This is a genomic window from Flavobacterium sp. GSP27 (assembly GCF_003970395.1).
In the GTDB taxonomy this organism is placed as follows: Bacteria; Bacteroidota; Bacteroidia; order Flavobacteriales; family Flavobacteriaceae; genus Flavobacterium.
The window spans coordinates 1-57,671 of record NZ_RYDP01000005.1 but is presented as its reverse complement, the minus strand read 5'-3'; the positions used below and the strand labels follow the sequence as shown (position 1 = coordinate 57,671).

Sequence of the window (57,671 nt, the reverse complement as noted above, 5' to 3'; positions counted from 1 at the left end):
GTAGCTGAGTCCTTTTCCAATAGTTATCCTAGTGTAGTTGTGGGATAAGATTAGTTCTGGTGCGTTACCGCTGTTATTATAAAGATTTTTTCAACCCGCCTAGCATGTATTTTAACAATCAGATGGTCAAAAAAAATTTTTGGAATAAAAACATGTAGTTAATCAACCGAAAACCCTTAAATAACTATTAACGACTCACTGAATATCAATTAGTTATATTTTCAATTAAAAACTTATAGCACCCTTAATGAAAAAAATAAAAAAAATAGTGTCAATGTTTGTAAGGCTTGAAACATTTACTTTCTGTTTGTTGGTCAGAGAAAGTACCTAAAATCTTTAAAAACATGGATGAAAATGAAATAAATGGAAAAATTTCTATAAAACAGAGGGAAATCGCAGTGGAGCGAGACACTAATAAAAAATCTGATATGGATCAGGAACTTCAAATTTTATACATGAGAAAACAAATAATATTTTTCCAAAATAAAATAACACAGATTAAAAATGGAATGAAATGAAAAATTATAGAGTAGAAATTTGGTTTGGGCCGAACAAAAGTGAATTCGTTATAGGAGGATCAAACTCCGCTCACGCATTAATGATTGCAAAAAAGGTTTATCCACAAGGACGAATTATTTCTGCAAAACCAGTCAAATAGAAAACCGGAGCATCGCTCCGGTTTTTGTTTTTATATCACTGCTGGATTAAGTAACCTTTGGATTTTTTGTGCAGTACCAAGGCTGCAACCACCAATTTTTGAAGCTCGTCTCAGAGATTCACCATTTTTTAGTTCTTTTACCACGGATTTATATTTTATTAAAACCTCAGCATCGCTCATTTTTGAGCCAAATAAACGGCCAGTATAAGTTCCTTTAGCTTTAGCTAATTCGATACCTTGTCGTTGGCGCTCCAGCATGTTTAAGCGCTCCATTTCGGCGACGTTTCCGAGAACACTCACAATCATCTTAAAGCTCGGATTTGGCTTATTATCGATTAGTGAATACATTCCGATATTTTCAACAAATAATTTTATTGATTTTTGGGTTAAGAATTCTACCACAGTTAAAATGTCGATAATATTACGACCTAAGCGGTCTATTGATGAGATGTGAATTTCTGTCACTATTCCTGATTCGATGTCTGCTAAAAGTTTTTTAGCTTCTTTGCGCTCTGTGAATTGGACTGAACCCGATGTCTTATCGATGTAGATTGTTGAGAATTCTTTGGCGTTTACTTCTTGACGAGCAGTATTTTGTTCTTCGGTTGATACTCGGATATATTTTACTTTTGACATTTGGTCTGATATTTAATTTCAAAACAAATATAGTGTATATTTTTAAGGTGGCAAAATTATACACCTAAAAAGTATGATTATAGGCTAAAAAAGTATGCCGTTTTGAAGCATGCCCTAAAAACATACGTTTACAGAATTTAAAAAATTAAAAATATAAGTTATCGGATGTAATATGTTTAAAGTTTTATAATGACTCTCACATGATTTTAAAATAGAACAAATTTATTACTGACTAAACTTTTGTAGATTCTTTGTAGTGAAGAAAAATTTTATAGGATTGCTTAGCAATTAGGGTAAGAAGTATTATCGTCGAAGTGGCTAAAGTTAAGAGAATATATTTCTTTAATTCAAAATTATATTCAGATATAAATCGTTCTGCGAACCAGCTACAAAATGAAAATAAAAATGTGGTGAGTATAAGAATTATCAAATTATTATTAATTTTTTTTAATCGAATGATGTAGTTTTTAGCAAAAGTTTCTTTTTGTTTTATCATCGCTGTTTGTTCTCCATTTTTGATGGTATCAGCAATCGATCTTAATTCATCTCTTTTCGAAATTATAAATGAATAAATAACCGTGAACAAGGTTACGGCTAATCCGAATAATATCAGTTGGAAATTCCACATATCATTCAGAAGAATATTTATTTTTTGAATATCAATTATCTCCATTACTTAGATAGTTTTCTAAAATAGGTTTAAGTTTTGAGAAAATGAAATCTATATCATGTATGTTATTTTCCATTTCACTCTCCGTGATAGTGGTTCTCATATTAAAAACTTTCTCGGCTGTTTGCTTATATTCTTCATTTGCTTCATTAATCATCTCTTTTGTAATTTTATATTCTTTTTTCCCTACAATTAGTTTTGCCTCTTTCTTCTGATAATCATCTTCATTTGGTTCATTAATAATTTCTTCGATCTTTTCTATAGGCATGTCTTTGAACTTGTGAAACTTGTTTTTTAAAAACTTTCCACTAACAAAATATTCTTTATATTCTATATCTACATCATTATTATCATAATGTATAGCACTATATTTAATTTGTAGCTCAGGAATAATTTTTATTTTTCTGAGTTCATCTAAGATAGTTGGGAGCTTTATATTGGCTATTGGAATATAAAGAATTTTATTTAATAGTTGTCTAATTACTTTTAAAATTTCTTCATTAGATTTGGTAGGATCTTCATAAACCAAGATTAAATATTGATGAGTATATTTGGCAGAGTCTATTCCTTTAATAATAGGATATAACATAACGAAATTTGTATCACTCCCAATCTTGTGGCTTTTTTCAAAAGGAATTTTTTCTTCAGTTTCTAAATATCCATCATAAAGATTAGTACTATAGGCAGATACTTGTAATAAGATCGCGTTGTTATCAATCGAATTTTTATGAACTATAATGTCGCTTATTACCGTTTTTTTAGTTTTATTTCTATTTTCAAATGATAGTGGAATTTTAGCGTTAGAAAATTCTTCGATTTTAGTGTCAATAAATGTTTTCATGTGTTTTACTGAAATTCCACCAAAAAAATCATTCGGTTTCTCGAAAACCTCAGTAGTGTAAACAGGAACTTTAATATCGTATGTTTTAACTTTGTTTGCCATTACTTTTTTCTTAAATTTCTATTTTATCTATTTCCTTCATAATTCTATCCGTTTCGTTAAGCGCCACCACCATTTTCTGGTAATGTAAAATATCATCATAATTTAGTTCACGGCCCTTGCGATCTTTTAGCCATTTTTGAGCGGGTTGGTATCCTCCGATGTAAAAGTTCCATGCTACTTCTGGAACGTTGGCGAAATGTTGCTCATCGTTAATGTAGACGTTACCATTTTTATAAATTGGTTTGGTCACAATGTTGTCACCATCTTCGGGATATTGAGTTATATATTTTTCTACAGTTGGACTTTCCAATAAATGAATTTGGCGTAATTCACCGCCTAGTTTTACTAATTTCCAAAATTCTAAGTGATCCGGTGGAACCGGAACACGTGGAAAATCTATTTTTAAAAACTCTTTGTAGTTCTCTCGGTACGTTGGTGAATGTAAAACCGCATAAATATAATCTAACAAATCGATTGGAGCGAAACTTTGCTTAAACTCTGGGCGGACCTCATAACTGTTAGCAAAACAAACATTACTTTCTATTTCCTTTTCATTAATGAAGGTCATGCCTAAACCGTTAGCAATTTGTTTGACAATATCGGGGTTTAGATTTGGTATTCTTGCCTTGTCACCATCCAATGTTTGTTGGACATTGGGTTCTGGATAAAGATAGAGTGGGAATGAATATGTTTTACTTGTGATTGAGTCCCTACAAATAATATCTTTTGTTATAAAAGCATTAACTCCTTTACCATTTAATGTTTGTCTGACAGTATTTAAAGAAAGATTTTCCCTTTTAAATAGATTGTTAACTAATAGAGGTCTTGGATATGCAATAAAACCTTTAGATTTGGTAGTATGAAGTGTAAATCTCCAGTCATAGGGTCTATAAAAGACTACTCCAATATTTTCATCACTTTGTTTATCAATATCAATTTTAGCATTTTCTAAAGTCCAGTCTCTACTGTTTTCCTTTATTTTTAATTCATTACGAATTACTTCTAAATTCGAATTATTTTTTATATAATGTATTGTATTTAAAAGTTCTTCTTTAGAGAATTTAACAGTTAGTCCATCGTTAAAAGTTGAAACTCCAACTGTATTTAAACTAAATAATTCATCAATTTTAATTCCCGCTTCATATATTTCAGCTAAATTAAAATTCTTTTTTACAAAAAAATAATTTGGCTTTTCTCCTGTAATTTTGTTCCATTTTAAAGTTTTAAGTGAATTTCCACTTAAAAAATCATACTTTAATTCCCTCTTTCCTTGTAAATCAAAATGTAAAATTTCACCTAGTTCATTTTTGTTTTTCTTACCTGTTTTTACAAATATATTAATAGAAACACCAGCCATTATATCAAACACATTCTGGTCGGTTGAGCCATCTGGACATGTTTCTTTTAATCTTGAATTTCCATGTAAATCTAAGATGAAAATTTTATCAAAACTTTCTAGTAAATGTTTTCGCATTTGGCGGTGGATAATGCCATCAATAAAACTATTGTTAGAAATATAAGCTAACACTCCCTCACCATTTTTATCAATAAAATGTTGTCCAAACCGTATGAATTTTATGTAATCGTCCGAAAGAGGTTGTATGTTTCGCTCCTTCATATCTTTTTTGTAATCGGCTGTTAAGCCTTCAATCCATTTACTTTTATTAGTACTGCTAACGCTGTAAGGGGGGTTTCCAATAACAACCATTACGGGTGAGTCACGTTTTATAGCATTGGCTTGGTCGGCTTCATCACTTAACCACGAACTAAAAAGGGTGTTGGTGTCGGGATGTGCTTCTTCCAGTGAGTTGGTTAAGAAAATACGGAAACGTTGGTCGTCTGTTGGTTTGTATCCTGTTTCGGTCAAAAGCATATCCATTTTGAGGTGTGCCATTGCATAACTCGCCATTAATAACTCAAAACCATTTAATCGTGGGATGAGGTCTTTGGTTACATACTTGCTCCAAATACCTTGTTGGCCTTCAAATTTTTTATGAATGTGTTTAACCACCTCAGCTAGAAAAGTTCCCGTTCCTGTGGCTGGATCCAATATCTGAACTTTATGAACTTCATGTTCTACCTCAACTTCTTTTATTACGGCATTTTTTTTGGAAGCGGTTTGGGTAATGGCTTTTTTCTTAATTTTAATCTTACTGGTATCTGCCAAACCTTGTGGTAAATCGAATTCAGTTTTTAGAATATCATCAACGGCACGCACAATGAAATTTACTACAGGTTGCGGTGTGTACCAGACCCCTCGAGCTTTTTTTAATGCGGGATTATATTCGCCTAAAAAAGTCTCATAGAAATGGACTACAGGGTCTTCCTGTCTCGTACTTCTACCAAAATTTTTCATAATGGTTGCCACATCAGAGGCGAGGAAAATATTGACGAGTTCATCAACTATCCATGTCAAACGTATGTCTAGGTCAAAACCCGCTATGTCTTGAAATAACTTGCGTAAAAATGGATTGCTTTTAGGGATTAACTCTGCGGCTTCCATACGGGAAAATGTGGGTAAAGTTGGATCGTGATAACGAGCTGCGAACATCCCATAAGCAATGGTCTGAGCGTATATATCAGCAAAGGTTTTGTTGTCTATATCGTGAATCAACATTTGTTGAAACGATAGCATTTGAGATTTTAGTTGGGAGCGTTTCCCTTCTTGGTCATCAAAGTTTAATGATTTTTCAATAACGTCAGCCATTAACTTTGATTTTCCTGCCATCATTTGTGCCAACTTAGTTGGTGACTTGATAGTTTGCGACACGGTTAGTGCAAAGTTTTTTATAAGTTGCGAGAATTGCTCGAAGTTTCCCGGTAGGGAAACGATCGATCCATTCTCGATTTTAGCTATCGCAATCTTAGTGGTTAGCTCTCCATCTTTGTAGAAATGAAAATCCATATAATCGGTAAAAATCAAATTTGACAACCCCGATTTATAGCGATCAAACTGCTCTTTTAGGGTCTTGCTTCCTAAATCTACTCCGATGTCTTTTGCTTCAATGTAGCCCACAGGAATGTCCTTACGGGTCAATACATAGTCAGGTGCTCCACAAGCAACCCTTGCGGGTTCATTCGTCACCAGAATGTCTGGAAGCATATCCATGATGAGGTTCTGTAGATCGCCACGATAAGAATGTTCTCTTGCGTTTCCTGTTTTGTAAAGCGTTTCAACTTTGGTAAGATATTGTTGGATGGTCATTTTATTGTAGTCAAATTTATTTTACTAAAGTAGGATATTTTCTTATATAAAAAATGCTAGTGTTATCAATTAGAATTTTTTACATATCATTATCACTTGAATAAAAATAATGATGATACCAACCATCATTATTATCTTATACATTAGTTTTGATTTGTTATTCATGAATTTAATTAATGGTTATCTGTTTCCAGTCGTTTGATATTGTTACTTTCATTTTTAGTATATAATCACACCCACCCATTGTTGATTGCCTCCTTCGAAATAGTATGGTGCGGGCTACGAAACGGACGCTGATTCATCAAACCTACTTCCTTCAATTTTCCGGCAACACTGTGAATTTTTGTGGTTTCTAATGCTTCACGCAACGTCATGGGAGGCAAAATACTGGGCAATCGCTTAGCTAACATGGTTTTTCCGGCACCCGGTGGACCAATCAAGATAATATTATGCCCGCCGGCAGCCGCAATTTCCATACATCTTTTTATAGACTCCTGCCCCTTGACATCACTAAAATCAAATTCAGGAAAGTCTAATGTTTTATAAAATTCGGCTCTAGTATCGATTGTTGTTGGTTCCAAAGTCCCTTTTCCTTCTAGAAAGTCAATTACTTCCTGTATGTTTTCTATTCCATACACATTTAATCCTGCAACAATTGCTGCTTCTTTCACATTTTGCTTTGGAAGAAAAAAACCTTTAAAACCCTCTTCTTTTGCTTTGATAGCAATCGGCAAAGCGCCACGAATGGGTTGCAAACCTCCGTCAAGCGAAAGCTCTCCCATGATTACATACTGGTCAATTTCATCGGCTTTAATCTGCCCAGAGGCTACCAGAATACCAATTGTCAAAGTCAGATCATACGCAGAGCCTTCTTTACGTAAATCCGCAGGAGCCATATTGATGGTGATTTTTTTGCCGGGCATCGCATAGCCATTGTTTTTAAGCGCAGCCGCAATGCGGTAACTGCTTTCTTTAATAGCATTATCTGGTAATCCAACTAAATGGTATCCAATCCCTTTATCAATATTTACCTCAACGGTAATTGTTGTGGCTTCAACTCCAAAAACTGCACTTCCAAAAACTTTAACTAGCATCTGTTTTTATTTGATTCTAAAATTAATGAAACTTTTCTTATTGTTATTATAAATCTTACATAAATTCCAATAAAATAATGAACAGCAAAAATTTAATCAAAAAAAATAAAAATACTTTGGTATACAGCTCTATACGATACATTTTTCGCGAAAACAAAATGTTAAAATTAAAAAAAGTGAAGGTATAATATTAACATTTTTCTACTTTTAGAAAATAATTAGAAACCACACTATGAAAAAAATCCTACTCCTACTCTGTTTGAGTTTTTTGGTACCAAAAACCTATGCTCAGGAATACTTTCCTAATAACGAAAGTGTTCAAAACAAAAACACCAATTTCACTGCTTTTACCAATGCCAAAATTTATGTTACCCCAACACAAATTATTGAAAAAGGCACTTTATTAATTCAAAACGGAAAAGTAATTGGTGCCGGTGCTACCATTACTATTCCTAAAAATTGCGTTACTATTAATCTGGAAGGAAAATCAATATATCCTTCCTTTATTGACATTTATACCAGTTTTGGAATTGAAAAACCAAAAGAAATAACAAGTACGGAAAGAAATCCTTTGTACGATACTAAAAGAGTGGGATATTATTGGAATGAAAATATTCGCTCAGAAGTAAATGGATATGAAAGTTTTAAATACGACCCAACTAAAGCAGAGGAGTTGTTAAAAGCAGGATTTGGTGTTGTAGGTACTCACGTTCCGGATGGAATTGCCCAAGGATCCGGAATGTTAATCGCTTTGAACAACGCTGATAAAAGCACACAATTATTATCTGACAAAATCACTAATCACTTTGCATTTACAAAAAGTGCCACTACAAATCAATCCTATCCTAGCTCATTAATGGGAATGATGGCCTTATTACGCCAAATGTACTTTGATTTAGATTGGTACAAAAAAGGGAATGCTGCAACCAAAGATTTATCATTAGAAGCCTTATCAAATAATGAAAAATTAGTTCAAATTTTTGCTTCGGAGGATAAATTAAATAGTGTTAGAGCTTCTAAAATAGGAAAAGAATTTGGATTGAACTATGTATTGAAAGGCATAGGAAATGAATTTGAAAGAATTGAAGAAATAAAAAAAACAAATTCTAAATTTATTATTCCAATCAATTTCCCCGAAGCTTATGATGTGTCTGATCCGTACCAAGCCAATCAAATGGAATTGAAAGATTTGCGTTTCTGGAATCAAGCCCCTACTAATCTGAAGGTTTTGTCTGATAACGGTATTGTTTTCGCCTTGACTACAGACAAATTAAAGAAGGTGGGAGATTTCAGAACTAACCTTCTAAGAGCCATTAAATATGGTTTTGATACAACCAAAGCATTAGAAGCACTGACAACAATTCCAGCATCAATTTTAGGAAAAAGCAACGAAATTGGAAGTTTAAAAACCGGAAGTCTAGCTAATTTTGTGATCACCTCCGGAGAAATATTCGAAGAAAAAACCATCGTTTACGAAAACTGGGTTCAAGGAAGTAAGTATGTCATCAATGATATTATGGTTAAAGACATTCGTGGCAAGTATGACTTAACGGTCAATAACACCAAATACAAATGGACTCTTGACGGCGACATAGCTACACCAAAATCAGAAATCACAAGTGTTGATGCTAAAAAAATAAAGTCTAAACTTACTATTGCTAATAACTGGATTTCAATAATAATCAAACCCAATGATTCTACAAAAACCAGCTTTACAAGAGCAACAGGATACATAGACGATATTGAGAAAATTTCTGGAAAAGCAATTTTATTCAATGGAAATGAAGTGAAATGGAGCGCTGTAAAAACGGCTCCTTTTGCAAAAGCGGTTGATTCTTCAAAAATTGAAAAAAACAAAATGATCCTCCCTACAACATTTCCAAATGTTGCCTTCGGGACGGTAAAAAAAGCAACACAACAGACACTTTTATTCAAAAATGCCACGGTTTGGACCAATGAAAAAGAAGGTGTATTAGAAGAAACAGATGTTTTAATCAAAAATGGAAAAATTGCTGCTATCGGCAAAAACCTTTCTGATGCTTCCGCCACAGTTTTAGATGCAAAAGGCAAACATTTGACCAGCGGAATAATCGATGAACATTCCCACATAGCCATTTCAAGAGGTGTCAATGAAGGGGGACACAACTCCAGTGCTGAAGTAACAATTGAGGATGTAGTCAATTCCGAAGACGTTAATATCTATAGAGATTTAGCTGGTGGTGTAACAACTTCGCAATTATTGCATGGTTCTGCTAATCCTATCGGAGGACGCTCTGCCATTGTAAAATGGAAATGGGGCGCTTCTGCAGAAGAAATGCTTTACAAAGACCAACCAAAATTCATTAAATTTGCTTTAGGTGAAAATGTGAAACAAGCCAACTGGGGAATTACCAACCCTACTCGTTTTCCTCAAACAAGAATGGGTGTGGAACAGGTTTTTACAGATTATTTTCAACGTGCAAAAGAATATGACTTGGCTTGGAAAACTTATAATTCAAGTGGTAAAAAAGGAAAAGGGAAAGCGCCAAGGGTAGACTTAGAACTACAGACTCTAGCTGAAATCCTTAATAAGGAACGTTTCATTTCCTGCCACTCTTATGTGCAATCTGAAATTTTGATGTTGATGAATGTTGCCGAAAAATTTAACTTTAGAGTAAATACCTTTACACATATCCTTGAAGGATACAAAGTAGCCGATGAAATGAAAAAACACGGAGTAGGAGCCTCGACGTTCTCGGATTGGTGGGCGTATAAATTTGAAGTGAATGATGCCATTCCCTTCAACGGTCCAATCATGCACAATGCGGGACTTGTAGTAGCCTATAACTCTGATGACGCTGAAATGTCCAGAAGATTAAATCAAGAAGCTGCAAAAGCAGTGAAATATGGAAACATTTCAGAAGAAGAAGCATGGAAATTCGTGACTTTGAATCCTGCAAAATTATTGCATATTGATGATAAAGTGGGAAGTATAAAAATAGGAAAAGATGCTGATGTAGTACTTTGGAACAACAATCCTTTATCTATTTATGCTAAAGCTGAAAAAACAATAATTGAAGGTGTCGTTTATTATGATGTGCAAAAAGATGAAGCACAAAGAGTAGCAGTTGCCAAAGAAAGAAATGAGTTAATAGGCCAACTATTGCAAGAAAAAAACAAAGGAATGATCACTCAAGAGCCTAAAAAGAAGGAAAAAATAGAATATCATTGTGATTCTTTGGAACATTAAGCTCAAGAAATCTACGTTTCTTAAATCTAAAACAATAAAATAGGATGAATAAAAATATATATATTTTACTATTGGTATTTAGCATATCAATACTTACAAAGGCACAGCAAGCTCCTGCTTCAAAACAATCAAAATCTATTTTAATTCTAAATGCAACAGCACATTTAGGAAATGGCGAAATAATCGAAAACAGTGCTATAGGATTTGTAGAAGGCAAAATTACATTAGTGGCAGATGCCCGATTAATAAAACTAGCTCAAGGAGCGTATGATATTACCATTGACGCCAGCGGAAAACACGTATATCCAGGATTTATAGCGCCCAATTCTACCTTGGGCTTAGTCGAAATTGATGCCATAAAATCTTCTGATGATGAAAGCGAAATAGGAAATATGAATCCTCACGTAAGAAGTATTATTGCCTATAATGCTGATTCAAAAGTAATTGAAACCATTAAACCAAACGGAATTTTGATGGCGCAAATTACCCCACGTGGCGGAAGAATTTCAGGCACTTCATCCATCGTTCAGCTTGATGCCTGGAACTGGAAGGATGCACTGATAAAAGAAAATGATGGGATTCATCTTAATTTCCCTTCTAGTTTTAAAAGAAGTGGTTCCTGGTTTGAACCCGGAACAATTGAAGCAAATAAAGACTATAGCAAACAACACTCAGAGATAACTACTTTTTTGACTAGCGCAAAAGCATACTTAGCAGATAGCCCCAAAGAAAGAAATTTGATTTTTGAGGCTACAAAAGGATTGTTTGACGGAAATCAAACCTTATTCATACACGCAAATGAAGAAAAACAAATTATTGATGCTATACAAATGGCAAAAGAAAATGGAGTTAAAAAAATAGTAATTGTTGGTGGTTATGAAGCGTATAAAACGGCTGACTTACTTCAAAAAAATAACATTGGAGTATTATTAAAAAGAGTGCATGATATGCCTGAAAATGAAGATCATGACATTGATTTACCGTACAAAAACGCTAAATTATTGACAGATAAAGGCGTTGTTGTAGGCTTGGAAAACAGTGGATCCATGGAGCGTATGAATACCAGAAACTTACCTTTCCTGGCCGGAACATGTGCTGCTTATGGACTTGACAAAGAAAAAGCGCTACAACTAATAACCTTCAATACCGCCAAATTATTAGGGATCGATAAACAATGTGGTACTTTAGAACAAGGAAAGGATGCTACCTTATTTATTTCTGAGGGTGATGCTTTAGACATGAGAACGAACAAACTAACTAATGCTTTTATTCAAGGCAGAATGATCAGTCTTGAAACACACCAAACAAAAATGAACGATATTTATAAAACAAAATACAATCAAAAATAACAAATACAATGGGACTATTTAACGCCATCCTGGGCAATGCCTCTGAAGTAAACATTAAAGATGTTGCTACTGAATTTGAGCCAATCCTAATTGATGGAGAAACAATCGAAAAAGCATATAAATTAATTCGGGATATGTTTGTTTTCACCAATAAAAGATTGATTCTGGTCGAAAAACAATTGGTTGGAACCAAGGTTGATTATATGTCAATTCCGTATTTGAGTATCAAAAAATTCTCTAAAGAAAGTGCTGGAATATTAGATATGGATGCCGAGTTGAAAATTTGGTTAAACAATGACGCAACCCCAATTATAAAACAATTTGGTAAAGGTGGTAATAACATTAATGAAGTTTACAAACTTTTAAGCAAACATCTTTTAAAATAAGAATATCCTTTAGTTTTTGAAAAATGCATCACTTGTAGCTATACAATTGGTGCATTTTTTATATATCAAATTTTGTCTTAATGCTAAGTGCATTAAAATTCCCAGATTGGAAGTCTAATTTTTTACCACAAGACCCCAAGTATTCACTAAATTGGTAATTTTATTTAACTAGATTTTAATAAAAAACAAATTTTATCTTTAAAATATAAAATACCCATAAAAAAATAGGGGTTAGATTGTAAAAATCATAAAAATAAAACATTAACTCACTTTACAATAGGGGTGTGTTGAACAATTTTATATTTTTATCAAAATTTAAAACTGAAAAACGATGCGAAAAATTATTCTAAGTGTGATATTGATCACGATTTTGGTATTAACCCTTTGTTCAAATTATTTCTTAGCAGAAAGTCCAGCTCCTACAGAAGCAGTAAAATTTGATACCGGCGATACCGCTTGGATGATCGTTGCAACTGCACTTGTATTAATCATGACACCCGGTTTAGGTTTCTTTTACGGTGGAATGGTAGGTAAAAAAAATGTCATTAGTACCATGCTTCAAAGCTTTATGGCAATGATAATCGTTACCGTGTTGTGGGTTGTCATCGCTTTCGGATTATCTTTTGGTCCAACTATTGGAGGAATAATAGGGAATCCAATTCCAAATTTATTTTTTCAAGGCGTAAATACAAATACATCTTGGGGTCTAGCTCCAACAATTCCATTTATGCTCTTTGCCTTATTTCAAGCAAAATTCGCCATCATTACACCCGCTTTAATCACCGGCGCTTTTGCAGAACGAATTCGTTTTTGGGCGTACTTGTTATTTATGGTTTTATTCATACTGCTCGTTTATACCCCGCTAGCTCACATGACATGGCATCCAGATGGTATTCTCTTTAAAATGGGCGTATTGGATTTTGCTGGTGGAACTGTAGTTCATATGAGTGCTGGTTGGGCTGCTCTGGCTGGTGCCATTTTCTTAGGCAAAAGAAAAGCAGAAAAAGGAAATCCCGCACGTATAACATACGTAATGTTAGGTACCGGATTGTTGTGGTTTGGATGGTTCGGGTTCAACGCAGGTTCCGCTTTAGGAGCTAATGGGCTTGCCGTACAAGCACTGGGGACAACTACTATTGCTGCTGCTGCTGCTGGAATGGCTTGGGTATTTCTTGATAAAATTCTTGGTCATAAATTGTCGGCAATGGGAGCTTGTATTGGTGTAGTGGTCGGATTAGTTGCCATTACTCCTGCAGCTGGTTTTGTTAGCATTCCTCATGCTTTGTTCATAGGAATTTTTGCAAGTATTGTGAGCAATCTGGTGGTTAGAAGTTTCCACAAATGTAAAATTGATGATGCTTTAGATGTATTTGCCTGTCACGGTGTAGGTGGCATCATTGGGATGCTTTTGACAGGTGTATTTGCTTCAAAATCAATAAACGCGGCAGTTGGTGATAACCAAGGACTTATTTTTGGAGAAACAACATTATTCTTAAATCAATTATTTGCTATGGTTGTCGTTTCCATATTTGCATTCTCAATGTCTTATTTCCTTTTCTATATTGTAAACAAAATAACTCCTCTAAGAGTAAGTGAAGAAAAAGAAGAATTAGGGTTAGATATTTCGCAACACGGCGAATTTCTATAAATCTTCGGTATAAAGTTAGAGACGCTCTGAAATTTCAGAGCGTTTTTTTGCTCTTATCCGTTCTAAATACCTATAATATACAAAGCAATTCTTATTCTTTAAACAATAAACTAAAAACTTTAAAAATAGCGTAGTACATATTAATTTTAGCCTGCATCCTTTAAAACTAAAATCCCAATCTTTAAAAAAAAGATTGGGATTTTAGTTTTAAATATAGTCGAATGCTTTTATGGCGCACAACCCGATTGCCGTTTTATTTTAAAACAGTACACTCAATTTTAGAGTCGTTATAAATCTTGTGCGTTTGTTTCTTAAAATCTTCAGGTTTTGCATAAAAGATATTGTCAACAAATGTCTGTGGATTCAAATCTATAAATGGAAACCACGTACTTTGAACCTGAATCTGGATTTTGTGTCCTTTTTTGAACGTATGAAATACATCTTGTAACTTAATATTAACTGCTGTTTTCTCATTGGCTACAAAAGGTTCTGGTTTTGAAAAACTATTTCTAAAACGGCCTCGCATAACTTCACTTCGTACCATCATGTGGTAATTACTCATCTTTAGATACGGAGCTACTTCTTTTGTTTCCGGTTCGTCGTTTGGGAAAACATCAATCACTTTTACAATCCAATCCGCATCAGTTCCTGTAGTAGAAACTTGTAATTTAGCCAAGATTTCTCCGGCTAATGTGGTATCATCATTCAATACTTCTGTTTCAAAAACAATCACATCCGGACGTCGTGCAGCAAAACGCTGGTCATCGGTCATGTATTTCCTTGGCGTAAGTCCGTTTTGTTTAATATCCTCCGAATAGGGTACCGGTTTCTTAGGATCACTAATAAATTCTTCAAAAGAAATATTTTGCTTAGCCAATTTTGTCAATTTACTCCCTTGCAAAAAGAAATCTTGTTTTTCAGTATTTACGGGAGGCCAGGCATCATAGGTTTTCCACTCTTTTCTTCCGGTGTCAAAAACATAAGCTTCAGGCAATTTATTAGCTCCTTTTCCATTATTTTTCAAAAAATGGCGGAAGAAATTAGATTCAATATTTTTTTGATAAAAACCAGAAATACTATCTCCAAAATTAATATTACCAATCACTTGCTTTGCTGAATTCCTAGCCCAATCACCATGACTCCAGGGTCCCATAACAATTGTGTTGTAGTTTTTACTGCTCTTTTCTATCGTACTGTAGGTATTCAAAGGACCGTATAAATCTTCGGCATCAAACCAACCTCCTACTGTCATTACCGCTGGTTTAATATTATTCAAATGCTGTAAAATTCCACGCTTTTGCCAAAAATCATCGTAACTGGAATGGTCTTTCAGCTGTTGCCAAAACTCATTCTCTTTTCCATAATATTTGTCTAAATTAGAGAGTGGTCCTGCATCCAGGAAAAACTGATAATCATCGTTTGTACCCGCATTCGTAAATTTGTACCAAGGTTCCGTAGTACGTTTTGTTTTTTGAGGGCCAAATAACGGAGTGACTTTCCAATAACTCAACAAATACGCTCCATTGTGATGAAAATCATCAAAAAAGAAATCAGCGATACATGCCTGAGGCGAAACGGCTTTCAAAGCTGGATGATTACTCAATAAAGAATATGTAGCGTAAAAACCTGGATATGAGATTCCCCAAGTTCCAACATTTCCATTATTGTTAGCCACATTTTTCACCAGCCACTCTATCGTATCATAAGTATCCGAAGCTTCATCCGTATCTTTCTTGCCTTTTTTATTTGGAATAAAACCACGCATGTTGTCATACAAACCATCACTCATGAATCGTCCTCGAACATCTTGATAGACTACAATATATCCTTCTTTCATCATCGTTTCACTGGGAGAAATGCTTTTCTTGAACTGATTTTCTCCATAAGGCCCCGAGTTATATGGTGTTCTTTGCATTATAATTGGATATTTTGTAGAAACATCTTTGGGAGTATAAATGGCAGTAAACAACTCTACTCCATCACGCATTTTAATATGCACTTCCTTTTTAGTATAATTTTCAGACACATAATTGGCTTTATTGTCTTGGGCAAACAGAACTGCACCAATAAAAAAAAGCGAAATACCTAATAGTTTTTTCATGAATTCTTTTGAGTTAAAATAATTTTTAAAGATAAAAAATCTCTTCGAATATTGCATCCATATTCCTTCTTTTTTGAAATTTAGGAATTTTAGTTTGTCAAAAAAAAACAAATATGTTAAAAAAAACGATCTTTTTTAGGATCTTTTTAAAGAAAACTACACAGTTAGATTGGCATTTTTTATCAAAAATTTCATTCGCTTTTACCTCTATAAAACCAATACTATTACTGCAAAAAGAGGCCGTTATTTGTTGTGTAAAAGACAATATCTAGCTTTTTAAAGGTTTTTTCACATAATTTGCCTTACATTTGTAAAACACCAAATTATTTTTTGTGGTTAATAAAGTCTTTTTTTTGCACTTTTAACCCAAAGCTAAGATCCCTTATTTTAGAAAATATTCTAAAAAAAATCATCTTTTTTTTGCAGTTTACTGCCCCTTTTGCCTTTTGGAAAAATTCCATGTACAGGCTATTAAATAATCGAAAATTAATAATATGCACCTAATAGATTATGCAATCTTTGTTGTTTACATGCTGGTTATGCTAGGCGTTGGCGTTTATTTTTTCAATAAGAATAAAACCGCGGAAGATTTTTACGTTAGCGGAAGAAATATGAATAGCTGGCACATTGGTTTATCCGTTGTAGCCACAGATGTAGGTGGTGGATTCTCAATAGGATTGGGCGGTCTGGGTTTTACGATGGGAATATCCGGTTCTTGGATGCTGTTCACCGGACTGCTGGGCGCTTGGCTGAGTGCTGTTTTTCTAATTCCAAAAGTAAGTGCATTAGGACATAAATATAAGTTTTTCACTTTTCCCCAAATATTTGATCATTTTTATAATGCTAAAGTAGCGCTACTGGCCGGAATTATTTCGGCTATTGGATATCTTGGATTTACAAGTTCTCAGGTTTTGGCTGGAGCCAAATTAGCGTCGGCAACCATAGAAGGACTTAATTTACAAACAGCGCTAATTGTAATGGGACTTATCGCGGTAATTTATACGGCTATTGGAGGATTAAAAGCCGTTATTTATACCGATACAATCCAGTGGTTAGTCCTTATTGGCGGATTGGTTTTTATAGGGATTCCAGTTGCCTACAATGCCGTGGGAGGGTATGAGGCGATCAAGACTACCCTGGCACCTGAATATTTATCACTGACCAATGTAAAATGGTATCAGATTTTAAACTGGTCCATAACCATTATACCCATTTGGTTTGTAGGAATGACTTTATACCAGCGGATTTATGCTAGCAAAGGAGAGAAAGAAGCTAAAAAAGCATGGTTGATTGCGGGTGTTTTTGAATGGCCTATAATGGCATTTATGGGAGTGATTCTGGGAATGCTGGCTAAAGTGGCTGCAAACAAAGGAATGTTTGACGGTATTACAGATGCAGCCAATATGGATAGCGAAATGGGATTGCCTATTTTACTGGCCACCATACTCCCCGTTGGATTAATGGGGCTGATGCTTTCTTCCTATTTTTCGGCTATACTTTCTACCGCGGACAGCTGCTTAATGGCAGCTTCCGGAAATATTGTCACTGATATTATTGCTAAATTTTCAAAAAAAGAATTGAGTCATAAAAAAGAGCTTCGGCTCTCACAATTGGTCACCTTAATTGTAGGTCTTCTTGCTATTTTAATTGCTTCCCAAATGCAAAATGTACTGGAACTGATGCTCTACTCTTATGCTTTTATGGTGTCGGGACTATTCGTTCCGGTAATAGGCGCTTTATTTTGGAAGAAAAGCCATCCAACAGCTGCTTTTTGGAGCATGTTATTTGGGGGTGCCACCACAATCCTGCTAATTGTTACAGAGAATAAACTACCTTTAGATTTAAAATTACCGGAACATTTAGATGCAAACCTTTATGGAATAAGTATTTCTCTTATTTTATTCGTTACAATATCACTTTATCACTATAACAAAAAAGAAAGACAAAATGGAATTCAAACAAATTAATGACACAACCGGAGAAGATACAATTTATACCAATCAAATTATAGCATTATTCCTTTATACCCATTTAGAACAATATGGCGATACGATTGAAGACATTCGAAAATGTATTGATTACGTTATGAATCCTACAAAAGGAGGCAACATTGTAGTGGGAATCGAAGATCAAAAAATCGTAGGAGTTGTCATCTTGAACAACACGGGAATGAAAGATTTTATTCCTGAAAATATTTTGGTATACATTGCCGTGGACAACAGCCAACGGGGAAAAGGGTTTGGAAAACAATTGATGCAAAAAGCAATATCAATTGCCCAAGGAAATATTGCCCTACATGTAGAACCTGATAATCCTGCCAAAAAACTGTATGAAAGCTTAGGTTTTACCAATAAATATTTGGAAATGCGCCTCATTAAATAATCCAAAATGGAAAACTCAAACCCGTCCATCGAGACACTTGTACGGTTACGAAAGGAGCTTCACAAACACCCAGAGGTTTCGGGTAAAGAAAATCAAACAGCAAAACGCGTCCTATCTTTTCTCGAAAATTACCCTCCCGATGAATTGATTACCAGAATAGGAACAACTGGTGTGGTTGCAATTTATAAAGGTAAAAAAAATGGAAAAACAGTATTATTCCGATGTGAATTAGATGCTTTGCCAATTGAAGAAACGAATCGTTTTGAACATCGTTCACTAATTGATGGTGTCTCACACAAATGCGGACATGATGGACACATGGCTATTCTTTGTGGTTTGGCAGCTGAATTGCATCAGAACAAACCGGACTCAGGAACCGTCATTTTGCTGTTTCAACCGGCTGAAGAAGATGGTAGTGGTGCTCAAAAGGTGTTTTCAGATACTAAATTCACTTTGATTCAACCTGATTACGTCTTTGCGCTGCACAATTTACCAGGGTTTCCAATGCATCAAATTGTAGTAAAAAACGAAACTTTTACCTGCGCCGTAAATAGCATTATCATAAAATTAAAAGGAAAAACAGCCCATGCCGGTGAACCTGAAAGAGGAATTAATCCTACTCTGGCAATAGCCGCCATTATCAATCAATTTAATGCTACTATTCAGACCGATATTACCAAAGAAAACTATTGCCAGATAACTCCCATTTATACCAAAATAGGTAAAAAAGCATATGGTGTAGCAGCTGGTGCGGGAGAAATTCATTTTACAGTACGAAGTGATAGCAATTTACAGATGAGAAAGATCGAAATAGCTTTAGAAAATGCAGCCCAATCAATCGCAAAAGAATATCAACTGAAGTGTAAAACGCAATGGACACAAAGTTTCCAAGCCAATGAGAATGACAAAACTGCTGTAGCATTCATCAAAAAGGCAGCAGAAATTAATGGTTTTGAACTATTCGAAAAAGAGAAACCATTCACTTGGGGCGAAGATTTTGGTTTGTTCACACAGCACTATCCCGGCGCCATGTTCGGACTGGGAGCTGGGGTAAACACTGCCGCACTACACAATCCTGATTATGATTTTCCTGACGAAATTATAGCAACTGGAGTGGCTGTTTTTCATCACATCAGCAAACAAATTACAAATGCACACTAACTCAATAATAGAGCTTAATCGCTCCGCGTATCAAAAAAACATCGATTTTCTAAAAAAGACCTTTGGAAAAAAAGTACTGATTTCCTCTGTCGTAAAAGGAAATGCGTATGGTCATGGAGTACAGCCGTTTGTGGCTATGGCTTTTCAATGTGGTGTAACTCATTTTTCTGTTTTTGATGTTCAGGAAGCCAAAGTCGTAAAAACAACACTACAGGACAAAGCAACTATTATGGTTATGGGACTCGTTCAGGATGAAGATATGGAATGGGTAATCAAAAATGATATTGAATTTTTTGTCTTTGATAAAACTCGACTGACGAAAGCTATGAAAACAGCTAAAAAACTCGAAAAAAAAGCAATTCTGCACATTGAAGTAGAAACCGGAATGAACCGAACTGGTTTTGATAAGAACGAACTGAATACTGTTATTACTTTTTTAAAGAAAGAAGAACAACATCTTACTTTCAAAGGGCTTTGTACTCATTATGCCGGGGCCGAAAGTATCGCTAATTATTACAGAGTGGATCAGCAAATCAAGAAGTTTGAAGAAATTTATGCCTTTTTTTGTAAAAATGATCTGAAGCCACAAATGAGACATTCTGCTTGCTCTGCAGCATCAATAATGTTTCCACAAACCAGAATGGATATGGTGCGAATCGGAATAATGCAATACGGATTGTGGTCCAGTCCGGAAGTATTTGTTACCTATCTCAATTCTAAAAAAAATAAAATAGATCCGCTGCAACGCGTTATCACTTGGAAAAGTGCTATAATGAGCATAAAGAAAGTAAATATTGGTGATTTTATTGGGTATGGAACCAGTTTTATGGCCAAAAGAAAAATGAAAATTGCTGTTATCCCTATTGGTTACTGCCACGGATACAGTCGCTCGTTGAGCAACCAAGGTCGTGTACTTATTCATGGACAACGCAGTATTGTAGTGGGTTCCGTAAACATGAACATGATGACTGTCGATGTTACTGATATCGACATGGCAAAAAAAGAAGATGAAGTGGTCTTGATAGGCACACAAAAAGAGCTATCCGTTTCTGTAGCTTCCTTTAGTGATTTCAGCAACCAACTCAATTACGAATTATTAACTCGGATTTCCAAAGCAATTCCACGTAAAATCATAGAATAATGGCTTTTATAAAACTATATCGCAAAAAACTTGAAGAAAATTATGCCTTTCTGGATACTATTTTTAAATCCAGAAATATACAATGGGGAGTGGTTTCCAAACTATTGTGTGGAAATAAAATTTATCTCAAAGAAATCATCGCTTTAGGAGTACGTGAAATTCATGATTCCAGAGTAAGTAATTTGAAAAAAATTAAAGCCTTGGATCCGGAAATTCAAACCGTGTACATTAAACCACCTGCTAAACGAAGTATTGAAAGTATTGTGCGGTATGCTGACATCAGTTTTAATACTGAAATCTATACCATACAATTACTTTCAGAGGAAGCCGTAAAACAAAACAAGACCCATAAAATCATCATTATGATTGAAATGGGAGACCTTCGTGAAGGTGTAATGGGAGAAGAATTGATCGATTTTTATGGCACAATTCTAAAAATGCCTAATATTGAAATCTCTGGAATTGGTACCAATTTCAATTGCCTTAGCGGTGTAATGCCCACGCAGGACAAATTGATTCAATTGAGCTTATACAAACAGCTAATTGAAGCTAAATTCAATATCAGTATTCCATTTGTCTCCGGAGGAACTTCTGTTACTGTACCGCTACTCCTAAAAAATGCCCGACCAATGGCCGTGAATCATTTTCGAATAGGGGAAGCCCTATTTTTCGGGAAAGATTTGTTTACAGGAAATACCATAGAAGGAATGCACAATGATGTTTTCAAATTATACGCTGAAATCATCGAAATTACAGAAAAACCAAATACACCAACAGGGGAGTTAGGCGAGAATGTAGCCGGAAATTCCTTTTCGATGGATGCTGTCACTGATTTAGGCGATACTTCCCTTAGAGCTATTCTAGACATTGGTTTGTTAGACATGCAACCACAATACATCGAATCTGATGATACGGATATCACTATAGTAGACGCCAGTTCTGACATGCTGGTTATAGACATTTCAAATTCTAAAAAAAATTATAAAATTGGGGATTTAGTGGCGTTCAAAATACGATATATGGGCGCATTGTACCTTTTAAATTCTGCTTATATCGAGAAAATAATCGAATAAAAGGCCATTTTGTACCCTATCTTGAATATGCATCTCACGCATCAATACCGAGTAAATTAAGTCTATAGTATTAAAAATAGACACAAATGGCACGAATTTCCACGAATTGAATCGTAGAAATTAGTGCCATTTGTGTCTAATATTCGGTTCAGTGATTTTTAGATGTACCTCTTATTCGACCTTTTTAAATCTATCAATCCCTTCTCTCAACCATCCTTTGTAGGCATTGATATCTGAGTTATAACTTTCTGGTTTATCAGACAGCATATTCTCTTCTACATCTAAAACAATGTAATACGGTTGCGCATTGGCTTTGTACCTTGTAATTTGGAAATCGCTCCATTTATTACCCACACTTACAATTTCTTTGCCCGTTTCTTTAGATACGTATTGCTCGCTTTTTGGCAATTCTCTTTTATCATCAACATATAAAGATATTAAAACCACTTCTTCTTGTAATATTTTTAAAATCGCAGGATCTGACCACACATAATCTTCCATTTTTCTACAATTCACACAGGCATAACCCGTAAAGTCAAGTAAAATAGGTTTGTTTACTGATTTGGCATAAGCCAATCCTTTTTCATAATTATCAAAAGCAATAAGATCATGTGGCCCTAAATGTGCGCCTTCCGGCAAAATTTGGGCAGATGCATTTGAGCCACCTTGGGAGTTTCCTACTCCGTAAGGACTTTCGCTATAGGTCATTGGCGGCGGGAAACCAGAAATTAATTTTAATGGCGCTCCCCAAATCCCAGGAATCAAATAGATGGTAAAGGCCAAAACTACTAATCCAAAGGACAGTCGTCCTACTGAAATATGTGTCATCGGGCTATCGTGCGGCAACGTAATTTTTCCGAATAAATAAAAGGCCAATGTTCCAAAAATAGCGATCCATATTGCCAAGAACACTTCTCTTTCCAAGAAATGCAATTGCAAAACCAAATCAGCATTCGACAAAAATTTGAATGCCAAAGCCAATTCTAAAAATCCCAAAACAACTTTAACAGTATTCAACCAACCACCGGATTTTGGCAATGAATTCAACCAACCCGGGAACATCGCAAACAACATAAAGGGTAAGGCTAGAGCCAATGAAAACCCAAACATACCCACAATTGGAGCTATTCCGCCTTTAGAAGCCGCTTCGACTAATAGGGTTCCTACAATCGGTCCGGTACACGAAAAGGAGACAATCGCTAACGCCAAAGCCATGAATAAAATTCCAACTATCCCACCTCTATCCGCTTGATTATCCACTTTATTTGCCCAAGAATTAGGCAGCATAATCTCAAAACCACCCAAAAAGGAAGCTGCAAAAGTGACTAACAAAACAAAGAAAATAATATTGAACCAAACATTCGTGGACAACGCATTCAGCGCATCGGCACCAAAAATCCACGTCACTAAGAATCCTAAAACTACATAAATGAATATGATAGCTACTCCATAAATAATGGCATTACTAATCCCTTTTGCTTTTGTTTTGCTTTGCTTAGTAAAAAAACTGACTGTCATAGGAATCATTGGGAAGACACAAGGCGTAAGCAAAGCGGCAAATCCAGATAAAAAAGCAATGAAGAAAATAGACCATAATCCTCTTTTTGTAGCTGGTTCAGAGTCTAGAGGTACGATTTTTTCAGGAGTACTCACCTGCTCCTCCGTAATTGCAATTTGCGAAACTACGGTATCAACTTTTGCAGAATCTACTATGGTTACATCCGTTGCTACTGCCGTTGTTTTTGAAACCGCAGGAATTGCAAACGTGAAATTCTTCTCCATATTAATACAAACCTCTTTACACACCTGATAATTAAAATCGACTTTAATTTCGGTCAACTTTGGATTTGTTAGTGTAATTTCCTGTTGAATTTGACCTTTCTTTTCGAAGAATGTTTCGTTAACTTCAAATATGTCATTAAAAGCAGTTCTCGTTTTGCTTTCTTTGGCTTTGCCCACTAAAGTGAAGTTCCCTTTTTGGTTTTTAAAAATGATTTCCAGTGGCAACGGCCCTCCGTCTGGAGTAAATTGAGAATACAAATGCCAATCCTTTTCTATAACAACATTAAAAGTAAGAATATAATTAGTGTCCGATTTTTTTTCTATTTTAGTTGTCCATTTGGCGGGATCCAGAATCTGGGCATTTCCATTGGCAAAAGCCAAAAAAGCAATAAGTATAAATAGTAGTTTCTTCATTATTCTGATTGTATTTTAAGTATATTTTTAGTTGTGTTGTCTATTCTAAAGCGTTCATCCTGACGTAGACCAATTATCCAGACTATTTCATCATTCGAACATAAAAGCCAAGAATTTTCTTTTTCTAGCAAGGATAATTTTTCATCTTTAAAAAACTTGCTCACTTTCTTTGACTTACCGTTCATCCCAAAAGGCTGAAAACTATCGCCTTCGTTCCAATGGCGTAAAATTAATGGATACTGCACTTTATCACCATCTACAAAGATAGTTTTATTTGAAACGATACCAATGTCGGCTACTTTGCAAAACGTAAGATTTAAGGGAATATTAACTTCTTTTTGATTTTCATCTATAAAATATTTGTCCTTTACATTTACGAAATTTATCGGACTTAGGATTAAGTAATCCCTGTCTTTTAATACTCTATATTCTGGAGAAAAAACATGTTTCCCAGATTGACTATCAACCAAATCATAAATATCATCCCAAGCTTTGAATCCAAATTCTTTCAGCCATTGGTACAAATAAGATTTGTAATTGGGTAATTTTTTTAGTTTTTTTAAATCAAAATAAATAGTCTCATTCTCTTGCTTCACCACTTGCTGATAAATCATAATCGAAGCATCTTCAGCCATAACTTGCGCGTCTTGCAAATACAGTTGTGTTTTGTGAAACGAGGAAAGAAAATTAGAATTCAATTCTTTTAACATCGGAACCAGATGATGCCGAATTTTATTCCGAAGGTATTTATCGGATGCATTACTGCTGTCCTCGCGCCATTTAATGTTATTTAATTTGGCATAATCTTCCATTTCTTTTTGGTTAAAGGCCAAAAGTGGGCGAATTACTTTATCGTTCTGCTCCGGAATTCCTGTCAAACCTTCTAATCCTGTTCCACGACTCAGATTGATTAGGAACGTTTCCAAATTATCATCGGCATGATGTGCTGTGAGAATATAATCGAATTTTTCAGTCTCTAATAACTCATAAAACCAGTTATATCGCAACTCGCGGGCTGCAACTTGTGTCGAAATTTTATAATCTTCAGAAAAAGCTTTGGTGTCAAATTGTGTTATAAATACTGGAATAGCATTTGCCGCAGCATATTCCTGGACAAAATTTTGGTCTTCAAAACTTTCCATTCCACGCAATTGAAAATTACAATGGGCCATTCCTATTGTATATTTCAATTGCTGAAACAAATGCACCAATACCATACTGTCTTTCCCGCCACTTGTAGCAAGAAGTATTTTTTTTCCGTTCAAGAACTGGAAATTATGAAGAAGATGGTTTTGGAATTTCTGTAGCATATTCAAATTTAATTCATTCATTTTGATTTAACTTAAAACTTCTCGCATCGCTTTTGCTTTAAGCAAACATTCTTCATACTCCTTTTCAGGAATTGATGGCGACGTGATAGCGCTTCCAACTGAAAAAGAAACATATTTTTTTTCTTGATTGTACAAAATGCTTCGGATAACTACATTAAAATCGAAATCACCATTTGGTGTAAAATACCCCACAGCACCGCTATATAAACCGCGTTTTGTTTCTTCGAGTTTTTCAATTATTTTCATCACCGAAATCTTTGGTGCACCCGTCATACTTCCCATTGGGAAAGTTGTTTTTAAAGTATCTACTATAGAATAGTGCCCCTCTAACTTTGACGTAACCGTTGATATCATCTGATGCACTTGCAAAAAAGAATAAATTGTACACAACTCTTGTACTTCAACGGATCCTTTTTGTGCTGTTCGAGACAAATCATTGCGCACTAAGTCCGTAATCATAATATTTTCGGCTCGTTCTTTTGGGTCTAAAGCCAATTGCATTTTCGATTTTTCATCTTCAATTGGGTCTGAAAATCGTTTTGCAGTTCCTTTAATCGGTTGCGAAATAATAAGTTCTCCTTCTTTCCTTAAATAACGTTCCGGTGTCGCCGAAAGTAAAAAGTGATTGTTGTTTTTAAAAAAAACGGCAAATGGTGGCTGAGAAATTTCGTTGAGTTTTATAAATTTTTCTATGGGATCAATCGTTGCATTTTCAGCAAAAAATTCCATACAGAAATTGGCTTCATAAATATCGCCCTGATGAATGTGTTCCAATATTTTTGAAACTTTTTGAAGATAATTCTCTTTCGGAATCCGTTGTTGGATCGTTATTTGTGAATTTTGAACGCTCAACGCTGAACACTGAACACTAATTTCTTTAAAGTCTGCCTCCACTTCCTCCACACACATATTGAGATATTGAATTTCGAGTTGATTTCCTTTCAATAAAAACAGTTTCTTAGGTTGGAAAAAATACAAATCCGGAAAATCCAGCCCGTCAAAATTAGCAGATTGCAACTGCTCAATATCATTTTTTAAATCATACGATAAATAACCAAAAAGCCAGTCTTTCGTATTTTGCTGGTACTGTTTCAAATCCTCAAAGGCATTGTAAACATCTGTTTTGATGGAGGTAAAAGCATCTACGGCAAGAATACAATCGCAACTGGAGTACTGTTGCGGATACTCATTACTATCCATAAAAACAACTTCACGAAATTGTTGTGACCAGAGTAAAAGTTGTTGTTTGAACAATTTTGAATCAGAAATAGACTTATAAATTGAAGTTCTCAAAAAGTTTTAATGTTTAAAAATTCAAAATTACAACAAAAAAAATTCTTCAATAACTGGTTATGCTAAAATTAGCTTATTTTTTTGTAAATTTGGTAGTGCGTGATCAATTTTGGATTTTTTTAATCGTTTAATCATTCCCGTTATGGCTTCAAAAATTTTCCTTAATTTAGCAGTTAAAGACCTTAAAAAATCCATTGTTTTTTTTACACAACTCGGATTTTCTTTCAATCCTCAATTTACTGATGAACAAGCCACTTGCATGATTACAGGAAAAAACATTTTTGTGATGCTGCTTACTGAGCAACGATTTAGAGACTTTACCAAAAAAGAAATTTGCAATGCCCATAAAAATACCGAAGTATTAATCGCAATAGATGTTGAAAGCAAAAAAAAAGTGGACGAAATAGTACAAAAAGCGATATTTGCGGGTGGTACAACGTATATGGAGCCACAAGATCACGGATCGATGTATGCCCATGGTTTTGCGGATTTGGACGGACACCAATGGGAAATTATGTGTATGGATGAACGTGCAATTCCCCAATAATTATTCTCAAATATGTAACCAATAAAACCATATACTATGAAAATTGTAATTATTATTATCCGAACTTTAATTGGAATTTTGCTTCTTTATGCATCAATTAGTTTTTTTCTGAAACTAGCTCCAGAACCGGAGGTTACCGGAAATTTCAAGGCTTTTAATGTGGGCTTGGTTGCCTCTACTTACATTATGCCATTAGCCAAGTCTATTGAGTTGTTATGTGGCCTAGCCTTTTTGACAGGGCGTTATGTTACTCTTGCCAGTATTTTGATTTTACCAATAACCATCAACATTTTATTCATAAATTTTTTCTTGTCTCCAGAGGGAATTCCTACTGCCCTTTTCTTATTCTTGGGAAATATGTTTCTAATTTTTAACCATTGGAACAATTATAAAAGTTTATTTATTGCTAAAGACTAAATAAGTGCACCTCATAACAAAAAAACCCGCTCAATGTAGCGGGTTTCTTTATTCTAAAGCAAAAATTTATTCTTTAATTACACATGCAACGCTCTATTGTCAGTAGCGGCTAGTGCTGCTTCTTTGATCGCTTCTGCAAATGTTGGATGAGCATGAGACATTCTGGAAATATCTTCAGCAGAGGCTTTGAATTCCATTGCAACTACTGCTTCAGCAATTAAATCCGCACAACGAGCCCCAATCATGTGAACGCCTAGTACTTCATCTGTTTTTGCATCAGCAAGAATTTTTACAAATCCGTCTAAATCTCCACCAGCTCTTGCGCGTCCTAAAGCTTTGAAAGGAAAACTTCCTGCTTTATACTCAACTCCGGAAGCTTTCAATTGCTCCTCTGTTTGTCCTACAGCAGCCACTTCTGGCCAAGTGTACACAACTCCGGGAATCAAATTATAATCGATATGTGGTTTTTGACCTGCTAATATTTCAGCCACCATGGCTCCTTCTTCTTCTGCTTTGTGTGCTAACATTGCGCCACGCACCACATCGCCAATTGCATAAATAGTAGGAACTGAAGTTTGCAAATGATCATTTACTTCTACCATTCCTCTATCTGAGATTTTTACACCTGCTTTATCAGCATTTAATCCGTCAGTATACGGACGACGACCTACAGAAACTAAGGAATAATCCCCTTCCAGCGTAATTGTTTCTCCTTTTGTATTTTCAGCTTGAACTACAACGCCTTCACCATTTCGTTCTACGGATTTCACTTTGTGTGAAACATAGAATTTCATGCCTTGTTTTTTTAATACTTTAGTCAATTCTTTAGACAATGAAGCATCCATTCCTGGAATAATTCGGTCTAAATATTCTACAACAGAAACTTGTGATCCCAATCGCAAATACACTTGACCTAATTCGATCCCGATAACTCCACCACCAATAATTACTAAATGTTTTGGTACTTCTTTAAGTTTCAATGCTTCGGTTGAAGTGATGATTCTTTCTTTATCAATTTTGATAAAAGGCAAAGAAGATGGTTTTGAACCTGTAGCGATAATGATGTTTTTGGCTTCGATAGTTTCAGAAGTTCCGTCTGCTTTTGCCACCGCAACATGTGTAGCATCAACAAATGAACCCAATCCTTCCAAAACTGTAATTTTATTTTTGTCCATTAAAAATTTAACACCACCAGAAGTCTGATCTACAACCGCTTGTTTGCGCGCAATCATTTTTTCAAGGTTTACTTTTACTTCCCCGGAAACTTCAATTCCGTGATCTGCAAAATGTGCAATTTCACTGTAATGATGAGAAGAAGCAAGCAGTGCTTTTGAAGGAATACAACCAACATTGAGGCAAGTTCCTCCAAGAGTGGAATATTTTTCGATAATTGCTGTTTTAAAACCCAGTTGTGCACAACGAATTGCTGATACATATCCGCCTGGTCCAGAACCTATAATGACTACGTCAAATGAACTCATAGTATTTTTTTTTATTGTGTTTTTATAAAATGTTCCACAAAATTAAGGAATTAAGTTTTGTTTGAAGTTTAATTCAGAAGGTTTTTTGTTATGAAAATGACATAACCAATATTCATCAAAAAATTATTTATGGCTTTTTAGAAGGATCTCTATAAGTATGAAAATCAGAGTAAATAATAATTTCATCATTAAATACTTCATAAATAATTACAAAATGGAATTTTTTAAAGGATAATTCTCTGAAAAACGGTTCTTTTTTTAGTGGGAATAGTTCAGGATTCATTTTTAATATTTTTAAATATCCTTTCAGGTAAACAAAAAAACTTTCCCTAATCCCTTTTTCTACTTTTATAAATTTCAATAGCCTCAATTATTTCAATTTCTGCTAATTTTGAAATAACTATTTTAAAAACCATATTTAGCATTTAATTGCTTCTCCAAATCTTCCCAAGAAGTTGATAAACTATTCCCGGAATGATAGACGGTTCTGGCTTCTTCCACTTTTTGATACTGATTATCCGAAACTAGGGAAGCTTTTTCTTTGTTTAAAATAGCGTCAAATATTCCTTCCAAAACGACTCATTTTGAATCATCCTGGATAAGTTTTCCAAAATTCACAATACCCTTTTGTCTAATTTCTTTAGTTTTCATGGAGCAATTGATTTATTCTAAATTTAATGACATTAAAACAATCAACATTTATATATCAACGACAGTCGTGCTTTTTACTTCGCTAATCATAAATGTGCTGTGCGTACTTCCTATATGTTGTAATGTCGTTAGTTTCGTTACTAAAAACTCTCGATAAGCTTCCATATCTTTTACCACAATTTTCAGGATATAATCATAATCACCGCTCACATGATGACATTCTAAAACTTCTTTTAGTTTCACCACTTCACTTTCGAACTTCGTGAGAAACTCTTTGGTATGCTGTATCAATTTGAGGTGACAAAAAACCACAAATCCTTTCTCGGCTTTGGAGCGATTAATCAACGCAACATACTTGTCAATAACCCCTTCTCTTTCTAATTTTTTAATGCGTTCATAAACGGCAGTAACGGAAAGATTGAGTTTTAAGGACAATTCTTTGGTTGTTTTCTTACTATCATTTTGTAATAAAAAAAGTAATTTTTTGTCTGTTGAATCTAATGTCATTGTGTTGCAAATTTCAAATTGATAGATAATCTATAAAAATCCTGATTACCGAACTAATTTAGTGAAAAAAATTAATTATTTAGTGTTATATAGTTTTATAATCTAATAAAACTACAGACTATTGATTTTTAATCTTAAAATATTTTGTTTTGAATAGGATTTCTTGACATACCGGAATGTCCAAGCCCTGATAGCAACGGCATCCTTTTACTTTTTTCTTTAAAAAGTAAAAGATAGAGTGAATAGCAGGAATAGCTTCAAATAACAATAAAAAATAATTATGAAAAATTTCAATCCCGCAGACAACATTCAGGATTTGCAGTACTTTGGCGAATTTGGTGGTGTGAATCCCTCTATTTCTGACTCCTCAACCTACACTTTTTTATCGGCAAAAACGATGTTCGATACTTTTGAAGGCAATATGGAAGGCTGTTATTTGTATTCACGTCATTCCTCGCCGAGTAATTTATACCTGGACAAAGCCTTGGCAGCCATGGAAGGCACGGAAACAGCGAACGTTTCGGCATCCGGAATGGGAGCGATTACGCCTACTTTGTTGCAATTGTGCGGTTCCGGCGACCATATTGTTTCTAGCAGAACCATTTATGGCGGAACGTATGCATTCCTGAAGAATTTTACACCTAGATTAGGTATCAAAACCACATTTGTTGACATCACAAAACTTGAAGTTGTAGAGGCTGCTATTACTGCTGAAACTAAAGTTTTGTATTGTGAGACGGTGAGCAATCCTTTATTGGAAGTGGCTGATATTGAAGGTTTATCAAAAATTGCAAAAAGACATAATTTGAAATTAGTTGTTGATAATACTTTTTCGCCACTATCCGTTTCGCCTGCTAAATTAGGAGCTGATATTGTGATTCACAGTTTGACAAAATACATCAACGGAAGCAGTGATACGGTGGGCGGAGTAACATGCGCCTCTCAGGAATTTATTGATAGTTTAAAAAATGTAAACAGTGGAGCCAGCATGTTATTGGGGCCAACGATGGATAGTCTGCGATCTGCCAGTGTGATGAAAAACTTGCGTACGCTGCACATCAGAATGAAACAGCACAGCCATAATGCGATGTATCTGGCGGAACGTTTTGAAAAAGACGGAATCAAAACAGTCTATCCGGGGTTAAAAAGCCATCCCAGTCATGAGATCTATAAAAGCATGATTAATCCTGAATATGGTTTTGGCGGGATGATGACGCTGGATGTTGGAACTTTGGTGAAAGCCAATGCTTTGATGGAGTTGATGCAGGCCAAAAATCTAGGGTATCTGGCGGTGAGTTTAGGCTTTTATAAAACCTTATTCAGCGCGCCGGGAACCTCAACTTCCAGCGAAATCCCTTTGGAGGAACAAATTGAAATGGGATTGACAGACGGTTTGATTCGGTTTTCTATCGGATTAGACAATGATATTGAAAGAACGTATCAAAGTATGAAGGTCTGTATGATGGAATTGAATCTGCTAAAATAAGGAGCCATAGTCATAGAATGATTATCCTTTAGCCGCGTATCATTTTTAAGGAAAACTAGAAAACACAAAAAAAGCTTCGAATTTCTTCGAAGCTTTTGCTTTCTGGGTGGAAGACGGGGCTCGAACCCGCGACCCTCGGTACCACAAACCGATGCTCTAACCAACTGAGCTACAACCACCATTTGCTTAGCGGTTGCAAATATACGATATAAGTTTATTTCTGCAAATATTTATTTCAAAAAATTACATGAAAATTAGATCAAATCTGCTAAGCTATTGACTGCCAAATATCTTTCAGTCGTAAAACCTTCTGCATGATCCAGTCCTGCAATCCTTCCTAAATCTCTGGAGCGATAATTCAGGCTTTCCAGAAAGTTTTTGCTTGTTATTGGGGATTCCGGTTCCTTTGAGTTGGCATCATAAAACTGGGAACTGTAGGCTAAAATTGCTTCAATTTTTTTATCGGTAAAACCTGTAATGTCGACTACAAAATCCGGCTCTATATTTTTCCATTGAATGTAATGGTAGACAATTTTTGGCCGCCAAGGCGCTTGCTTTTCGCCTGCTAATGAAGTTTCTATCTTGATCAACCCGGATAAAAAACAAGCATCAGACACTAATTTACTTCCTTTTGCATGATCAATATGGCGGTCATCAATAGCATTGCATAGAATAATTTCCGGCTGGTACTTGCGAATCATTTGTATAATTTCTAATTGGTGTTTTTCGTCATTGACAAAAAAGCCATCTCGCATTTCTAAATTCTCACGCACTGAAACGCCCAGTATTTTTGCAGCAGCATTCGCTTCCTGATCTCTGATATCAGCGGAACCGCGAGTCCCTAATTCGCCACGTGTCAAATCAATAATCCCAACTGTTTTTCCTAAGGACATTTCTTTTAAAATGGTTCCCGCACAACCCAACTCTACATCATCAGGATGCGCACCAAAAGCCAATATATCTAATTTCATTATTTTCTGTTTATTTTATTTAAAGTTATACTAACTCGCCTTCATCTAATATTTATAATACTTTTTTCATTGTCATTGATTTATGGACGCTTTCCTCCCACTCTTTTTCAGGGACGCTATCTTTTGTGATACCACAACCCATATACAAATATGCGCTAGTCAATGCGAGATTCGAATCAAAATCAATTTGCATGCACCGCAAATTTACAAACAAATCAGAACTTACGGTATTGGTCGTGAAACTGCTGTTCAATTCCCCCAGAAAACCGGTGTAAAAACTCCTGTCGTACTGCTCGTTTTCTAGAATAAAAGTCTTAGCACTTTCTTTTGGCAATCCACAAACGGCAGGTGTGGGATGCAATAACTGAATTACTTTTTGCAAGCTGGAATCGGAATTTAAACGTCCAGAAATATCTGTTTTTATATGCCAGATACTTCCCGCTTTGACGCTGTACGGCTCCGTCACCAAAACTCCGGAAGCCACACTTTCCAGTTTTGAAACAATATAATCCGTTACAAACTGCTGTTCTTCTTTTTCTTTTTTGTGCCAAGTAATTTCGGATAAACCCAAATCTTTCTGCGTTCCCGCCAAAGAAATCGTTTCAAAAACGGCTTCAGTTGCTTTCAGTAATTGCTCCGGTGTAGCGCCCAACCAAGTTCCAATTTTTGGATGATAAAAACAATACACAAAAGTAGAAGGATAAAGCTGTACTAATTTTTCGAAAGTGGAAACCAAATCAAAATCTGCTACTTCAACGGTTTCTTTTCTGGAAAGCACTACTTTATTACATTCGTTATTCTTTATGGACTGGATCCCTTTGGAAACTAAAGCTTCAAAATTATTTTTAGCCAAGGCATCTACAATCGTAAATTCATTTTTAGAAATAGCATTTTCTTTTTTTTTCAAAGTAACCCGCACCATTTCCGATTCATTTTCAGGAATCAAATGCGTTTTGGCTCCATCAAAAGAGGCAAAAACAAACCCTTTTTCGGTAAAATCAACAGCTGAAAATACCGTGTCATTTTGTTGAAAAAAACCAATTACTTCTGCTGAATCAGGCTTACAATACAAAACAAAAGGTAGTTTTTCCTGAAACTGTTTTTTGGCTTTAGCTATAATTGCTTCCATTATTTGTTTTCGCTTTTTCTTTTTGGCAAAATCATATTAGTCAATTTACAAAGCGATATTAAGGTATTATTTTCATCCGTAATTCGTATTTCCCAAAGATGAATGCTTCGTCCTTTGTGCACGATTCGAGCTGTTGCCGTTACAATTCCGTCCCGCTTTGCTTTCAAATGATTGGCTGAAATCTCGATTCCGCGCACTTCACTTAGCTCAGAATTCACATACAGCATAGAAGCGGCACTGCCCACACTTTCTGCTAAAGCTACTGAAGCACCACCATGCAACAATCCCATTGGCTGATGTACGGATGGATTAACAGGCATTGTGGCTACTAAAAAATCTTCTCCTGCATCAGTATATTCAATATTCAACGTTTGCATTAAGGTGTTTTTAGAAATGTGATTGCAATATTGAAGTATTTTTTCTTTGTCGAATGTCATGTTATTGGCTTTAGAAATGTAAAAATAAATAAAAGATAAGTCACAAAACAGTAATTGCAATTGTTATTCTGATTTCGAAATAGATTTTTCCTATTTTTACAAAAAATACAACTAGATGCGTGCCAAAATAGTCCTGCTTTTTATTGGAATAGTATTCTCCATTTGTTCCTGCCGATCTGATTTTGAGACCGTAGCCAGCACCGGTGATTTAGCTTTTTCCAAAGACACTATTTATCTCGACACTGTTTTTTCAAACATTGGTTCCAGCACGTACCGACTCAAAGTATTCAACAAAAGCAAAAATGACATTACCATTCCAACCATTAAATTAGGAAAAGGATTAAGTTCTAAATACCGAATGACCGTTGACGGAATGCAGGGAACGGAAGGTAAAATTTTTACTAATGTGGCTCTTTTAGCCAAAGACAGTTTGTATATTTTCATAGAAACCACTGCAAATAGTACTGATGCTAACCCAAACGATTTTTTATACACCGATCAAATTCAGTTTGACAGTGGCGAAAACCGGCAAAATGTAGAACTGGTAACGCTCATTCAAGACGCTGTTTTTCTTTATCCAAAGCGTTTTACTAATGGAACTACTGAAACACTTCCTATTGGAGACCAAAAAATAGATGGCTTTTATCTGGATGAAAACGATCCTGTAAATGGAAATGAATTACAGTTTACCAATGACAAACCCTATGTAATTTATGGCTACGCAGCAGTTCCTTCGAATAAAACAGCCACTTTTGAGGCGGGAACCCGAGTTCATTTCCATGCTAATTCTGGGCTTATAGTAACCAATGATGCCTCCATCAATATTAATGGAACAGTATCTATAACGGATAAACTGGAAAACGAAGTCATTTTTGAAGGCGACCGTTTAGAAACTAATTTTTCGGATGTTCCGGGACAATGGGGAACCATTTGGCTTACTGATGGCAGTACGAATAACACATTGAATCACCTGACGATTAAAAATGCCACTATCGGATTATTGATTCAAAATAATGATGGCAGTACAGTTTCTATCAAAAACACTCAAATTTACAACAGCAGTACCTTTGGAATTTTGGCGCAGACCGCAAAAATAAATGGAGAAAATATAGTCATCAATAATGCCGGATTAGCCAGTTTAGCCTGTACGTATGGCGGAAATTATTCCTTTACACATTCGACCTTCAATAACAACTGGAACAGTTCCCAACAAGTGGCGGTTTTGATAAATAATTATATTTTGGGAGCAATTCCGGAAGTTAAAGATTTAACCGCAGCTACTTTTAACAACTGCATTATTTACGGTTCCTATTCAAACGAAATGAGTTTAAACAAGAAAACGGGAGCCACTTTTGAATACCAATTTAATAATTGCCTGATTAAATTTGATAACACATCGAATCAATTTGCAACGAATCCTGATTATCAATTCAGTACGGATACGGCACATTACAATGCGATCCTTTTGAACAAGGATCCAAAATTCTTTAATATAACACAGAACAAATTTAATATTAACGAAACTTCGGCTGCTTTCGCAAAAGGGAATTCGGCATACCTGATTCCGTTAGATATTACAGGAAACACCAGAAGTTTACCCCCCGATTTAGGCGCATATCAAAACAAAGTATTCCCAAAATAAACAACTTTGAATGACAACACAAACTAAGACAAAACGCCTCCTATAATTAACTATTTAGTAACCTGATACACCGATTTAAAGAGTAGTTTTATCAAAAATTTCACTCAAAAATCCAATCTATTTTAAAACCAATTTAATCTATTATCAGACTATGAAACAAATCTACTCACTTCTCTTTTTATTTCTTTTCACGGCAGGTTTTGCGCAAGCGCCAGCAGGATATTATACCAATGCCACAGGAACGGGCTACACGTTGAAAACTCAATTATACAACATCATCAAAGACCATACAGTACAAACGTATGCAGGCTTATATGTTACTTATGAAACTTCCGATATTGATAATTTCTTTGAAAAGGACGGAACAGTTTTAGATATGTACTCTGAAAATCCTGCCGGAGCTGATCCATATACGTACACTATTGCAACTACGCAACGATGCGGAAGCAGTGGTTACGCAAAAGAAGGAGATTGTTACAATCGAGAACACATTATACCGCAATCTATATTCAGCGAAGCCTTACCAATGGTTTCTGATGCGCATTTCATAACGCCTACTGACGGAGAAGTAAATGGAATCCGATCTAATTACCCGCATTCTGTAGTAGCAACCGCTACTCAAACTACCCTTAACGGAAGTAAACTTGGAGCCAGTACAACAGCAGGTTATACAGGTCCTGTTTTTGAACCAATAGATGAATTCAAAGGGGATATTGCCCGTATGTATTTCTATTTTGCCACTCGTTATGAAAATACAGTTGCCGGATACAATTACCCAATGTTCAACAATTCAACTAGTAAAGTATTTACCACCGCATTTTTAAATCAACTGCTGGCTTGGCACAATCAAGATCCGGTAAGTGCCAGAGAAATTGCCCGTAACAACGCTATTTATGCGCGCCAGAACAATAGAAATCCTTACATTGACAATCCAAGTTATGTAGCATCAGTTTGGACTACACAACCTGCCGATACAGAATCTCCAACAGCTGCAACAAATTTGACAGTAACTAGTACCACATCAAACTCGGCTACTTTAACATGGACAGCAGCTACAGATAATGTTGGTGTTACCGGTTATGATGTGTATGTAAACGGTACATTAAAATCTACCGAAACAGGGTTAACTGCTACAGTAAACGGTTTAGTTGCATCTACCACTTATTCCTTTTATATTATAACCAGAGATGCTGAAAGAAATTCTTCGGTTGCCAGTACATCAGTAAATGGAACCACTAAAGCACCAGCTGCCGGTACCACTTTTTGTGCCTCTGAAGATTTTCAAACTATTCCTGCAAATGCAAGTTCTTATGCTACACAAACGTGGACTAACGCAGGAATAACATGGACCTCTACTGATTCTCGTACCGACCAAACATTAAATTCAAGAGCAATAACAATACGAAATGGCGCTCTTACCTCTTCATCTGTTGCTAATGGTATCAAGGATTTGACAGTTACCACCCAGCTTATTTTTTCTGGATCTGCAGGATCTTTTAAACTGAATGTCAATGGAACAGAAGTTGGCACTATCCCTTACAGCAGTACGTCAACGACGACGACAATACCAAACATCAATGTAACTGGGAATGTGATTATTACCCTTTCTGGAAACAGCACAGCATCAAATCGTGTTCGATTTGATGATCTTTCTTGGACTTGTGCCGCTTCACTTGGTGTTGATCAATTAGAAACAAAAAGTTTTGAAATTTATCCCAATCCATCCAATGGAAATATCAAAATAAATTTCAATAATTCAAATGAAAAATACTCGGTTCAAGTATTTTCAGTATTAGGACAAAAAGTTTTTGAAAAAGAGTATACCAACAGTTCTTCTGCAGCGGTTAACAATCTTCAAAAAGGAGTTTATTTAATTAAAATAACCAACGATTCTAAATCAGTTACTAAAAAACTAATTGTAAACTAATTTAAGTACGAACCATTTCTTTTAAAGCGGCATTTATTGCCGCTTTTTTTGTTTTATTTTAGACTTGTTTTATACATAAAAAATTGCTTTAGCTCCTTTACAACTTAGCGCTACAGGTTTCCTGTTTATTTTTCTAAAAAAAATGCAACCTGTTGTACTTCAAATGTTACTAATTATGTTAATAAAAATGCAAATACCTTCATAATTTCATAACATATACCATCCAAAATGTTATAAATTTGTGAGTCTTCAGTATTTTCCCATTTGGAAGCCTGAGACTAACCCCAATAACCAAAACAAATTTAAATTATGAAAAAAATCTACTCTACATTATTATTACTGTTCGTCACAGCAACGATAGCCCAAATACCAAGTGGTTATTACAACACCGCCACAGGAACTGGCTACACACTCAAAACACAATTATACAACGTCATCAAAGGGCATACGGATAACGGATATGGCGGTTTATACACCATATATCAAACCTCGGATAGGGATTATTACTTTGAAAATGACGCCACAATTTTAGACATGTATTCTGAAAATCCTGCCGGAACAGACCCTTATAACTACTCCGCCGGAACAACCCAAAGATGTGGCACTTATAGTGTAGAAGGAGATTGTTACAATAGAGAACACATCATTCCGCAATCTACTTTTGGTTCTGCAGCCCCAATGGTTTCAGATGCCCATTTCATCACACCCACAGACGGAAAAGTAAACGGTCAGCGTTCTAATTATCCGCACGGACCGGTGACTTCAGCATCTTGGACTTCCTTAAACGGAAGTAAACTTGGAACGAGTACAACTTCTGGTTATTCAGGACCTATTTTTGAACCTATCAATGAATTCAAAGGCGATATTGCCCGAATGTATTTTTATTTTGCCACCCGTTATGAAAATACAGTTGCTGGTTATTCCTATGCAATGTTCAATGGATCGAGTAATCAAGTGTTCACGACCGCTTTTTTAAACGTATTGATTACTTGGCACAACCAAGATCCTGTCAGCACTAGAGAAATTGATCGCAACAATGCCATTTATAATTCTCAAAACAATAGGAATCCTTATATTGATCATCCTGAGTATGTACAGGCAATTTGGAACCCAAGCGCTGATGCACAAGCCCCAACTACTCCAACGAATTTAGTTGCTAGCGGAACAACATCAAATTCCGTTTCATTAAACTGGACGGCTTCCTCTGATAATAGTGGAGTAACGGGTTATAATGTGTATATGAACAGTGCTTTAAAAACAACCACAACCGGAACAACAACCACTATCACTGGGCTAACCGCTTCTACTGCCTACTCTTTCTTTGTAAAAGCTAAAGATGCTGCAGGAAATATCTCTGGCCCAAGTAACACGGTGAATGTGACAACTGCTGCAGCAAGTGGTTCAACTGCAACAGATTTATTATTTTCAGAATATATTGAAGGCTCTTCAAACAATAAAGCTTTGGAAATTTCGAACGCAACTGGCGCCGCGATCAGCTTATCGATTTATACCATCAAAAAACAAACGAATGGTTCCGGTTCATGGAGCACTGGACTATCTTTAGCAGGAACGTTGAATACCGGCAGTAAATTCACAATCGTAAATAGTTTAATGGCGTCTAGTTGTTATCCTACAAGCTCAGCAAACCTTTCTACATCAGCAACTGAAATGACTTTTAATGGGAATGATGCTGTAGGTTTATTCAAAAATGGCGTCTTAATTGATATCATTGGAACTTTTAACGGTGGAACTGCAAACTTTGCGGCGGATCAAACCCTGAGAAGAAAATCAACCGTTACGGCACCAACAACTACTTTTAATAAAACAACCCAATGGGATTCCTTTACATCAGATACGTGTAACAATTTAGGAAGTCGTACGATTGAAAAAACACCAAAAACCAGTGTGGCTTTAGATATAAATGATATTGCCCTCTATCCAAATCCATCCAATGGAACTTTCTCTATCAATAATTCGAATAAAAGGTATGCTATCGAAATTTATTCTATAATTGGTCAGAAAATTTACAGCGACGAAAACAGCACCAAATCAGAAATTACGCTGCCAAATAGTGTAAAAGGAACGTACTTGGTTCGAGTGACTATTGATTCCAATTCAGTCCTCAAGAAATTAATAATCAACTAATTAACAAAGCGGCAAATTGCCGCTTTTTTTTTACTCCAAATTTAATCTTAATTGACTAAATTTGCACCGCAATACAACAAACTACATAACAATGATCCATTTCTTTGAAAACCAAAGCAAGACTGTTTATGCCGTACATACGCAAAACGCATTGAGCGAAGTCGAAATGTCAGCTCAAGACATTTCAAGACTCAACTGGCTTTTTGCCAATTCAAATAAAATAGAAAAATCCGTACTGACGGATTTTTTTGTTGGTCCTCGCGCCACAATGATAACCCCTTGGAGTACTAATGCTGTAGAAATCACCCAAAACATGGGAATATCCGGCATCATTAGAATCGAGGAATTTCATAAAGCGACCGCTGATTTTTCTGATTTTGACCCGATGCTTTCGCAAAAGTACACCGAGTTGAATCAAGATATTTTTACTATCAATGTACTTCCGGAAGCTATTTTGGACATCGATGATATTGCTGCTTACAACAAACAAGAAGGATTGTCTTTGAGTCCGGAAGAAGTAGCATATTTAGATAATCTAGCGCTTAAATTAGGGCGAAAACTAACAGATTCTGAGATTTTTGGTTTTTCACAAGCCAATTCAGAACACTGTCGTCACAAGATTTTCAATGGAAAATTCATCATTGACGGGGAAGAAAAAGAATCTTCTTTATTCAAATTAATCAAGAAAACATCCCAAGAAAATCCGAACGATATTGTCTCGGCTTACAAAGATAACGTTGCTTTTGTAAAAGGGCCTCGGGTACAACAATTTGCTCCAAAAAGCGCTGATAAACCTGATTTTTATGAAGTCAAAGAATTTGATTCGGTTATTTCATTAAAAGCAGAAACACATAATTTTCCAACAACGGTAGAGCCTTTCAATGGGGCTGCAACAGGTTCTGGCGGAGAAATTCGGGATCGTTTAGCAGGTGGACAAGGTTCTTTGCCAATGGCAGGAACTGCAGTTTACATGACTTCCTACTCTCGTTTAGAAGCCCCATTCGACTCCGCTCAGGGCAGTAGACCTTGGGAAAATGGTATGGCCGAAAGAAAATGGTTGTATCAAACGCCAATGGATATTTTGATCAAAGCGTCCAACGGAGCTTCTGATTTTGGGAATAAATTTGGACAACCGTTAATTACAGGTTCTATCCTGACTTTCGAACACGAACACTTCGACACGCTCAGTGTGACGGGTCGAAAATTAGGGTACGACAAAGTAATTATGCAAGCGGGCGGAATTGGGTACGGAAAATTAGATCAAGCGATTAAGAAAAAACCACAAACAGGCGATAAAATTGTTATCCTTGGTGGTGAAAATTATAGAATTGGAATGGGTGGAGCAGCAGTTTCTTCAGCAGATACCGGAGCTTTCAGTTCAGGAATTGAGTTGAACGCCATCCAACGTTCGAACCCAGAAATGCAAAAACGTGCTGCCAATGCCATTCGTGGTTTGGTAGAAAGCGATATTAATCCAATTGTTTCGATTCACGATCACGGTGCTGGCGGACATTTAAACTGTCTTTCGGAATTAGTGGAAGAAACTGGCGGATTAATTGATTTAGACAAATTGCCTGTGGGAGATCCTACCCTTTCCGCAAAAGAAATCATTGGTAACGAATCTCAGGAAAGAATGGGATTGGTTATTGCAAAGGAAAACATCGATTTATTGCAAAAAATTGCGGATCGAGAACGTTCTCCAATGTACCAAGTGGGAGACGTAACCGGAGATCACCGTTTTACTTTTCAATCAAAATCAACAGGAGCTAAACCAATGGATTTCGCTTTAGAAGACTTTTTTGGAAGTTCTCCAAAAGTGGTTATGACAGACAAAACAATTGAAAGAAATTATACTGATTTAAGTTACGACAAGAAAAACATTTCAACCTATTTAGAGCAGGTACTTCAATTGGAGGCTGTAGCTTGTAAAGACTGGTTGACCAATAAAGTAGACCGTTGTGTGGGTGGTAAAGTTGCCAAACAACAAAATGCCGGACCCTTGCAATTGCCTTTGAATAATTGTGGCGTAATGGCCTTGGATTATCAAGGAATAGAAGGAGTTGCCACTTCGATTGGGCACTCGCCTATTGCTTCATTAATTGATCCGGTGGCAGGAACAAGAACTGCCATTGCTGAATCTTTATCAAACATTGTTTGGGCACCAATAAAAGACGGATTAAAGGGAATTTCACTTTCGGCAAACTGGATGTGGGCGTGTAAAAACGAAGGCGAAGACGCCCGTTTATACGCAGCTGTTCAAGCCTGTTCAGATTTTGCAATCGAATTGGGAATCAACATTCCAACCGGAAAAGATTCTCTTTCCATGAAACAAAAATATCCAAATGAAGAAGTAATTGCGCCGGGAACGGTGATTATTTCAGCAGGTGGAAATTGTACCGATATTAGAAAAGTAGTAGAGCCTGTTTTACAAAGAGATGGCGGTTCTATTTATTACATTAATTTATCTCAAGATGATTTCAAATTAGGCGGTTCTTCGTTTGCACAAACGTTGAATACTATTGGACAAGAAGTACCCACGATTAAAGACGCTGCATTTTTCAAAAGAGCGTTCAATACCATTCAAGAATTAATTTTAGAAAACAATATTCTTGCAGGACACGATATTGGGAGTGGTGGTTTGATTACTACTTTATTGGAAATGTGTTTTGCCGATGTGAATTTGGGAGCTAAAATAGATTTCTCTCCCGAAGCTTCGGGATTCGAAGAAAAAGACATCATCAAATATCTTTTTGCTGAAAATATCGGAATTGTTTTCCAAGCAAAATCGGATGCTGAAGTAGAATCTAAATTGAATGCTAATACCGTTTCTTTCTATAAATTGGGAATCCCCTCCCCAGCCCTCCCCGAAGGAGAGGGAGCCAAACTGGAAATAATCAGTTCTTCTCCTGAAATTTTGACTTTCGACATCGCTAAATACAGAGATATTTGGTTCAAAACTTCTTTTTTATTAGACCAAAAACAATCGAAAAACGGAATGGCTCAAGCGCGTTATGATAATTATAAAAATCAAGCGTTACAGTATACTTTTCCAACACATTTTACAGGAAAAAAACCAGTTATTGACAATTCTAAACCGCGTCCTAAAGCAGCTATTATCCGTGAAAAAGGAAGTAATTCGGAACGCGAAATGGCAAATTCCATGTACCTAGCCGGTTTTGATGTAAAAGATGTTCACATGACCGATTTAATTTCAGGTCGTGAAACATTGGAAGACATTCAGTTCATTGGCGCAGTTGGTGGATTCTCGAATTCAGATGTATTGGGTTCTGCCAAAGGTTGGGCGGGAGCATTTTTATACAATGAAAAAGCAAAAACCGCTTTAGACAATTTCTTTAAGAGAGACGACACCTTGTCTGTTGGAATCTGTAATGGTTGTCAATTGTTCATGGAATTGGAAGTAATTAATCCGGAGCATGACGTACACGGAAAAATGCTGCATAACGAAAGCAACAAACACGAAAGTATTTTTACATCAGTGACTATACAGGAAAACAATTCAGTGATGCTTTCTTCATTAGCAGGAAGTACGCTTGGAGTTTGGGTTTCGCATGGCGAAGGAAAATTCAACTTGCCAATGGGGGAAGAAAATTATACTATTGTTTCTAAATATGCCTATGAAGGTTATCCTGCTAATCCAAACGGATCGGATTACAATACGGCCATGCTTTGCGACAAAACAGGACGACATTTAGTAATGATGCCACACATTGAGCGCTCTACATTTCAATGGAACTGGGCACATTATCCAAAAGATAGAGACGATGAAGTTTCGCCTTGGCATGAAGCTTTTGTCAATGCCAGAAAATGGGTTGATAAAAAATAATTTATTCTATACTTTCTTAAAGCGTTCCTGAAAAGAAGCGCTTTTTTTATGGAAAAGAATTTAAAAGCCATTTTGATGATTTGTAAGAAAATTAAATACATTTGAAAATAGACAAAGTGAAACAAAACTTCGCCAATCTACTCATATTTGGGTGTATATCCGGAGGTTCGTTTCGCTTATAGACTAGTTCGCGGTCAGGCAAGAAAACAACCTGCAAACTTAATGTAACGAAAAGTAAATTTAACTGACAGATATAGAAAAACGACAATGACTAACTTATACCTCCAACAAAATGATTTCAAATAAAAATTTAGCACGAATTGCAGGCTTTTGCTATTTAATTGTAATAGCTACAGGATTATTTTCCGAAGTTTTCGTTAGACAAGCATTAAGAGTGTCAAACGATGCTTTGACTACCGCTCATAACATTCAAACCAACGAAATGCTTTTTCGTTGGGGTTTTGTTGCTGACCTAATCAACTTTGTAGTTGGTTTACCGACCATACTGATTATTTATTTTTTATTCAAACGAACAAATAAGCTATTATTACAACTAGCAGTAGCATTTGTTATTATCCAAACTGCTATAATTGCAGTAAATCTTCTGAATCAAATTTCACCATTACTGATATTAAGCAACGATACTTACTTAAAGACATTCCAACCTGATCAACTTGCAACCCTTTCTCTACTATCACTAAATATTCAGACACAAGGCTACGCTATTGGTTTGGTGTTCTTTGGATTTTACTGTCTAATTGTAGGTTATGTAATTTATAAATCAAAATTTCTACCTAAAATATTTGGGGTACTTTATGCCTTTACGGGTTTGTGTTACTTGGTAAATAGCTTTACAATGTTCCTTTCAAAAGGCTTTGAAAATCCATTGTTTATATATCTTGCTATCCCGATTTTTATTGGAGAGTTATCGCTTTGCTTATGGTTGCTCATAAAAGGTATTGACACCTCTAAATCGAAAAATAATTCCTATTCATTGTTCTAACAAATGTAATATAAATCAATAAATCTAAGAAAATATGAAATATTTTATCATAATCTCTATGTTTAGTTTAAATTTACTTTTATGGAAATATCCACTAAACAAAATTACTAAAAGGATTTTAATATCAAAAACACACATATATTATATATTAATTTTCGCATGTTTTTTCCTACAACCATTTATCATGTCACTTGTTGCATTAAAATTGTTAAATATGGATACGAATGTATTGTCCAATATAATGATTGTTTTTGTTTTACTTTTTGTTTCTATGGTTTCATCTATTAAATACTTTAAGCATGAAAAATAACAAATCTATCAGTACTAATGCTGAAAATATCTTATTAGCTGGAATACTTGTTGGTGTATTTACTTCTGCCCTAACAATCATAACATTATTATATTGGCAAAGAGATGGGCTAGATTTACTTGAAATTTCATTTATGTCAATTTTAGCTGGTTTTTTCTTATTTATGTGTATAATTCCAATTAACATAATTATGTTAAATAAAAACATAAAAGAAGTTCTCAAAAACAAAGAAAAATCATCCAAAAGAATTTATCAGATACTTTTATCATTTTTAATTGGATTCATAATCTTTCTAATAATTGACTATGTTTATTTTCTTTTTGATAGTTCTATTCCAGCTAAATTTGCAGAAAGTTTAAGAAAAATGGCAGAAAAAAATGGCGATTCTGTTCTAGGAATGGATGATTTTGCAAATTTGCCTTTTGGTGTACAAAATGGTATTTTGACATTTATTTTTGGACTAATTGGTGCGTTTATATCACTTCCATTCATAAAAAAAGACGGAATATTATATAAATCTGAAAATAATTGGAGGTAATATATACTGCAGGCAATCGAGTAGACGGCTCCGCCAAAAACTGACGGAGTGCGCCTCTCACACCACCGTACGTACGGGTCTCGTATACGGCGGTTCGCAAAGTGATGGGTTGAGCCGCGACCGCTCGGATATCTAATTTTTCGGACAACGATAGCGATTTGCAATCCGTGCCCACAAAGAGAATGATTCAGCAAGAAATTATGCCCATTTAGAGTGCGAAATAGAAGTGGTTTTATTAGACTTATTTTTGTGGCAAATTGGAATTGGCACTGTTTGCAAAATTATTCCAACGATTCTCTGCAAACACTCGCGGTCTGGTTATAAATTCAATCGAAGATATTTTTAAGATAAAACAATGAAAAGACTAATCATTGCTTGGAGTTAATCATCGATGGAATGAACTATAGGTAATTAAACGGACAAGCCTATTTATTTTAAGTACTTACTGTTAAAAGTAGCCCTTTGTCTTGAATTTATTTAGTCCGTTAGTAGTGATTTATTTTATAAACAACTTTAATAAAATTACTGCCTATAATTGGAACACCGCTAACAGACGCCTTTCCATTTGTAATATCCATTGTATTTCCATACATAGCCTTCAAGTCGTTTCTGGGTAAGGCATTAAATAAATATTCTACAGCTATATCATCTGATAAATCCCACCTAAGCCCTAAATTCAACCCTAACGATAAATGAGAAGACTCTTGATTATACCCAATTCCTCCTCCCCAATCACCATTTCTGTTTATTAATGTAGGTTCTATACTAGGTATAAAAACAGTGTGAATAACTCTTCTAAATAAATTTACATAGAAATGGGTGTGATATCCCACTCCAATCGTATACTTAGAAAAATCTAATCTTGGAAACGTTTCATACCCTATGTTGACTTCTACATCTTTGCTAACCATTGAAAATTGCACTAAAAAGTCTTTAGCTGATTCATTATTTGTTGGTTCACTTCCCATAATTGTATTCCTAACGTCAAACGCAACCGAAAAAGCTAGATAATTATCTTGTGCAGTTAATTTAGTAACAAATAAAGCAACTACAATTGTTATTAATTTTATCATGATTCATTAGTGCTGATAAAGTTATACAATACTATATTATTACATATGACTATCAGTAACTAATACTAAGTTGTTTCTAAAGCATTAATCATGAGTCTATCCAATAGTTTGTTTCCAAAATACCGTCTGTTAAATTTGTAGCAGAACTCATCAAGATAATTATGTACATATTACTGGTTTACACAATTATGATGAATATCTAAAAGTACTTTTTTGGTATTACTGATTGTTCTATTTACACAAGGAAATATCTTTGCCGCCTTTTTCTTGTCTGGCTCTACTACAACATAATGATTTGTTATCACTTCTTTGAGTTTAGCATACCCTGGTGTAACCATCGCTTAACACAGATGCTGTTTTGTTTGCAGATTTCAAATCTTTCATAACTACCCTTTTTAGACAACCAACTTTTCTGTTTGGTTTACCCTTTTTTGGTGCAGAGATACTGGGTTTCGATTCAACTATTACCAATACCTTTCCTTGTCTTTCACTTCCACGATCTCGCTTATTAGGAGTAGATTCTTGACTGTTTTATTTTTATTTTAATTGATAACATCTTTTATGTCAATTATTTAAAACAATCTTTCATCAAATTCAACACAGCCTTTTAATTGATGTTTTTCGTCACGCATACTATCTTATGCATCATAAACCAAATGTGTTCATACAGTTTGTGACCCTACATACGTTGCATTTCTAATGCCGAAAAACTCTTTTTTGACAGCGTCATGAGTTCAATACAGATCATCCAATATTGAAAAGGCAAATTAGTATTCTCCATAACAGTACCTGAACGAAGACTGACACGACTACCGCATTTTTTACATTGAAATTTTAAATCTGTCTTACGAAAGTAATGTTCGCTGTGTTTACACTTTTTACATACAATTCCCATTTCAAGTCGTTTAGCTTTGAATCCCTTATCACATGTGGCTTAATCAGGGTATTTTTCGAAAAATTCAGGCAGGTTCTTAATTTGAATTTAATGGGTTGATGACTCAAATATAAGCTTTTTTTAGCATTTGTACAAGTAAAGGATAGTCATGTTATTTTATTTGATTATTGTTGTGGGTGAACTAATTCCCAAAAGTCGCAACTAATCTTGATATCTTTTAAAATGAAAAGATTTATTCATGTCTTTAATAAAATATAAGTCAAATCTACATTTTAATGGTTTTTAAAAATAAATTCCCTTATCCCAAATTGATTTTACTTACAACATCAGTAAATTCTACTTTTAAACATCTAGGGTTTTATACCCGATCGCTCCGATATACCACAACAGTTAGCGCAGTTTTATAAACTGTGCTCACAATATGGCTCGTGCCTTTGGGAAAATTAGAAAATCATATTATTTTTATTGTGGGGTAGTGCCATAGCCACTAACGTTCTGGGACTACAGCGGGTTTGGGACTAAATTCATTCCTATTTTCGGATTTGCCACCCGAGCGATAGCGAGCAGCCATAGCCCATAACATCAGTTCTCCTGTACAGTTTAAACCGGAATAGGGTGTTCAGTTTGCCCCGGAATACCCAGCCAAAGTTCAAATTCCTATAAAAGCTAAATTATGGGTAAGGGCAATTATGCTCAATAGTGATGGAAAGCACGAGAAAAACCAAGCTGAAACCACGCTACAAAAAAAGAGGCTCGCTTGCCTCTTATAATTCTCTCTAAAATCTTTACGCTAACTCCATAGTGTTGACGGACGTACAATCGGTTCGTTCAACACGGGTTTACCTCATTGAATTTATTTTTGTTGGTATTCGGTGATTATAATTCATTGTTCGTGCTGCGCACGCAACGAATCCCTAGCTGTTAACTGACACCTTTTATTCTTTTGTTATTCAATTTTCATTTTTTAGATAAATCTTATAATTTTCTAAATCAATTTTATATATATTTAATCTGTTTATAATATTCATTCCTAATAATGGTGTAATGTTACCATCCATAACTGCAAAATCTACATTATTTATTTTTTTACCACCAATTATAATTTTCGGCAAATTCCACAACTCAACCAAATGTTTTTTACCATCAGCAGTCACCATATATTTTTTTTCTAGAAAATTTCTATTTGAAATTACTCCGTTTTCTAAAAGGTTATTAATTATACTTTTGTTTATTAATGAAACTGATGCTCCTGTATCAAAAATAAAGTCAAAATTAGTTTCTGCAATTTTAACATCAATAATCTTTTGATGTTCTGTACCTTTTAATTCTATAATATCGTTATTCTTTTTCGGAACAACAATAGAATTTACAATCATAAAGAAAAGAGGATTAATTATGGTTGATTTTTCTTCAAGATTTTCCGCTATGTCCGAACTAACAATTCCACAATTAATAAAATGTAAATTAGTTACATCGTGAAAAATATATACGCTATTTCTCATTTTGATTTTCATTCCCATTTTTTCATTGATATCTTCATAGACAACTAAAAAGCCTGCTCTACCTGCAATGTTCATTGGTTTATAAGAAATGAATTTACCTTGAATAAAATTTTTTGCATATTCCTCTGTAAATATATCTTCTTTATATATTTTATCAATTTCTTCAAAAGTCAAATCGCCTAATTCTTCTTTTGTATATTGCATTTCGCCAGTCATAATGCTTATTGTATATTTACCGTTACCACAATCTGAAGAGAAAAGTTGAATTACATTTGGTTGTCTGCCTTCACGAGCAGTCCAGGATTTTGGTATGTCAAGCGAAATTTCTGTATTTTTAGCTTTTTTATGTCCTTTTGTATTAAAGGTGTAAGTGTAACCGTTTACAAACTCCTTGTGCGGTTGATTTTGGTATTCAAATAGCAATACATTTTCAAGCATTGGAGATGGTATTTCTCCTTTTAAGTAATTTTCGATCTTTTTTAAAAATTCTATCCTTTCAGCTTTTGAAGTAAGTATTGAACCGATTTTCCATTCAATTTCTAATGAATCTATTTTTTTTTTAGAATAAATCAGATAATTAGTTTCGTTTTTCAAATAATTAAACGCGTTATTTTTACTATTAGGAAAATTTGATGTTTTTAAAAATTTTAACTCATTAATTTTTGTTCGTAGTTCAGGTTCGTAATCATAAATGGTTTCAATTGTAGTTTCCATAGCCGTAAAAAAACCCCAAACGGATGAAGCCGAAATGTCTTTCTCCTGTTTTTTGGCTTGGCTGTATGAAATAAAGCTACTAATTATTAATATAGTACAAATGATTTTCTTCAATACGATAAATATTTTAATAAATAAATTTCCATTCATTTTTATAGAATTTTTCAACATCTTTTTTTACTATAGAATGCATAGAATCAATACTCAAATTACAAAAATCTTTGTATTTATATGAATCGTCTATGTAAGAGTTATATAATGAATCATTATAATCTAATTTTGTAGTTATGTTGAGTTCAGCTCTTTTGTTGCATTTTTCACTTATATCTGATAATTGAACTAAAATCATCATTTCTAATTTATCTTTAGAAACTCTTCTTGAATTTATAATGATAGCAATTATAACGAAGACTACTATAGCTATTTTGATTTCTTTTCTCATTTTTGATTAATTAAATTGTTTCTATGTTCATTCAAATTTATAACATTTTCGTTGTATTTTTCTTGTGCAATGTTCCAATCTTTTATACATTTTTCAGTAAAAAAAATCAGTTTTCCATTCTTATTTTGATGTTTGCAATTGTTTCTTATTGATATAAGGTTTCTCATTTCAAAAATTATACTCATTACGTTTGAATAATTAAAAATTGTGTTCATTTTAGCTACAGTTGTTTGTCTTTGAAATTTTTCAACCTCATATTCTTTAGTTTCGTCTGTTAGTTTTAATTTGTAATCTTCTAATTGTTTGCCTAAGTCTTTAAAAAGGGAATCATTTGTTTTTTCTATCCAACTATAATACTCTGTTGCGTCATCTATTTTATTTAAAACCAGTTTAGTATCTTCAAATATTATATCGTTGGAAGAAATTAAATTATTCAAAATATCCTTTCTATTATCATTTGTAAGCTTGTGCTGGAATTTATTATAAGCTTTTCTAAAATTACCATCGATAGTGCTTAAATTTTTCCTTTCAATTTCAACTTTTTCTTTTTGTTCAATATCGTTCTTTCTATTTCCTAAAAAAGCTAATGAACAAATTATTACAGAGGTAATGCCTAAAACTTTACCAAAATTTTTAAATTTCCAAAAAACGGTAATAATCCCCGATAAAATACTATTCATTAATAGAGCACCAACAATACCTCCAAGAAAAGAATAAAAATCAAAGTTTTCTTTTGAAATAAAGGCATAAATAAAAGCAATAATTAAAGCTAAAATGTAACCTTGCTTGTTTGTATAATTTTTCATTTGCAATTATTTTTCAATTATGAGATTTAGTTTAATCGTTTTGTGTAGCTCAAAGGTGTCAGTTAACTTGTATACAAGCGAAACAAACCTTCGCATATACACCCAAAATTGGGTAGATTGGCGAAGGTTTGTTTCGCTTTACTTAGTTTCAAATATACTAAAATTTTCTTACAAATCATCAAAAGGACTTTTTATTTGTTGGATGCTTTTTGAATAGTAATGGGAAAATTTAGTTACTGTTAAACCAAATCTCGCGTGAGGGATAATAGTGGAAATCCTTTTATGAAGCGCAGCGCAGTAAAAGATTATAACGGATAGCCCGACCTTTTTAGGGCACGCCCAAGTCCATGTGCTAAATGGTATGTGTGTTTTTGAATACTATTATTGTTTAATTATTTCTTAAAAAAAAAGGTTGTTTTGGTTGTCATCCCACAGCTTTCGATGCACTTTATTACTTTGCGGGATGGCAAACATTTTTTTGATGTAGGTTTCAAATTAACCTATCTTTGCCAGCCGAACAATCGGTTGAAATACGTTGCTATGTTCTGCGCTGCGGTAAATGTTTGGTAAAACAGCTTTATTGGCGAATAGCATGTGACCGAAAAAACAATAAAAATACTAGATGAAGTTTGATTTATTAAAAAAAGATCCGCTGTCCAAAGCCAGAGCGGGAAGTATTACTACTGATCACGGGGTGATTGAAACCCCAATTTTTATGCCTGTGGGTACCGTAGCTTCGGTCAAAGGAGTGCATCAACGGGAATTGAAACAAGACATTAACCCGGATATTATTCTGGGAAATACCTACCACCTATACTTGCGACCTCAAACGGAAATCCTAGAGAAAGCCGGAGGTTTGCATAAATTCATGAACTGGGACCGTAATATTTTGACGGATTCTGGTGGCTACCAAGTATATTCGCTTTCGGCCAATAGAAAAATCAAGGAGGAGGGCGTGAAGTTCAAATCGCACATTGATGGTTCCTATCACTTTTTTACGCCAGAGAATGTGATGGAAATTCAGCGTACCATTGGTGCCGATATTATCATGGCGTTTGATGAATGTACGCCGTATCCCTGTGATTACAACTATGCAAAACGCTCGATGAAAATGACACACCGCTGGCTGGATCGTTGCATCAATCATTTAGACACGCAGCCTGTAAAATACGGTTACGATCAGGCTTTTTTCCCAATTGTTCAAGGAAGCTGTTATAAGGATTTGCGTCAGCAATCAGCGGAATATATTGCAAATTCTAATCAAGTAGGAAACGCCATTGGTGGACTCTCCGTAGGGGAACCTGCCGAAGAAATGTATGCCATGACCGAAATAGTTTGCGAAATTTTACCGGAAGACAAACCGCGTTACCTGATGGGTGTGGGAACTCCGATAAATATTCTCGAAAATATTGCCCTTGGGATTGACATGTTTGACTGTGTGATGCCTACGCGAAACGCCAGAAATGGAATGTTATTTACAGCGAATGGCACCATCAATATCAAAAACAAAAAGTGGGAAGCTGATTTTTCGCCCGTTGACGAAATGGGAATCACCTTTGTAGATACAGAATATACGAAAGCGTATTTGCGTCACCTTTTTGCTGCCAATGAATACTTGGGGAAACAAATTGCCACGATACACAATCTTGGTTTTTATATGTGGTTGGTTCGGGAGGCCAGAAAACATATCTTAGCGGGCGATTTTAGACCTTGGAAAGAAATGATGGTGAAAAACATGAACCAGAGATTGTAAATTAGGTTAGGGGTATTAGGTTTTAGTAACCAAAACCCAAAACCTAAAACCTAATACCCAAAACTATGCTTACAATAATAGACAAATACATCCTAAAAAGATATTTAACCACATTTGTGGTGATGTTGTTGTTGTTTATCCCCATAGGAATTGTTGTTGATGTATCTGAGAAGATCAACAAAATGCTGGAAAACAAGGTTCCGTTTTTAGAGATTGCACTTTATTACTACAACTTTACGGTTTATTTTGCGAATTCTCTTTTTCCGATATTTTTGTTTTTATCGGTGATTTGGTTTACCTCAAAACTGGCAAATGATACGGAGATTATTGCTATTTTAAGCTCCGGAATTTCATTTACGCGTTTCTTAAGACCGTATATTATTGGTGCTTCCATAGTTTCTGTCTTTGTTTTACTAATGGGATTTTTTGTTGTTCCCGCTGCCAGCGAAGGCTTTAATAACTTTAGGTATACGTATTTAAAAGGAGGCGGAAAAGAGGCCATGCGCGGGGATAATACGGATGTGTATCGCCAAATTAGTGATGATGAATTTATCTATGTAAACAGTTTTAATACGGAGTCTAAAATAGCTTTTAATTTTTCACTGGAAAAATTTAAAAACGAAAAACTCGTTCATAAAATCACGGCCAGCAGGATCAAATGGAATCCAAAGGACAGTACCTACACCCTGTATGATTATACAAAAAGAACGGTGGGCGAACTGAATGATAAAATTGAAAAACTACCCCAGAAAGAGGCTGTTTTCACATTCGATTTAGAGGATTTAACTCCAGTGGTGTATATTGCAGAAACCCTGAATTTAGGAAAATTGAATGCCTTTATTGCCAAAGAAAAAGAACGCGGTTCCTCTAATATCAACATCTATTTAGTGGTTTTGTACAAAAAATACAGTGTCCCGATATCCGCATTTATCCTGACCATCATTGCAGTTGCAGTCTCATCGATGAAACGAAGAGGCGGAATGGGAACGAATCTGGCCATAGGAATTGCGCTGGCTTTTGCCTTTGTATTCTTTGATAAAATCTTTGGTGTTCTTGCAGAAAAATCCAGTTTCCCTCCCCTATTAGCGGTTTGGTTGCCCAATATTGCTTTTGGAATTTTAGCCATCTACCTATTACGAAATGCAAAACGATAATTTAAAAAGTTACTTAAACCTCCATTTGATTGTTTTTATTTGGGGTTTTACCGCCATTTTAGGCGCTCTAATCACTATAACGGCAGATGCCTTGGTGTGGTACCGCATGTTTTTTGCCGGTATCTTTTTAGCTCTTTTTCTGGTGTATAAGAAAAAATCGTTTCGGATTCCGCTAAAATCATTTTTTAAATTGATTTTTGTCGGATTATTGATTGCTTTGCATTGGATTTTATTTTTCAAAGCGATCCACGTTTCTAATGTGTCTATTACGTTATCCGTTTTTTCATTGGGTGCTTTTTTTGCATCACTGCTGGAGCCACTTTTTTATGGTCGAAAAGTACTGTGGTACGAAGTCTTTTTTGGTCTGATCATAATTGCAGGGCTGGGACTGATTATGAAGGTCGAAATCAATTACCTGGACGGAATGTTATACGCCTTAGCATCCATTATATTAGGTGTTTTATTTACGCTGATGAACGGAAAACTCATTGCGGATCACGATCCTTCGGTTATCTCGTTTTATGAATTCCTGGCGGGTGTTGGTTTCATATCGATTTACTTTGTGTTCGAACAAAAATTCACGGCCGATTTCTTTGTATTAACGGCTAATAATTGGATCCTGATATTGATTCTGGCATCCGTTTGTACCGCCTACGCCTTTACTGCTTCAGTAAAAATAATGCAAAAACTAACGCCATATACCGTAATGCTGACTACGAATTTAGAACCGGTTTACGGCATTGTTTTGGCCTATTTTATCCTTGGCGGAAAAGAGAAAATGAGTTTTGAATTTTACATTGGTGCACTAATAATTGTAATCACCGTAATCCTAAACGGGGTGATTAAACACTATCAAAAAAATAAAATTAAAAAAGAATCTCCCGCTTTAGAGAAGCAAACTTTTACACATAAATAGAATATTTACCTTTTCGAACGATTTAAAATTTTATATTTGCGGTTCGAAATAAAAACAAAAACGCAAAAATCCTATGGAATATTTAGATTTTGAGCTTCCAATAAAAGAACTAGAAGAACAGTTAGATAAATGTCTTATTATTGGTCAGGAATCAGATGTTGATGTAACGAATACTTGCAAACAAATCAACAAAAAACTAGAAGAGACCAAAAGAAAAATCTATAAAAATTTGACTGCCTGGCAACGTGTCCAATTATCCAGACATCCAAGCCGCCCGTATACAATGGACCACGTGCGTGCCTTGTGTGGCGATACGTTTCTGGAACTTTTTGGCGACAGAGGTTTTAAAGATGATAAAGCCATGATTGGTGGTTTAGGAAAAATTGACGGGCAATCCTTTATGATTGTGGGTCAGCAAAAAGGATTCAACACTAAGACACGACAGTTCCGTAATTTTGGAATGGCCAATCCGGAAGGATATAGAAAAGCGTTGCGATTGATGAAGATGGCAGAGAAATTTGGGATTCCTGTTTTGACGTTGATCGACACTCCAGGGGCTTACCCGGGATTAGAAGCCGAGGAACGCGGACAAGGAGAAGCCATTGCCAGAAACATATTTGAAATGATTGGTCTTAAAGTGCCAATTATTACTGTTATCGTAGGAGAAGGTGCCTCTGGTGGCGCATTAGGAATAGGAGTTGGTGACAAGGTATACATGATGGAAAATACCTGGTATTCCGTCATTTCTCCAGAATCATGTTCTTCTATTTTATGGAAAAGCTGGGAATATAAAGAACAAGCTGCCGAAGCACTGAAGCTGACTTCAGCTGACATGAAAAAACAAAAATTAGTAGATGATATTATTCCTGAACCACTAGGCGGTGCACATTATGACAGAGCAACTGCTTTCAAAACGGTAGAGCAATATATTATGAAAGGTTTCAACGAATTGAAAGACTTATCAACAGCAGAATTAGTGGCTCAAAGAATGGATAAATACTGCAAAATGGGAGAATATAAAGAGTAAAATCTTACGAATTACTATTTAATCCGAAGCCTTGCCGTTTCGGATTTTTTTTTGGTTATAAACAAAAAATAGTTAGTTATGAACAATTATTTGTAACAACTCAACGACTATGTTTTTTTAATTTTAGTTACTTTCGCTTCATGGAAAACTTCAGAAATATTAATCCTGTCAAGGTTGATAAAACGACTATTATAAGCCTTGAAAAAGGAAAATTACAACCACAGGTGCTCGATTTAGAAGAGGCTGTGCTTGGTGCCATGATGATTGACAAAAAAGGGGTTGATGATGTTATTGACATTTTACAACCTGATGCTTTTTATAAAGAAGCACACAAACATATTTTTGAGGCTATTGTTCAATTGTTTACAGAAACACAGCCTATTGATTTATTAACCGTTTCTGCCCAACTGAAGAAAAATGCAAAATTAGATTTAGCAGGCGGTGATTTTTACTTAATTCAGCTTACGCAAAAGATATCCTCTTCGGCACACATTGAATTTCACTCCAGAATCATTCTTCAAAAGTTTATTCAACGCAGTTTGATTCGGATTTCTACTGAAATCATTGAAGACTCTTACGATGAATCAGCGGATGTTTTTGATTTATTAGACAGAGCTGAATCTAAATTATATGAAATAACACAAGGAAACATCAAACGAAGTTCAGAGACAGCTCAAAGTTTAGTGCTACAGGCAAAAAAACGAATTGAAGAAATTGCCGGTCAAGAAGGATTGAGCGGTGTTGCCACTGGTTTTGATAAGTTAGATAAGATTACTTCCGGTTGGCAGCCCAGCGATTTAATTATTATTGCGGCACGACCTGCAATGGGAAAAACTGCATTTGTATTATCCATGGCCAGAAATATGGCTATTGATTACGGAATACCAGTGGCCTTATTTTCTCTGGAGATGGCATCAGTACAGTTAATTACCCGGTTAATTTCCTCTGAAACAGGTTTGTCATCAGAGAAATTGCGTACTGGAAAACTAGAAAAACACGAATGGGAACAGTTGAGTACCAAAGTTAAAAACTTAGAAAAAGCACCTCTCTTTATTGATGATACGCCTTCCTTATCGATTTTTGATTTACGGGCTAAAGCCAGGCGATTGGTTTCGCAACATGGGATCCGAATTATCATTGTGGATTACTTGCAATTGATGACGGCTGGCGGAAACGGAAAAGGAGGCGGAAACAGAGAGCAGGAAATTTCTAGCATTTCCCGAAACTTGAAAGCATTAGCCAAGGAATTGAACGTTCCTGTTATTGCACTTTCTCAATTATCTCGAGCGGTAGAAACCCGTGGATCCAGCAAGAGACCGTTATTGTCTGATTTACGGGAATCAGGAGCGATTGAGCAAGATGCGGATATTGTGTCTTTTTTATACCGTCCTGAATACTACAAAATAGACGAATGGGATGATGAAGAAGCCTCACCAACAGCCGGTCAGGCAGAAATAATGATTGCCAAACACCGTAATGGTAGTATAGAAAACGTTCGGTTGAAGTTTATTGGACATCTGGGAAAATTTGATAACCTGGAAGATTACAGTGGCGGATATGATGACTTACCATCCAGTATGAATCAGGATGACAACCCTTTCATTACTAAAAACCTGCCCTCTGCCAATGATGCTTTTGGAAGCAATTTGAATGATCCAGATGATGACAGCGATGTTCCTTTTTAGCAAACAAGCCTCATCAGCATGCGCACTACCCGTTTTTCTTTACAAAAAAAAGCAAGCATAATAAATACAGTTTATAAAAATAGAAAGCCCGCTATTTAGACTGCACCCAAAAGTTTAGACAAATTTATAATTAATTTTGATAATAATGAGCTCGATATTTTATCGGGCTCATT

General features: G+C 35.2%; 45 protein-coding genes, 1 tRNA gene and 2 pseudogenes (1 of these 48 running past the window's edge). 26 read left to right on the top strand and 22 right to left on the bottom strand.

Features of this window, described 5'->3' with window-relative positions:
• The 3 genes from EKM05_RS05995 to EKM05_RS14370 all read left to right on the top strand — a co-directional run.
• Nucleotides 1–48, top strand: partial view of a hypothetical protein gene (locus EKM05_RS05995; protein WP_126554138.1) — the final stretch only. Its footprint begins 165 nt before the window's first position; the window shows 48 of its 213 coding nt (coding positions 166–213); its start codon lies off the left edge, out of view; its stop codon occupies nucleotides 46–48.
• Nucleotides 49–344: 296 nt separating this feature from the next.
• Nucleotides 345–518, top strand: coding sequence for a hypothetical protein (locus EKM05_RS14375; protein ID WP_158615141.1), 174 nt, complete (start codon nucleotides 345–347; stop codon nucleotides 516–518).
• Nucleotides 515–658: a hypothetical protein gene (locus EKM05_RS14370; RefSeq protein WP_158615140.1), complete on the top strand. Its 144-nt coding sequence runs from the start codon at nucleotides 515–517 to the stop codon at nucleotides 656–658. The genes EKM05_RS14375 and EKM05_RS14370 overlap by 4 nt, the downstream gene beginning before the upstream one ends.
• A 30-nt stretch (nucleotides 659–688) precedes the next feature.
• Here EKM05_RS14370 and EKM05_RS05990 read toward each other — a convergent pair whose 3' ends face one another.
• The 5 genes and pseudogenes from EKM05_RS05990 to EKM05_RS05970 all read right to left on the bottom strand — a co-directional run.
• Nucleotides 689–1,294 carry a recombinase family protein gene (locus EKM05_RS05990; RefSeq protein ID WP_126554136.1) on the bottom strand — a complete coding sequence of 202 codons (606 nt, stop codon included), beginning with the start codon at nucleotides 1,292–1,294 and terminating at the stop codon, nucleotides 689–691.
• 232 nt (nucleotides 1,295–1,526) lie between these two features.
• On the bottom strand, nucleotides 1,527–1,967 hold the full coding sequence (locus EKM05_RS05985; protein WP_126554134.1) for a hypothetical protein: 441 nt from the start codon (nucleotides 1,965–1,967) through the stop codon (nucleotides 1,527–1,529).
• A complete protein-coding gene (locus EKM05_RS05980) occupies nucleotides 1,954–2,907 on the bottom strand; it encodes a hypothetical protein (protein ID WP_126554132.1) in 954 nt (317 codons plus the stop codon). Before EKM05_RS05980 ends, EKM05_RS05985 begins: the two co-directional genes overlap by 14 nt.
• A 10-nt stretch (nucleotides 2,908–2,917) precedes the next feature.
• Nucleotides 2,918–6,112 (bottom strand): type ISP restriction/modification enzyme, encoded by a 3,195-nt coding sequence (locus EKM05_RS05975; RefSeq protein ID WP_126554129.1) that lies wholly within the window; start codon nucleotides 6,110–6,112, stop codon nucleotides 2,918–2,920.
• Nucleotides 6,113–6,351: 239 nt separating this feature from the next.
• A pseudogene (locus EKM05_RS05970) lies at nucleotides 6,352–7,206 on the bottom strand (YifB family Mg chelatase-like AAA ATPase); the annotation flags it as partial.
• A gap of 232 nt (nucleotides 7,207–7,438) precedes the next feature.
• On the opposite strand from EKM05_RS05970, the gene EKM05_RS05965 reads away from it, so the two are divergent.
• The 4 genes from EKM05_RS05965 (at nucleotide 7,439) to EKM05_RS05950 (ending at nucleotide 13,818) form a co-directional block, all read left to right on the top strand.
• Entirely contained in the window at nucleotides 7,439–10,435 is a 2,997-nt protein-coding gene (locus EKM05_RS05965) for an amidohydrolase family protein (RefSeq protein WP_126554127.1), read from the top strand.
• A 44-nt stretch (nucleotides 10,436–10,479) separates the two neighbouring features.
• Nucleotides 10,480–11,784, top strand: coding sequence for an amidohydrolase family protein (locus EKM05_RS05960; protein ID WP_126462562.1), 1,305 nt, complete (start codon nucleotides 10,480–10,482; stop codon nucleotides 11,782–11,784).
• 8 nt (nucleotides 11,785–11,792) lie between these two features.
• Nucleotides 11,793–12,170 (top strand): PH domain-containing protein, encoded by a 378-nt coding sequence (locus tag EKM05_RS05955; RefSeq protein ID WP_126554125.1) that lies wholly within the window; start codon nucleotides 11,793–11,795, stop codon nucleotides 12,168–12,170.
• Nucleotides 12,171–12,501: 331 nt separating this feature from the next.
• The gene (locus tag EKM05_RS05950; RefSeq protein WP_126462568.1) at nucleotides 12,502–13,818 is read left to right on the top strand and encodes an ammonium transporter; all 1,317 of its coding nucleotides are present in this window, start codon (nucleotides 12,502–12,504) and stop codon (nucleotides 13,816–13,818) included.
• Between the two features lie 253 nt (nucleotides 13,819–14,071).
• On the opposite strand, the gene EKM05_RS05945 is transcribed toward EKM05_RS05950, so the two are convergent.
• Nucleotides 14,072–15,919 (bottom strand): CocE/NonD family hydrolase, encoded by a 1,848-nt coding sequence (locus EKM05_RS05945; protein WP_126462571.1) that lies wholly within the window; start codon nucleotides 15,917–15,919, stop codon nucleotides 14,072–14,074.
• A 494-nt stretch (nucleotides 15,920–16,413) separates the two neighbouring features.
• Here EKM05_RS05945 and EKM05_RS05940 point away from each other — a divergent pair, with 494 nt between their 5' ends.
• From EKM05_RS05940 to EKM05_RS05920, 5 genes are read left to right on the top strand one after another with little or no spacing between them, the layout of a single operon-like run.
• The gene (locus EKM05_RS05940; protein WP_126554123.1) at nucleotides 16,414–17,886 is read left to right on the top strand and encodes a sodium:solute symporter; all 1,473 of its coding nucleotides are present in this window, start codon (nucleotides 16,414–16,416) and stop codon (nucleotides 17,884–17,886) included.
• Nucleotides 17,867–18,301: a GNAT family N-acetyltransferase gene (locus EKM05_RS05935; RefSeq protein ID WP_126554121.1), complete on the top strand. Its 435-nt coding sequence runs from the start codon at nucleotides 17,867–17,869 to the stop codon at nucleotides 18,299–18,301. The genes EKM05_RS05940 and EKM05_RS05935 overlap by 20 nt, the downstream gene beginning before the upstream one ends.
• Nucleotides 18,302–18,307: 6 nt before the next feature.
• Nucleotides 18,308–19,462 carry an amidohydrolase gene (locus EKM05_RS05930; protein ID WP_126554119.1) on the top strand — a complete coding sequence of 385 codons (1,155 nt, stop codon included), beginning with the start codon at nucleotides 18,308–18,310 and terminating at the stop codon, nucleotides 19,460–19,462.
• Nucleotides 19,452–20,603 carry an alanine racemase gene (gene alr, locus EKM05_RS05925; protein ID WP_126554117.1) on the top strand — a complete coding sequence of 384 codons (1,152 nt, stop codon included), beginning with the start codon at nucleotides 19,452–19,454 and terminating at the stop codon, nucleotides 20,601–20,603. The genes EKM05_RS05930 and alr overlap by 11 nt, the downstream gene beginning before the upstream one ends.
• Nucleotides 20,603–21,676 carry an alanine/ornithine racemase family PLP-dependent enzyme gene (locus tag EKM05_RS05920; RefSeq protein ID WP_126462586.1) on the top strand — a complete coding sequence of 358 codons (1,074 nt, stop codon included), beginning with the start codon at nucleotides 20,603–20,605 and terminating at the stop codon, nucleotides 21,674–21,676. The genes alr and EKM05_RS05920 overlap by 1 nt, the downstream gene beginning before the upstream one ends.
• Nucleotides 21,677–21,847: 171 nt before the next feature.
• Here EKM05_RS05920 and EKM05_RS05915 read toward each other — a convergent pair whose 3' ends face one another.
• The 3 genes from EKM05_RS05915 to EKM05_RS05905 are packed head-to-tail and all read right to left on the bottom strand — an operon-like array spanning nucleotide 21,848 to nucleotide 26,496.
• A complete protein-coding gene (locus tag EKM05_RS05915) occupies nucleotides 21,848–23,872 on the bottom strand; it encodes a thioredoxin family protein (protein WP_126554115.1) in 2,025 nt (674 codons plus the stop codon).
• Nucleotides 23,872–25,182 (bottom strand): tRNA lysidine(34) synthetase TilS, encoded by a 1,311-nt coding sequence (tilS, locus tag EKM05_RS05910; RefSeq protein WP_126462665.1) that lies wholly within the window; start codon nucleotides 25,180–25,182, stop codon nucleotides 23,872–23,874. The genes EKM05_RS05915 and tilS overlap by 1 nt, the downstream gene beginning before the upstream one ends.
• Before the next feature lie 27 nt (nucleotides 25,183–25,209).
• Nucleotides 25,210–26,496 carry an anthranilate synthase component I family protein gene (locus EKM05_RS05905; protein WP_126554113.1) on the bottom strand — a complete coding sequence of 429 codons (1,287 nt, stop codon included), beginning with the start codon at nucleotides 26,494–26,496 and terminating at the stop codon, nucleotides 25,210–25,212.
• Between the two features lie 142 nt (nucleotides 26,497–26,638).
• On the opposite strand from EKM05_RS05905, the gene EKM05_RS05900 reads away from it, so the two are divergent.
• Both EKM05_RS05900 and EKM05_RS05895 read left to right on the top strand, forming a co-directional pair.
• The gene (locus EKM05_RS05900) at nucleotides 26,639–27,043 is read left to right on the top strand and encodes a VOC family protein (protein WP_126462595.1); all 405 of its coding nucleotides are present in this window, start codon (nucleotides 26,639–26,641) and stop codon (nucleotides 27,041–27,043) included.
• Nucleotides 27,044–27,079: 36 nt separating this feature from the next.
• Nucleotides 27,080–27,460: a DoxX family membrane protein gene (locus tag EKM05_RS05895; protein WP_126462598.1), complete on the top strand. Its 381-nt coding sequence runs from the start codon at nucleotides 27,080–27,082 to the stop codon at nucleotides 27,458–27,460.
• Nucleotides 27,461–27,537: 77 nt separating this feature from the next.
• Here the strand turns inward: EKM05_RS05895 and lpdA are convergent, their stop codons facing one another.
• From lpdA to EKM05_RS05885, 4 genes are all read right to left on the bottom strand, one after another.
• Nucleotides 27,538–28,941: a dihydrolipoyl dehydrogenase gene (lpdA, locus tag EKM05_RS05890; RefSeq protein ID WP_126554111.1), complete on the bottom strand. Its 1,404-nt coding sequence runs from the start codon at nucleotides 28,939–28,941 to the stop codon at nucleotides 27,538–27,540.
• A 127-nt stretch (nucleotides 28,942–29,068) separates the two neighbouring features.
• Nucleotides 29,069–29,224: a hypothetical protein gene (locus tag EKM05_RS14365; RefSeq protein ID WP_158615139.1), complete on the bottom strand. Its 156-nt coding sequence runs from the start codon at nucleotides 29,222–29,224 to the stop codon at nucleotides 29,069–29,071.
• 122 nt (nucleotides 29,225–29,346) lie between these two features.
• Nucleotides 29,347–29,514 (bottom strand): hypothetical protein, encoded by a 168-nt coding sequence (locus EKM05_RS14360; protein WP_158615138.1) that lies wholly within the window; start codon nucleotides 29,512–29,514, stop codon nucleotides 29,347–29,349.
• 126 nt (nucleotides 29,515–29,640) lie between these two features.
• Nucleotides 29,641–30,099: an Lrp/AsnC family transcriptional regulator gene (locus EKM05_RS05885; RefSeq protein WP_126462604.1), complete on the bottom strand. Its 459-nt coding sequence runs from the start codon at nucleotides 30,097–30,099 to the stop codon at nucleotides 29,641–29,643.
• 280 nt (nucleotides 30,100–30,379) lie between these two features.
• Between EKM05_RS05885 and EKM05_RS05880 the strand changes: the two genes are divergently transcribed.
• Nucleotides 30,380–31,585, top strand: coding sequence for an aminotransferase class I/II-fold pyridoxal phosphate-dependent enzyme (locus tag EKM05_RS05880; RefSeq protein WP_126462607.1), 1,206 nt, complete (start codon nucleotides 30,380–30,382; stop codon nucleotides 31,583–31,585).
• Between the two features lie 104 nt (nucleotides 31,586–31,689).
• On the opposite strand, the gene EKM05_RS05875 is transcribed toward EKM05_RS05880, so the two are convergent.
• The 4 genes from EKM05_RS05875 to EKM05_RS05860 all read right to left on the bottom strand — a co-directional run bounded on the left by EKM05_RS05875 (nucleotide 31,690) and on the right by EKM05_RS05860 (nucleotide 34,122).
• Nucleotides 31,690–31,765 (bottom strand) — tRNA-His (locus EKM05_RS05875).
• A 74-nt stretch (nucleotides 31,766–31,839) separates the two neighbouring features.
• Nucleotides 31,840–32,556 (bottom strand): bacillithiol biosynthesis deacetylase BshB1, encoded by a 717-nt coding sequence (gene bshB1 / locus EKM05_RS05870; protein ID WP_126554109.1) that lies wholly within the window; start codon nucleotides 32,554–32,556, stop codon nucleotides 31,840–31,842.
• A 52-nt stretch (nucleotides 32,557–32,608) separates the two neighbouring features.
• Nucleotides 32,609–33,685 (bottom strand): chorismate-binding protein, encoded by a 1,077-nt coding sequence (locus EKM05_RS05865; RefSeq protein ID WP_126462613.1) that lies wholly within the window; start codon nucleotides 33,683–33,685, stop codon nucleotides 32,609–32,611.
• On the bottom strand, nucleotides 33,685–34,122 hold the full coding sequence (locus tag EKM05_RS05860; RefSeq protein ID WP_126462616.1) for a PaaI family thioesterase: 438 nt from the start codon (nucleotides 34,120–34,122) through the stop codon (nucleotides 33,685–33,687). The genes EKM05_RS05865 and EKM05_RS05860 overlap by 1 nt, the downstream gene beginning before the upstream one ends.
• 115 nt (nucleotides 34,123–34,237) lie before the next feature.
• On the opposite strand from EKM05_RS05860, the gene EKM05_RS05855 reads away from it, so the two are divergent.
• From EKM05_RS05855 to EKM05_RS05830, 6 genes are all read left to right on the top strand, one after another.
• Nucleotides 34,238–35,764 carry a hypothetical protein gene (locus tag EKM05_RS05855; protein WP_126462619.1) on the top strand — a complete coding sequence of 509 codons (1,527 nt, stop codon included), beginning with the start codon at nucleotides 34,238–34,240 and terminating at the stop codon, nucleotides 35,762–35,764.
• A 151-nt stretch (nucleotides 35,765–35,915) separates the two neighbouring features.
• Nucleotides 35,916–37,691: an endonuclease gene (locus tag EKM05_RS05850; protein ID WP_126554107.1), complete on the top strand. Its 1,776-nt coding sequence runs from the start codon at nucleotides 35,916–35,918 to the stop codon at nucleotides 37,689–37,691.
• 309 nt (nucleotides 37,692–38,000) lie between these two features.
• The gene (locus tag EKM05_RS05845; RefSeq protein ID WP_126554105.1) at nucleotides 38,001–39,836 is read left to right on the top strand and encodes an endonuclease; all 1,836 of its coding nucleotides are present in this window, start codon (nucleotides 38,001–38,003) and stop codon (nucleotides 39,834–39,836) included.
• Between the two features lie 91 nt (nucleotides 39,837–39,927).
• Nucleotides 39,928–43,680: a phosphoribosylformylglycinamidine synthase gene (gene purL / locus EKM05_RS05840; protein ID WP_126554103.1), complete on the top strand. Its 3,753-nt coding sequence runs from the start codon at nucleotides 39,928–39,930 to the stop codon at nucleotides 43,678–43,680.
• A gap of 292 nt (nucleotides 43,681–43,972) precedes the next feature.
• A complete protein-coding gene (locus EKM05_RS05835; RefSeq protein WP_126554101.1) occupies nucleotides 43,973–44,683 on the top strand; it encodes a DUF4386 domain-containing protein in 711 nt (236 codons plus the stop codon).
• A 299-nt stretch (nucleotides 44,684–44,982) separates the two neighbouring features.
• Nucleotides 44,983–45,531 (top strand): hypothetical protein, encoded by a 549-nt coding sequence (locus EKM05_RS05830; protein WP_126554099.1) that lies wholly within the window; start codon nucleotides 44,983–44,985, stop codon nucleotides 45,529–45,531.
• A 485-nt stretch (nucleotides 45,532–46,016) separates the two neighbouring features.
• Here EKM05_RS05830 and EKM05_RS05825 read toward each other — a convergent pair whose 3' ends face one another.
• From EKM05_RS05825 to EKM05_RS05805, 5 genes and pseudogenes are all read right to left on the bottom strand, one after another.
• A complete protein-coding gene (locus tag EKM05_RS05825; RefSeq protein WP_126460856.1) occupies nucleotides 46,017–46,604 on the bottom strand; it encodes a hypothetical protein in 588 nt (195 codons plus the stop codon).
• A gap of 65 nt (nucleotides 46,605–46,669) precedes the next feature.
• Nucleotides 46,670–47,586, bottom strand: a pseudogene (locus tag EKM05_RS05820) (IS1595 family transposase).
• Between the two features lie 863 nt (nucleotides 47,587–48,449).
• Nucleotides 48,450–49,865 (bottom strand): retropepsin-like aspartic protease, encoded by a 1,416-nt coding sequence (locus EKM05_RS05815; RefSeq protein WP_158615137.1) that lies wholly within the window; start codon nucleotides 49,863–49,865, stop codon nucleotides 48,450–48,452.
• Nucleotides 49,843–50,157, bottom strand: coding sequence for a hypothetical protein (locus tag EKM05_RS05810; protein ID WP_126554095.1), 315 nt, complete (start codon nucleotides 50,155–50,157; stop codon nucleotides 49,843–49,845). The genes EKM05_RS05815 and EKM05_RS05810 overlap by 23 nt, the downstream gene beginning before the upstream one ends.
• Nucleotides 50,154–50,963, bottom strand: a complete 810-nt coding sequence (locus EKM05_RS05805; RefSeq protein WP_126554093.1) for a hypothetical protein — start codon at nucleotides 50,961–50,963, stop codon at nucleotides 50,154–50,156. Before EKM05_RS05805 ends, EKM05_RS05810 begins: the two co-directional genes overlap by 4 nt.
• Before the next feature lie 622 nt (nucleotides 50,964–51,585).
• Between EKM05_RS05805 and tgt the strand changes: the two genes are divergently transcribed.
• The 5 genes from tgt to dnaB all read left to right on the top strand — a co-directional run bounded on the left by tgt (nucleotide 51,586) and on the right by dnaB (nucleotide 57,498).
• Nucleotides 51,586–52,716 (top strand): tRNA guanosine(34) transglycosylase Tgt, encoded by a 1,131-nt coding sequence (tgt, locus tag EKM05_RS05800; RefSeq protein WP_126460838.1) that lies wholly within the window; start codon nucleotides 51,586–51,588, stop codon nucleotides 52,714–52,716.
• Between the two features lie 65 nt (nucleotides 52,717–52,781).
• Nucleotides 52,782–53,870, top strand: coding sequence for an LptF/LptG family permease (locus EKM05_RS05795; protein ID WP_126554091.1), 1,089 nt, complete (start codon nucleotides 52,782–52,784; stop codon nucleotides 53,868–53,870).
• The gene (locus EKM05_RS05790) at nucleotides 53,857–54,786 is read left to right on the top strand and encodes a DMT family transporter (protein WP_126460832.1); all 930 of its coding nucleotides are present in this window, start codon (nucleotides 53,857–53,859) and stop codon (nucleotides 54,784–54,786) included. Before EKM05_RS05795 ends, EKM05_RS05790 begins: the two co-directional genes overlap by 14 nt.
• 73 nt (nucleotides 54,787–54,859) lie before the next feature.
• Nucleotides 54,860–55,813 (top strand): acetyl-CoA carboxylase carboxyltransferase subunit alpha, encoded by a 954-nt coding sequence (locus EKM05_RS05785; RefSeq protein WP_126455741.1) that lies wholly within the window; start codon nucleotides 54,860–54,862, stop codon nucleotides 55,811–55,813.
• Nucleotides 55,814–55,953: 140 nt separating this feature from the next.
• The gene (gene dnaB, locus EKM05_RS05780) at nucleotides 55,954–57,498 is read left to right on the top strand and encodes a replicative DNA helicase (protein ID WP_126460829.1); all 1,545 of its coding nucleotides are present in this window, start codon (nucleotides 55,954–55,956) and stop codon (nucleotides 57,496–57,498) included.
• Nucleotides 57,499–57,671: the final 173 nt, after the last annotated feature.

What these genes read in the sequence shown, in the direction of transcription:
- EKM05_RS14375 (WP_158615141.1), top strand. Translation starts at nt 345, where the DNA reads ATGGATGAAAATGAAATAAATGGAAAAATTTCTATAAAACAGAGGGAA.
- EKM05_RS14370 (WP_158615140.1), top strand. Translation starts at nt 515, where the DNA reads ATGAAAAATTATAGAGTAGAAATTTGGTTTGGGCCGAACAAAAGTGAA.
- EKM05_RS05990 (WP_126554136.1), bottom strand. Translation starts at nt 1,294, where the DNA reads ATGTCAAAAGTAAAATATATCCGAGTATCAACCGAAGAACAAAATACT.
- EKM05_RS05985 (WP_126554134.1), bottom strand. Translation starts at nt 1,967, where the DNA reads ATGGAGATAATTGATATTCAAAAAATAAATATTCTTCTGAATGATATG.
- EKM05_RS05980 (WP_126554132.1), bottom strand. Translation starts at nt 2,907, where the DNA reads ATGGCAAACAAAGTTAAAACATACGATATTAAAGTTCCTGTTTACACT.
- EKM05_RS05975 (WP_126554129.1), bottom strand. Translation starts at nt 6,112, where the DNA reads ATGACCATCCAACAATATCTTACCAAAGTTGAAACGCTTTACAAAACA.
- EKM05_RS05965 (WP_126554127.1), top strand. Translation starts at nt 7,439, where the DNA reads ATGAAAAAAATCCTACTCCTACTCTGTTTGAGTTTTTTGGTACCAAAA.
- EKM05_RS05960 (WP_126462562.1), top strand. Translation starts at nt 10,480, where the DNA reads ATGAATAAAAATATATATATTTTACTATTGGTATTTAGCATATCAATA.
- EKM05_RS05955 (WP_126554125.1), top strand. Translation starts at nt 11,793, where the DNA reads ATGGGACTATTTAACGCCATCCTGGGCAATGCCTCTGAAGTAAACATT.
- EKM05_RS05950 (WP_126462568.1), top strand. Translation starts at nt 12,502, where the DNA reads ATGCGAAAAATTATTCTAAGTGTGATATTGATCACGATTTTGGTATTA.
- EKM05_RS05945 (WP_126462571.1), bottom strand. Translation starts at nt 15,919, where the DNA reads ATGAAAAAACTATTAGGTATTTCGCTTTTTTTTATTGGTGCAGTTCTG.
- EKM05_RS05940 (WP_126554123.1), top strand. Translation starts at nt 16,414, where the DNA reads ATGCACCTAATAGATTATGCAATCTTTGTTGTTTACATGCTGGTTATG.
- EKM05_RS05935 (WP_126554121.1), top strand. Translation starts at nt 17,867, where the DNA reads ATGGAATTCAAACAAATTAATGACACAACCGGAGAAGATACAATTTAT.
- EKM05_RS05930 (WP_126554119.1), top strand. Translation starts at nt 18,308, where the DNA reads ATGGAAAACTCAAACCCGTCCATCGAGACACTTGTACGGTTACGAAAG.
- alr (WP_126554117.1), top strand. Translation starts at nt 19,452, where the DNA reads ATGCACACTAACTCAATAATAGAGCTTAATCGCTCCGCGTATCAAAAA.
- EKM05_RS05920 (WP_126462586.1), top strand. Translation starts at nt 20,603, where the DNA reads ATGGCTTTTATAAAACTATATCGCAAAAAACTTGAAGAAAATTATGCC.
- EKM05_RS05915 (WP_126554115.1), bottom strand. Translation starts at nt 23,872, where the DNA reads ATGAAGAAACTACTATTTATACTTATTGCTTTTTTGGCTTTTGCCAAT.
- tilS (WP_126462665.1), bottom strand. Translation starts at nt 25,182, where the DNA reads ATGCTACAGAAATTCCAAAACCATCTTCTTCATAATTTCCAGTTCTTG.
- EKM05_RS05900 (WP_126462595.1), top strand. Translation starts at nt 26,639, where the DNA reads ATGGCTTCAAAAATTTTCCTTAATTTAGCAGTTAAAGACCTTAAAAAA.
- EKM05_RS05895 (WP_126462598.1), top strand. Translation starts at nt 27,080, where the DNA reads ATGAAAATTGTAATTATTATTATCCGAACTTTAATTGGAATTTTGCTT.
- lpdA (WP_126554111.1), bottom strand. Translation starts at nt 28,941, where the DNA reads ATGAGTTCATTTGACGTAGTCATTATAGGTTCTGGACCAGGCGGATAT.
- EKM05_RS14365 (WP_158615139.1), bottom strand. Translation starts at nt 29,224, where the DNA reads ATGAATCCTGAACTATTCCCACTAAAAAAAGAACCGTTTTTCAGAGAA.
- EKM05_RS05885 (WP_126462604.1), bottom strand. Translation starts at nt 30,099, where the DNA reads ATGACATTAGATTCAACAGACAAAAAATTACTTTTTTTATTACAAAAT.
- EKM05_RS05880 (WP_126462607.1), top strand. Translation starts at nt 30,380, where the DNA reads ATGAAAAATTTCAATCCCGCAGACAACATTCAGGATTTGCAGTACTTT.
- bshB1 (WP_126554109.1), bottom strand. Translation starts at nt 32,556, where the DNA reads ATGAAATTAGATATATTGGCTTTTGGTGCGCATCCTGATGATGTAGAG.
- EKM05_RS05865 (WP_126462613.1), bottom strand. Translation starts at nt 33,685, where the DNA reads ATGGAAGCAATTATAGCTAAAGCCAAAAAACAGTTTCAGGAAAAACTA.
- EKM05_RS05860 (WP_126462616.1), bottom strand. Translation starts at nt 34,122, where the DNA reads ATGACATTCGACAAAGAAAAAATACTTCAATATTGCAATCACATTTCT.
- EKM05_RS05855 (WP_126462619.1), top strand. Translation starts at nt 34,238, where the DNA reads ATGCGTGCCAAAATAGTCCTGCTTTTTATTGGAATAGTATTCTCCATT.
- EKM05_RS05850 (WP_126554107.1), top strand. Translation starts at nt 35,916, where the DNA reads ATGAAACAAATCTACTCACTTCTCTTTTTATTTCTTTTCACGGCAGGT.
- EKM05_RS05845 (WP_126554105.1), top strand. Translation starts at nt 38,001, where the DNA reads ATGAAAAAAATCTACTCTACATTATTATTACTGTTCGTCACAGCAACG.
- purL (WP_126554103.1), top strand. Translation starts at nt 39,928, where the DNA reads ATGATCCATTTCTTTGAAAACCAAAGCAAGACTGTTTATGCCGTACAT.
- EKM05_RS05835 (WP_126554101.1), top strand. Translation starts at nt 43,973, where the DNA reads ATGATTTCAAATAAAAATTTAGCACGAATTGCAGGCTTTTGCTATTTA.
- EKM05_RS05830 (WP_126554099.1), top strand. Translation starts at nt 44,983, where the DNA reads ATGAAAAATAACAAATCTATCAGTACTAATGCTGAAAATATCTTATTA.
- EKM05_RS05825 (WP_126460856.1), bottom strand. Translation starts at nt 46,604, where the DNA reads ATGATAAAATTAATAACAATTGTAGTTGCTTTATTTGTTACTAAATTA.
- EKM05_RS05815 (WP_158615137.1), bottom strand. Translation starts at nt 49,865, where the DNA reads ATGAATGGAAATTTATTTATTAAAATATTTATCGTATTGAAGAAAATC.
- EKM05_RS05810 (WP_126554095.1), bottom strand. Translation starts at nt 50,157, where the DNA reads ATGAGAAAAGAAATCAAAATAGCTATAGTAGTCTTCGTTATAATTGCT.
- EKM05_RS05805 (WP_126554093.1), bottom strand. Translation starts at nt 50,963, where the DNA reads ATGAAAAATTATACAAACAAGCAAGGTTACATTTTAGCTTTAATTATT.
- tgt (WP_126460838.1), top strand. Translation starts at nt 51,586, where the DNA reads ATGAAGTTTGATTTATTAAAAAAAGATCCGCTGTCCAAAGCCAGAGCG.
- EKM05_RS05795 (WP_126554091.1), top strand. Translation starts at nt 52,782, where the DNA reads ATGCTTACAATAATAGACAAATACATCCTAAAAAGATATTTAACCACA.
- EKM05_RS05790 (WP_126460832.1), top strand. Translation starts at nt 53,857, where the DNA reads ATGCAAAACGATAATTTAAAAAGTTACTTAAACCTCCATTTGATTGTT.
- EKM05_RS05785 (WP_126455741.1), top strand. Translation starts at nt 54,860, where the DNA reads ATGGAATATTTAGATTTTGAGCTTCCAATAAAAGAACTAGAAGAACAG.
- dnaB (WP_126460829.1), top strand. Translation starts at nt 55,954, where the DNA reads ATGGAAAACTTCAGAAATATTAATCCTGTCAAGGTTGATAAAACGACT.